The sequence below is a fragment of the Acinetobacter sp. IK40 genome (assembly GCF_035615075.1).
GTDB lineage: Bacteria > Pseudomonadota > Gammaproteobacteria > Pseudomonadales > Moraxellaceae > Acinetobacter > Acinetobacter courvalinii.
On the sequence record NZ_JANBOE010000003.1, the window covers coordinates 57672 to 115342 of the forward strand.

At 43.1% G+C, this 57671-nt stretch carries 55 protein-coding genes (2 of these 55 cut by a window edge); 9 read left to right on the forward strand and 46 right to left on the reverse strand.

Annotated elements, in window-relative coordinates; translation table 11 throughout:
• From serA to MSG93_RS06635, 3 genes are all read left to right on the forward strand, one after another.
• Positions 1-101, forward strand: the end of a protein-coding gene (gene serA / locus MSG93_RS06625; RefSeq protein WP_005227546.1) for a phosphoglycerate dehydrogenase. 1132 nt of this gene lie to the left of the window's left edge; the window shows 101 of its 1233 coding nt (coding positions 1133-1233); its start codon lies off the left edge, out of view; the stop codon is at positions 99-101.
• Positions 102-204: 103 nt separating this feature from the next.
• A complete protein-coding gene (locus MSG93_RS06630; protein ID WP_312050394.1) occupies positions 205-1086 on the forward strand; it encodes an EamA family transporter in 882 nt (293 codons plus the stop codon).
• Positions 1087-1132: 46 nt separating this feature from the next.
• Positions 1133-1993: an EamA family transporter gene (locus tag MSG93_RS06635; protein WP_324621079.1), complete on the forward strand. Its 861-nt coding sequence runs from the start codon at positions 1133-1135 to the stop codon at positions 1991-1993.
• A 106-nt stretch (positions 1994-2099) separates the two neighbouring features.
• On the opposite strand, the gene madM is transcribed toward MSG93_RS06635, so the two are convergent.
• The 29 genes from madM to ispH all read right to left on the reverse strand — a co-directional run bounded on the left by madM (position 2100) and on the right by ispH (position 30863).
• On the reverse strand, positions 2100-2861 hold the full coding sequence (gene madM / locus MSG93_RS06640; protein WP_324621081.1) for a malonate transporter subunit MadM: 762 nt from the start codon (positions 2859-2861) through the stop codon (positions 2100-2102).
• A 45-nt stretch (positions 2862-2906) separates the two neighbouring features.
• A complete protein-coding gene (gene madL / locus MSG93_RS06645; RefSeq protein WP_005227554.1) occupies positions 2907-3308 on the reverse strand; it encodes a malonate transporter subunit MadL in 402 nt (133 codons plus the stop codon).
• A gap of 41 nt (positions 3309-3349) precedes the next feature.
• Entirely contained in the window at positions 3350-4294 is a 945-nt protein-coding gene (gene mdcH, locus MSG93_RS06650; protein WP_324621082.1) for a malonate decarboxylase subunit epsilon, read from the reverse strand.
• 12 nt (positions 4295-4306) lie between these two features.
• Positions 4307-4915 carry a malonate decarboxylase holo-ACP synthase gene (locus tag MSG93_RS06655; RefSeq protein ID WP_032883135.1) on the reverse strand — a complete coding sequence of 203 codons (609 nt, stop codon included), beginning with the start codon at positions 4913-4915 and terminating at the stop codon, positions 4307-4309.
• A complete protein-coding gene (mdcE, locus tag MSG93_RS06660) occupies positions 4906-5733 on the reverse strand; it encodes a biotin-independent malonate decarboxylase subunit gamma (protein ID WP_324621083.1) in 828 nt (275 codons plus the stop codon). The genes MSG93_RS06655 and mdcE overlap by 10 nt, the downstream gene beginning before the upstream one ends.
• The gene (locus MSG93_RS06665) at positions 5730-6581 is read right to left on the reverse strand and encodes a biotin-independent malonate decarboxylase subunit beta (RefSeq protein WP_324621084.1); all 852 of its coding nucleotides are present in this window, start codon (positions 6579-6581) and stop codon (positions 5730-5732) included. Before MSG93_RS06665 ends, mdcE begins: the two co-directional genes overlap by 4 nt.
• Positions 6574-6873 (reverse strand): malonate decarboxylase subunit delta, encoded by a 300-nt coding sequence (locus MSG93_RS06670; protein WP_005282772.1) that lies wholly within the window; start codon positions 6871-6873, stop codon positions 6574-6576. Before MSG93_RS06670 ends, MSG93_RS06665 begins: the two co-directional genes overlap by 8 nt.
• Before the next feature lie 2 nt (positions 6874-6875).
• The gene (locus tag MSG93_RS06675; RefSeq protein ID WP_324621085.1) at positions 6876-7760 is read right to left on the reverse strand and encodes a triphosphoribosyl-dephospho-CoA synthase; all 885 of its coding nucleotides are present in this window, start codon (positions 7758-7760) and stop codon (positions 6876-6878) included.
• Entirely contained in the window at positions 7760-9439 is a 1680-nt protein-coding gene (mdcA, locus tag MSG93_RS06680; protein WP_324621086.1) for a malonate decarboxylase subunit alpha, read from the reverse strand. The genes MSG93_RS06675 and mdcA overlap by 1 nt, the downstream gene beginning before the upstream one ends.
• 153 nt (positions 9440-9592) lie before the next feature.
• Complete coding sequence (locus MSG93_RS06685; RefSeq protein WP_324621087.1) at positions 9593-10363, reverse strand: sulfite exporter TauE/SafE family protein; 771 nt, start codon at positions 10361-10363, stop codon at positions 9593-9595.
• Positions 10364-10374: 11 nt separating this feature from the next.
• Positions 10375-11268: a tRNA pseudouridine(55) synthase TruB gene (gene truB, locus MSG93_RS06690; RefSeq protein WP_324621088.1), complete on the reverse strand. Its 894-nt coding sequence runs from the start codon at positions 11266-11268 to the stop codon at positions 10375-10377.
• 138 nt (positions 11269-11406) lie between these two features.
• Entirely contained in the window at positions 11407-11778 is a 372-nt protein-coding gene (rplS, locus tag MSG93_RS06695; protein WP_004657502.1) for a 50S ribosomal protein L19, read from the reverse strand.
• 192 nt (positions 11779-11970) lie between these two features.
• Complete coding sequence (gene trmD, locus MSG93_RS06700; RefSeq protein ID WP_005282761.1) at positions 11971-12711, reverse strand: tRNA (guanosine(37)-N1)-methyltransferase TrmD; 741 nt, start codon at positions 12709-12711, stop codon at positions 11971-11973.
• 45 nt (positions 12712-12756) lie between these two features.
• The gene (rimM, locus tag MSG93_RS06705; protein ID WP_004776004.1) at positions 12757-13305 is read right to left on the reverse strand and encodes a ribosome maturation factor RimM; all 549 of its coding nucleotides are present in this window, start codon (positions 13303-13305) and stop codon (positions 12757-12759) included.
• A 16-nt stretch (positions 13306-13321) separates the two neighbouring features.
• Complete coding sequence (rpsP, locus tag MSG93_RS06710) at positions 13322-13579, reverse strand: 30S ribosomal protein S16 (RefSeq protein ID WP_004776006.1); 258 nt, start codon at positions 13577-13579, stop codon at positions 13322-13324.
• Between the two features lie 163 nt (positions 13580-13742).
• Positions 13743-14177: a type IV pilin protein gene (locus MSG93_RS06715; protein ID WP_324621328.1), complete on the reverse strand. Its 435-nt coding sequence runs from the start codon at positions 14175-14177 to the stop codon at positions 13743-13745.
• Between the two features lie 121 nt (positions 14178-14298).
• Positions 14299-18816, reverse strand: coding sequence for a pilus assembly protein PilY (locus MSG93_RS06720; RefSeq protein WP_324621093.1), 4518 nt, complete (start codon positions 18814-18816; stop codon positions 14299-14301).
• Between the two features lie 12 nt (positions 18817-18828).
• Positions 18829-19560, reverse strand: coding sequence for a pilus assembly PilX N-terminal domain-containing protein (locus MSG93_RS06725; protein ID WP_324621095.1), 732 nt, complete (start codon positions 19558-19560; stop codon positions 18829-18831).
• Positions 19557-20585 carry a PilW family protein gene (locus MSG93_RS06730; protein ID WP_324621096.1) on the reverse strand — a complete coding sequence of 343 codons (1029 nt, stop codon included), beginning with the start codon at positions 20583-20585 and terminating at the stop codon, positions 19557-19559. The genes MSG93_RS06725 and MSG93_RS06730 overlap by 4 nt, the downstream gene beginning before the upstream one ends.
• 1 nt (position 20586) lies before the next feature.
• The gene (gene pilV, locus MSG93_RS06735) at positions 20587-21072 is read right to left on the reverse strand and encodes a type IV pilus modification protein PilV (RefSeq protein ID WP_199973304.1); all 486 of its coding nucleotides are present in this window, start codon (positions 21070-21072) and stop codon (positions 20587-20589) included.
• Entirely contained in the window at positions 21069-21572 is a 504-nt protein-coding gene (locus MSG93_RS06740) for a GspH/FimT family pseudopilin (protein ID WP_324621098.1), read from the reverse strand. The genes pilV (MSG93_RS06735) and MSG93_RS06740 overlap by 4 nt, the downstream gene beginning before the upstream one ends.
• A 318-nt stretch (positions 21573-21890) precedes the next feature.
• Positions 21891-22307 (reverse strand): type IV pilin protein, encoded by a 417-nt coding sequence (locus tag MSG93_RS06745; protein ID WP_420714305.1) that lies wholly within the window; start codon positions 22305-22307, stop codon positions 21891-21893.
• Positions 22308-22335: 28 nt separating this feature from the next.
• On the reverse strand, positions 22336-22863 hold the full coding sequence (locus MSG93_RS06750) for a type IV pilin protein (RefSeq protein ID WP_324621100.1): 528 nt from the start codon (positions 22861-22863) through the stop codon (positions 22336-22338).
• A 13-nt stretch (positions 22864-22876) separates the two neighbouring features.
• Positions 22877-26869, reverse strand: coding sequence for a PilC/PilY family type IV pilus protein (locus tag MSG93_RS06755; RefSeq protein ID WP_324621101.1), 3993 nt, complete (start codon positions 26867-26869; stop codon positions 22877-22879).
• Positions 26870-26883: 14 nt separating this feature from the next.
• On the reverse strand, positions 26884-27687 hold the full coding sequence (locus MSG93_RS06760; protein WP_005282726.1) for a pilus assembly PilX family protein: 804 nt from the start codon (positions 27685-27687) through the stop codon (positions 26884-26886).
• The gene (locus MSG93_RS06765; protein WP_324621103.1) at positions 27687-28673 is read right to left on the reverse strand and encodes a PilW family protein; all 987 of its coding nucleotides are present in this window, start codon (positions 28671-28673) and stop codon (positions 27687-27689) included. The genes MSG93_RS06760 and MSG93_RS06765 overlap by 1 nt, the downstream gene beginning before the upstream one ends.
• 1 nt (position 28674) lies before the next feature.
• Positions 28675-29238: a type IV pilus modification protein PilV gene (gene pilV / locus MSG93_RS06770; protein ID WP_005282724.1), complete on the reverse strand. Its 564-nt coding sequence runs from the start codon at positions 29236-29238 to the stop codon at positions 28675-28677.
• On the reverse strand, positions 29239-29772 hold the full coding sequence (locus MSG93_RS06775; protein ID WP_324621104.1) for a prepilin-type N-terminal cleavage/methylation domain-containing protein: 534 nt from the start codon (positions 29770-29772) through the stop codon (positions 29239-29241).
• 140 nt (positions 29773-29912) lie between these two features.
• Complete coding sequence (gene ispH, locus MSG93_RS06780) at positions 29913-30863, reverse strand: 4-hydroxy-3-methylbut-2-enyl diphosphate reductase (protein ID WP_005282722.1); 951 nt, start codon at positions 30861-30863, stop codon at positions 29913-29915.
• 103 nt (positions 30864-30966) lie between these two features.
• Here ispH and gmk point away from each other — a divergent pair, with 103 nt between their 5' ends.
• The 6 genes from gmk to bfr all read left to right on the forward strand — a co-directional run bounded on the left by gmk (position 30967) and on the right by bfr (position 35913).
• A complete protein-coding gene (gene gmk, locus MSG93_RS06785; RefSeq protein ID WP_005227618.1) occupies positions 30967-31590 on the forward strand; it encodes a guanylate kinase in 624 nt (207 codons plus the stop codon).
• 69 nt (positions 31591-31659) lie between these two features.
• Positions 31660-31938, forward strand: coding sequence for a DNA-directed RNA polymerase subunit omega (gene rpoZ / locus MSG93_RS06790; protein ID WP_004657467.1), 279 nt, complete (start codon positions 31660-31662; stop codon positions 31936-31938).
• A gap of 207 nt (positions 31939-32145) precedes the next feature.
• On the forward strand, positions 32146-34260 hold the full coding sequence (locus tag MSG93_RS06795; RefSeq protein ID WP_005282720.1) for a RelA/SpoT family protein: 2115 nt from the start codon (positions 32146-32148) through the stop codon (positions 34258-34260).
• A 164-nt stretch (positions 34261-34424) separates the two neighbouring features.
• Positions 34425-34805, forward strand: coding sequence for a RidA family protein (locus tag MSG93_RS06800; RefSeq protein ID WP_005227623.1), 381 nt, complete (start codon positions 34425-34427; stop codon positions 34803-34805).
• A gap of 181 nt (positions 34806-34986) precedes the next feature.
• The gene (locus tag MSG93_RS06805) at positions 34987-35181 is read left to right on the forward strand and encodes a bacterioferritin-associated ferredoxin (protein WP_004776027.1); all 195 of its coding nucleotides are present in this window, start codon (positions 34987-34989) and stop codon (positions 35179-35181) included.
• A gap of 267 nt (positions 35182-35448) precedes the next feature.
• Complete coding sequence (gene bfr, locus MSG93_RS06810) at positions 35449-35913, forward strand: heteropolymeric bacterioferritin subunit Bfr (protein ID WP_005227625.1); 465 nt, start codon at positions 35449-35451, stop codon at positions 35911-35913.
• Positions 35914-35975: 62 nt separating this feature from the next.
• Here the strand turns inward: bfr and MSG93_RS06815 are convergent, their stop codons facing one another.
• From MSG93_RS06815 to MSG93_RS06895, 17 genes are all read right to left on the reverse strand, one after another.
• On the reverse strand, positions 35976-37628 hold the full coding sequence (locus tag MSG93_RS06815; RefSeq protein WP_324621108.1) for a PglL family O-oligosaccharyltransferase: 1653 nt from the start codon (positions 37626-37628) through the stop codon (positions 35976-35978).
• Positions 37629-37709: 81 nt separating this feature from the next.
• Positions 37710-38444, reverse strand: a complete 735-nt coding sequence (gene tfpZ / locus MSG93_RS06820) for a TfpX/TfpZ family type IV pilin accessory protein (RefSeq protein ID WP_324621109.1) — start codon at positions 38442-38444, stop codon at positions 37710-37712.
• A 43-nt stretch (positions 38445-38487) separates the two neighbouring features.
• Positions 38488-38910 (reverse strand): pilin, encoded by a 423-nt coding sequence (locus MSG93_RS06825; RefSeq protein WP_324621110.1) that lies wholly within the window; start codon positions 38908-38910, stop codon positions 38488-38490.
• A 147-nt stretch (positions 38911-39057) separates the two neighbouring features.
• Positions 39058-40263, reverse strand: a complete 1206-nt coding sequence (locus MSG93_RS06830; RefSeq protein ID WP_324621112.1) for a serine hydrolase domain-containing protein — start codon at positions 40261-40263, stop codon at positions 39058-39060.
• Positions 40264-40327: 64 nt separating this feature from the next.
• On the reverse strand, positions 40328-41983 hold the full coding sequence (locus MSG93_RS06835; protein ID WP_324621114.1) for a phosphoethanolamine transferase: 1656 nt from the start codon (positions 41981-41983) through the stop codon (positions 40328-40330).
• A gap of 60 nt (positions 41984-42043) precedes the next feature.
• Positions 42044-42520, reverse strand: a complete 477-nt coding sequence (locus MSG93_RS06840) for a pilin (RefSeq protein ID WP_420714306.1) — start codon at positions 42518-42520, stop codon at positions 42044-42046.
• Positions 42521-42955: 435 nt separating this feature from the next.
• On the reverse strand, positions 42956-43516 hold the full coding sequence (locus tag MSG93_RS06845; RefSeq protein ID WP_005282699.1) for a TPM domain-containing protein: 561 nt from the start codon (positions 43514-43516) through the stop codon (positions 42956-42958).
• Positions 43510-44577 (reverse strand): TPM domain-containing protein, encoded by a 1068-nt coding sequence (locus tag MSG93_RS06850; protein WP_324621116.1) that lies wholly within the window; start codon positions 44575-44577, stop codon positions 43510-43512. The genes MSG93_RS06845 and MSG93_RS06850 overlap by 7 nt, the downstream gene beginning before the upstream one ends.
• A 37-nt stretch (positions 44578-44614) precedes the next feature.
• Positions 44615-45205 carry a LemA family protein gene (locus tag MSG93_RS06855; protein ID WP_005227639.1) on the reverse strand — a complete coding sequence of 197 codons (591 nt, stop codon included), beginning with the start codon at positions 45203-45205 and terminating at the stop codon, positions 44615-44617.
• Between the two features lie 178 nt (positions 45206-45383).
• Positions 45384-46274, reverse strand: a complete 891-nt coding sequence (locus tag MSG93_RS06860; protein ID WP_324621329.1) for a metal-dependent hydrolase — start codon at positions 46272-46274, stop codon at positions 45384-45386.
• A gap of 114 nt (positions 46275-46388) precedes the next feature.
• Positions 46389-47798: an MFS transporter gene (locus MSG93_RS06865; RefSeq protein ID WP_324621117.1), complete on the reverse strand. Its 1410-nt coding sequence runs from the start codon at positions 47796-47798 to the stop codon at positions 46389-46391.
• Between the two features lie 200 nt (positions 47799-47998).
• A complete protein-coding gene (locus tag MSG93_RS06870) occupies positions 47999-49420 on the reverse strand; it encodes an FAD-dependent oxidoreductase (RefSeq protein ID WP_005227646.1) in 1422 nt (473 codons plus the stop codon).
• Positions 49421-49491: 71 nt separating this feature from the next.
• On the reverse strand, positions 49492-53973 hold the full coding sequence (gltB, locus tag MSG93_RS06875; protein WP_171067867.1) for a glutamate synthase large subunit: 4482 nt from the start codon (positions 53971-53973) through the stop codon (positions 49492-49494).
• A 461-nt stretch (positions 53974-54434) separates the two neighbouring features.
• Positions 54435-55292: a hypothetical protein gene (locus tag MSG93_RS06880; RefSeq protein ID WP_312057577.1), complete on the reverse strand. Its 858-nt coding sequence runs from the start codon at positions 55290-55292 to the stop codon at positions 54435-54437.
• Positions 55293-55311: 19 nt separating this feature from the next.
• The gene (aroB, locus tag MSG93_RS06885) at positions 55312-56394 is read right to left on the reverse strand and encodes a 3-dehydroquinate synthase (RefSeq protein ID WP_005282683.1); all 1083 of its coding nucleotides are present in this window, start codon (positions 56392-56394) and stop codon (positions 55312-55314) included.
• Between the two features lie 19 nt (positions 56395-56413).
• Positions 56414-56983 (reverse strand): shikimate kinase AroK, encoded by a 570-nt coding sequence (gene aroK / locus MSG93_RS06890; protein ID WP_104021896.1) that lies wholly within the window; start codon positions 56981-56983, stop codon positions 56414-56416.
• Between the two features lie 10 nt (positions 56984-56993).
• Positions 56994-57671 carry the final stretch of a type IV pilus secretin PilQ family protein gene (locus MSG93_RS06895; RefSeq protein WP_324621330.1) on the reverse strand. It continues 1455 nt past the right edge of the window, so only the last 678 of its 2133 coding nucleotides appear in the window; its start codon lies off the right edge, out of view; it ends in the stop codon at positions 56994-56996.

Consider the following 57671-nt stretch of genomic DNA (forward strand, 5'->3'; position numbering starts at 1 on the left):
TCGGTTACCTGGTGATGGATGTTGACGCATCTGCATCTCAAGAGGCGCTAGATACCTTGAACCATGTTGAAGGTACCATCCGCGTTCGCGTATTGTTCTAATTTATAGTTAGAACTATGCTGAAAAAGCCACAGCTGATGCTGTGGCTTTTTTATGGGCATTTGAATTATTATGTGAATATTATACCGAATGTAAAAAAATAAGATGTCTAACCCTGTACTGAAAACACCTCTGCATGCTTTATTGCTGTTGATGATTGCCATGTTATGTGTACAAGGCAGTGGTTCTTTAGCCAAAATCCTGTTTCAAAGCTTTCCTGTATTGACTGTCTCTGCCATGCGCCTGTTTTTTGGTGCGATGATTCTGGCTGTGATTTTTAAAATCTGGACCATTAATTTTAAAGTGGTGCGCTGGAAAGCCATTCTGACCTATGGTGTCGCACTGGCAGGCATGAATGCCCTGTTCTATTTATCACTTGAACGCTTACCTCTGGGTTTGGCAGTTGCCTTTGAGTTTATTGGTCCCTTAAGTGTTGCTTTATATCATGCCCGGCAGAAATACGATTTCATCTGGGTTGGTTGTGCCATTCTCGGTCTGGTTTTGCTGTTCCCTTTGCAACAGGCCCAGCAAGGTCTCGACCTGATCGGGGTATTGTTTGCTGTCAGTGCAGGTGCCTGTTGGGCACTATATATTATTGCCGGACAAAAGCCTTCCGGTATCTCAGGCAATCATACCGTCTGCTTAGGTATGTCGATTGGCATGCTGTGTCTACTGCCTTTCGCGCTCTTCTCAGGCGCAGTCGACCGGGTGTTTGAACTGCCGAATTTATATTATTTTATTGGTCTTGCGATTTTAGCCAGCGCCCTGCCTTTTACCTTGGAAATGATTGCCCTACGGAGTTTAACCCCACTGAGCTTTGGCACCTTAATGAGTCTGGAACCTGCGGTGGCCGCACTCTCAGGTTTTATTTTCCTCGGTGAAGTATTACTCTGGAATCAATGGCTTGCTTTGGGTACGATTATCATTGCCTCGATTGGCTGTACTTTTACCACCCAACATGCCCGCCAGCAAAAACAGACCAAATAAAAATGCTGCCCGCTCATCCCCTTTTCCATTATTTTTTAGGCCAGTCATGAAAAATATTCAGTTGGTTGCTGTGCTGTATATGGTCCTTTCCATGGTGGCGTATCAGATCAGTGCCTCATTCGCCAAGCAATTGATTGCCACACTCGATCCACTCACCGTGACGATTTTAAGACTCTGTTTTGCCACTATTCTGGTTGCAGTGATGTTTCGTTCCTGGAAGATCATTGCCAAATTAAAGGAACTCAAATGGCGAGATTTACTGTGCTATAGCGCTGCCTTGTGCTGTATGAATATTCTGTTTTACACCTCTTTGGGAAAACTTCCTCAAGGAATTGCGGTCGGTCTGGAATTTATTGGTCCACTCGGTTTAGCCCTACTCTCGATTAAACAGCGCAGTGACTATATTTGGGTGGCATTTGCGATTTTAGGTATTGCTTTAATGGTGCCGTGGCACGATGCCAATGCCCAAAATTTTTCCTATATCGGTGCAGCGTGTGCTCTGAGTGCCGGTTTGTTCTGGGCGCTGTATATTTATTTTGGGCATCGTGTGGTCCAGCAAAACATCGGCATGCATGCCCTGACCATTGCCATCAGTTTATCTGCACTGACCCTGCTGCCTTTTGGGCTCTGGAATAATGCACCTGCGCTGATGGATACCCAATATTGGGGCAAAGCACTGGTGATTGCACTGCTGGCCACAGCGATTCCTTATGCACTGGATTTAATGGCACTGAAACGACTGACCAAGCTCAGTTATGGGACCCTTTCCAGTCTTGCACCTGCATTAGCAGCCTTAGCAGGTCTAGTCCTGCTGCATGAACGAATCAGCCTGATTCAGTGGGTGGCATTGGCTTGTATTATGGTAGCTTCGATTGGGGTTACCTTACGTGGCAGTCAGACAAGCTAGAACCTCACTATAGAATTTTAGCTTTCTTCTCCCCTGTTTTGAGATCGGCTTAAAACGGGCAACTTATTCCACTGTAAATAAGTTGCCTGCACTGACTCTGGATACATTATCCAAAAATGGCATTGACCGTTAGAAAAAATACAGAGGGGCCCAGTAAACAGCCCAAGCCGGTATAAAAAGTTGCGACCAGTGCGCCATAAGGCACCAGACGAACATCGGTACCGGCCAATCCTGCCGCTGTACCACTGGTTGTACCAGCCAGCCCACCAAAGACCATAGCAGAACGTGGACTCTTCAGGTACATAAACTTCGCCATTAAAGGTGTTCCTACCATAAAAAATACTGCTTTAATCAAACCAATCGCAATGGATAAAGCAATCACATCAGAACTTGCACCAATCGCGGTTCCTGTAATCGGCCCTACAATATAAGTCATTGCACCGGCTCCAATAGTCGTCATAGATACAGGATCTTTATATCCCATAATCCAGGCTACCATCGCACCAATCACAAAAGGCACAATACAACCCAGTATCAGTGCAATGAGACCAATTCTACCGGCCTTTTTGACTTCTTTTACATCGACTTCAAATGCAGTCGAGGCAATGGCCAGATCACGGATCATGGCACCGCCCAATAATGCAAAACCAGAGAAGATGGCAATATCGGAAATACCTTTGGTGCCTTGGGTATAAACGCCGGCAAAATATGCCACTACCAGTCCTAAAGTAATGGCAATTGCAGAGCTTTGCAGCTTTCCTTTGGTCAAATATTTGGAAAGCAGATGCGATACAAACATCATCAAACCTGTGACTGCAAGCGCTGTCACTAACGCATTTTTTGTTAATACAGCAATGATAGCATCCATGATAAACATCCTTTTTTTATTGCTTTGTCAGTTAATTATGATTTTTCAGGCAATTTTTTCCTTTGCCTCAATCGTCCATTCATAGGTCTCATAATCGCCACTAAGTTTATTCAGATAACGGATCACCAGCACTGTGCCGATCAGTGATGCGACCGAGACAATCAATCCCAGCATCCCGCCTGAAAGTGCAGCCACGACGTTCTGCCCAGCTGACATTGCCACCACAATCGGAATATACATACCTGACCAGTACAAGATCCCGAACTGTGTCACTTGGGGTAAATAACCTTTTTTTGCCAATAACTCTTTAGAGAGAATCAACAAAATCATTGAGATTGCAACGCCACCGACATTGGCTTTGACACCGATCAACATGCCGAGGGTATTACCCAGATAATCACCGAGTAGGTGACAAATCGCCAAAATTGCTGTTCCATATATAATCATTGTAAATCCCTCATATCCTTGGATTACTTGGTTTTTTTAAATCATATTCCCATAGAAATCTGATTTTCCTGTTGTTTTTGCATGGCCATCCGAATGCTATCTATGCGCGTTCCCTGAAATGACAATACGGTTCCATCTTTAAATATCCGACGTGCAAGTGTGGTAAGTACCGTGCCGGGTAAAGCTTCGACCTGTAACCTGACACCTCGTTCCCATGCAGCCTGAAGTGTACTTTCCCAATCCACAGTACGGCTCATATTAAAAGCCAGATCATCCGCAATCTGTTCTGGCTTGCGCAAGATACGTGCCGTGGTACCACTTAAATAACCAATTTTAGGCTGCTTTAGAGTGACTCCCTCCATCGATGTCGCAAGTTGCAGTGCTTGCTGACTTAATAATTCACAGTGCGATGGCACCGCTACATCCAGTTTCTTTGCCACGACACCCTGCTGTTTCGCCAATCCAGCAACTTGATTCATGGCTTCAAAACGTCCTGAAATCACGATCTGGTTATGCGCATTGATGTTCGCGACATATACCTGTGGCGTTGTTGTCGCAACCTGTTTTATCCATGCCTCAACTGCTGAACGATCTGTACCAAGCAACGCTGTCATGCCATAGCCTGCCGGATAAGCGTTTTGCATGAGTTCACCGCGATAAGCGACCAGACGGACGGCATCTTCGTACGCTAAAACGCCTGCAACCACTGCAGCCGACCAAGCACCAATCGATAGCCCCGCAACATAGTCCGGTTTTAAGTTTTCAGCACTGAGTAGCGCTGAACTGATTACGCCAGAAATGAGGAGGCACAACTGTACCGCTCGTGTCGATTGCAATGCCGCTGCACTGTCCAGCAGCAACACATTTTCTTTGAGTGCATCCGAGGCACGCTCAAGGTGTTCTTTCACCAGCGTGCTTTGCGGCAGATCATGCAGCATATTGCTTCTTTGCACACCTTGCCCTGGATAAACCCAAATTGAAGCCATGATACCTATTCCCTAATGCCATGGATTTCCGACTAAAACAGCGCCATCGGGCCGTTTTAATAGTACTTTCCCGCTATTCCGTGCCCATTCTTTTAAAGCCAATCCGCCTTGGGGGAGCTGTAACTGAATATCCACATTCAACCCCACTTGTTGAAAATTTTCGAGTAGCTCAATCGCCAGCTGTTTGGCAAAAGGCTGTTCCGTGCGAAGCAGCAAATCGATGTCACTTTGCGCAGTGACGGTTGCAATCCCCGTTGCCAGCTCAAAGCCAAAACTTCCTGTATATCCCCAACATCCTGAAAAGTTTTTCATAATGCTGGAAATGCTCTGTAAGCGTTCTGCCAGATGCTTAAACTGATGTATTGCTACCTGAGTTAATGCTTCTGGCTTGAGTTGTCTGGTGATCGTTGATCGAGACATCACAGCGGCGTATCGTTGATGACGAAACTGACCTCTGATCCCCACCGCAACCTGATCTGCAGCGGTTATGGCCCGGCGAACCACCACCGGATCGCCACGCTGTAATACCGCCTTCACCCACAGCGGTGCATCTTCAGCCAAAGTATCGGCTGACATGCCCCACAATAAATCATGGGCTTCAAGCTGAGCAGTCATGACCATTGCTCACGCAATAATTCACGCACCCGCTTAGACATTTGACGATTTTGGCCGTGAAGTCGATGTTCCAGTCCTCTCGATTGCTCGGCATTAATGGCTTGAAATGCTCGCGCAATTACCTGCTTCGCTAACAAAAGATCATCGTTTGTCGGTTGTTCAGGGTTCTCAACAGATAAAAGTTCAGATAACAAACCCAGTGTTGCATAACTTTCAATGTCATAAGCCATTGGCGGAATGCTTGATGCCAATTGTTCAAGCTCATCCACTGATCTTAAGGTGACACGAGCGGCGGATTCTTTCCCCATGGCATGCACCATAACACCTGAGTCTTTTAAGGCAATCATACGATTGGCTTGATAACCGTGCGCCAAAAAAGCCCCTGACATTGATTTGCCTACCAGTAAACTCACAATAGGATGTCCTGCCATTCTGGCTCTGGCATAGCTATCTACTGCACCTGCTAATGCTTGATGGATACCCAGCAATTCTTCACGGCGCCCATAAGCCTGACTCGGCACATCTACCACACATAAAATGCCGCGTTTCGTTTCAGTATTTGCATCAGCTTGAATCACTTCATCAACTGCCTTTGCCAAGCTCCAGCCTTCTACCAGCCCAACTTCACCCTGCCGTGCTCGTGGGAACGGATTATTGCTGTCCTGAACCACTGCAATAACACGTACCGCCTGTTGATCAAGCTGTCCGTCCGCCACCCAGACTGAAGCCGGGAAACCTTGAGCCACCTGAAAGCCCTGCGTGACTGCCTTAAACCAGTGTGCGCCTCGAGTAGAGGCTGTTAATGTCTCAACTGCGCTATTCATGCCGATTCTCCCTGATACAAAGCCTGAACCTGTGCTGGCGTGATCTGCTCCGCAGTATCGACTTGTTGTAGCTGAGCTAAATAAAACGGGTAATTTGAACTTCGATGTTGAAGAGGCAAACCTTGCTGCAAATAATCAATCACTTGTTGCCGGATTTTATTGCGGTCATCATCCACATATGCATCGGCCAGACCACTGGCAAAGCGCTGGCTGCCACCGGTAATACTCCAGATAAACGGACGATCTTTGGCGTTATATTCCTGTATGCCCGCTTCTTGCTCAATCACTTGCGGGCCATTGAGTCCCAAACGCCCCTCTTGTGTCATCACGATATAACTGCATAATCCGGCAGCAATCGACATCCCGCCAAAGCAGCCAACGCTCCCCGCGACCACTGCAATCACGGGCTGATACTGACGTAAATTCACGATAGCAGCCTGAATCTCGGCTATTGCAGCCAAACCCAGATTGGCTTCTTGCAAGCGAACACCACCCGTTTCTAACAGTAATACTGCAGCAGTGGGAATGCCGTTGAGGTTGTCTTCTACCGCCAGCTCCAAGGCACCCGCAATTTTGGCGCCACCGACTTCACCCAGGCTCCCGCCTTGGAATAAGCCTTCAATCGAAATTAAAACCACAGGGCGTTGTTGAAGAGTCCCCTTGGCAATCACCACCCCGTCATCCGCTTGCGGCACAATATTCTGCTGAATAAGCCAAGGAGACATCACCCGTGCAAATGGATCAAGCAATTCTCGAAAAGAGCCATCATCCAGCAAAGCTTTGGCACGTGCTCTTGCACTCAGCTCAATAAAATCCTGTTTATTGAGCAAATCCTGAATGTCAGTCATGTTCAATCTCCTCGAATGCCTGTTCCAGACGTAAGCGAACCACTCCTGGGGTAGCACCAAAATCATGGATCTCAATATTGACGGCAGGGGGAATCTGCGCCGTAAAAATTCGTTCAAATAAATTCTTCCAGCGGGTCGCACTGCCATCCACCGAAGTGACCACCTGAATAGCGGTTTTTCCGGGCTCTCCAGGTTGCATCAAAATTTCCAGGTCACCCGACCCAACACAACCAACCAAGGCTTGTTTTACAGGGGGTTCTGTGGCTATAAACTCAAAATGAAGTGTTTCCATACTCAAACTCCCGCTTTATTCCTGAAAGAGGATTGCTCAACACGATCGATAAATAATGTCGCGGCCAATAAATCTGCAGCACCGCCAGCGGAGGCTCTCATGCGCAGCAAGTCAATCTCTAAAAAATGTAATGCACGTCGACCTTCCAGACTTGAACTGCCGCCCAGATCCAGTACCTGCTGTGCCCCTTGTTGCATCCGTTTTAAACCCTTGGCGCCTGAACGATAAAGCACGCAGGTATCGCTCAGATCCGTCATCATGGCCAGTAAGGCATCCAAACGGGCAAAGTCTTCTTTCATCGGTTTCTGGCGACTTTGCTTCAGTTGCTTTAGACCCAAATTCACAATGCTCGGAAAGCCTTGTTGTGCCTGTAGCTTTGCACCTGAAATGCCTAGTTTTTGCTGTACCTGCTGCCCATGACTTAAACCCTGCTCGGGAATAAAGCGATCTTCAAGCCGGGCAATCTGCCCTGCCAGCTGACATAATTCAACCGCAGATAAATATTGCTGCTTCGCGCGTGCCAAGGCTGCCGCAGTGACCATTAAACCCAAGGCCCAGATGGCCCCGCGATGTGTATTGACACCCTCTGTCGCCAACATCATGGCCTTTTCACCTTGCCGACCAATTTCACCAATCTCTTCACGTAAGGCCAGACATAGGTCAGCATGATGCATGGCTGCTTGAGCCATTGCCTCGAACATGGGCTGTAAACTTTTTGCCGAACGCTCCATTAATGCCAAGGTCAGGTCAGCATGCGCCCCACTGCCACGGCGATCAACCAGTGCCGGTTTTGGTGTCAGATTGACTTCATCAATCAGAGCCTCTACTGCCATCTCTGCCAGAAGCTGACTATCGCTGAGGGGTTGATATTGAATTTGTGCCATCATTACCAACTCCTGAATCTTGCAGGGGGTTGATATAAGCCATCTGACCACGTCACCAAGTCGGCAATATTTTTTGCCGCTAACAGCTCACGTGTGGCATCGGTACGGCGAATGCCTAAATCCTCAGGAAATACCACTAGACCTTCACGTCTTAAACGCGCCGTGGTTTTCGGGTCTTGGCTTAAACCAATACTGGTCACACCTGCCACCGCAGCAATCATAGCTTGACGCTCTTCCTGGCTACTGGCTTTATACAGATAAGCAATGCCTTCTTCGGTCAGTAGATGAGTGACATCATCGCCATAAATCATGATCGGCGCTAACGGCAAACCAGCCGTTTTAGCCACATCAATCGCATCCAGACGATCTACAAAAGTCGGCTTACCGCCCTCTTGGAAGGTTTCCACCATTTGAACAACTAACTTTTTACCACGTGCCAAATAGGTTTCTGTTTCATTGGCGCCCTGCAAACGCATATCCAGCCACGCTGGGGTATCATGACGCCGACCACGTGGATCATGCCCCATGTTTGGTGCACCACCGAATCCTGCCAAACGCCCCTTGGTCACAGTCGAAGAGTGGCCCATGCCATCAACCTGCAATGTCGCCCCGATAAATAAATCAACCGCGTACTGACCTGCAAGCTGACACATCATGCGGTTGGAACGTAACGCACCGTCACGGCCAGTAAAGAAAACGTCAGGGCGAGCAGCAACATAATTTTCCATACCCAGCTCGGTACCGAAGCAATGTACGCTTTCAACCCAGCCTGTTTCGATGGCTGGAATCAGGGTCGGATGTGGATTCAGTGTCCAGTTCCGACAGATTTTTCCTTTTAATCCTAAAGACTCACCATAGGTGGGTAAAATCAGTTCAATTGCTGCGGTATTAAAACCAATGCCATGATTTAACGATTGCACATTATGCTTTTCATAAATACCGCGAATCGCCATCATCGCCATGAGCACATGCACAGGCTTGATATGTTTTGGATCCCGGGTAAATAGCGGTTCGATATAAAAAGGCTGGTCTGCCACCACCACATAATCCACCCAGGAGGCAGGAATATCGACACGTGGCAGCTCTGAAACATCGTCGACCAGTTCATTGACCTGAACAATAACAATACCGTCGCTAAATGCTGCAGGTTCAATCAGCGCAGGAGAGTCTTCAGTACTTGGGCCTGTGTAAATATTGCCTTGACGGTCTGCCATAAAGCCCGCCGAAAGCACCACGTTGGGAATAAGGTCGACCACCAAACGCGAATATAGTTCGATATAGGTATGAATCGCACCGACTTCCAATAAGCCATCTTCAATGAGCTGGCTAATGCGTAAACTCTGCGGGCCCGCAAAAGAAAAATCCAGCTTACGCGCAATGCCTTTTTCAAACAGATCAAGATGTTCTGAACGGCCTACACTCGGCATGATCATATGCAGATCATGCAATACATCCGGATTGGTTTGCGCTAAAGAACGTGATAAAAAATCGGCCTGTTTCTGGTTATTACCTTCGAGTACCACTTTATCACCGGGTGTGATCAGTGTTTCCAGGACTTTGATAATATCTGAGGTGGGAATGACGACACCATCGGTGTACGACTTGACCATATCCAGCTTGAGTTGTTTGGCCTGACGTCGCTTGTTCCATAGCCCCTGTTTATTCTGAACTGAACCTTCCATGTATGCTTACCTATAGATCACAGTTTTATTCTGAATCTATAAAAGCGCTTTATGAAATTTTGATCAATCAACCTACCGCGCCAGTTATTAACCTCAGGTTAATGATTGCTGAGCAAGGAGGATAATCCTAGGGCGGATAGTCTCGATGATGAATCAGCTTCCACTCAAAATTTGATAGCCCAAACGGCAAATCAAGATACTCACCAGAATCAGGAATAAAATACGGATAAAGCCACTGCCATATTTTAAAGCCAAGCGGACACCCAATAATGAGCCTGCAATATTGGCAACTGCCATCATCAAGCCTAAGGCAAACAGTACATGACCTGTGGGAACGAAAAAGCTTAATGCCGCCAGATTAGTCATTAGATTGCCAATCTTTGCCAATGCCGAGGCATGTAAAAAATCGACCTGCAAAAACCGAATAAAAAAGAAAATAAAGAAACTGCCTGTACCTGGACCGAAGATGCCATCATAGAAACCAATGGCTAAACTACCGATTGCAGCCAGTACCAGTAACTTTGGCGTGATCTGCTGATCGACATGGACTTGCCCAAACTGCTTTTTGGCGAAGGTATAAATCGCAATCACAATCAGCATGACCAAGACAATCGGTCTTAAAATATGTGTCGGAATCAATGACACACAGGCGGCACCAATAAAGGAACTGATAAAGGCAAACAGCGCAATCACGCCTAACAGCGACCACTGTAATTTTACCCGTCGTACAAATGAAAATGCAGCCGAGCCTGTCCCACAAATGGATGCCAGCTTATTGGTGCCAAATAAGGTGGCAGGTGCGGTCTGTGGTAAAGCACCCATCAATGCGGGAATCTGAATCAGCCCACCTCCACCGACAGCGGCATCAATGGTTCCGGCACAAAAAGCAAAGAACACCAGTGTCAGAATCAGTTCCCAATCCATGGACAATATCCTTATAGATTTAACAAACGTTTAGGGACCAGACGTTTTTTATCAGTGATTTCAGCCAGACCGAGGCAACGTTCGCCATCAAACACCAGCACTTCAGGCGCAGCTTCATGATCAATATTGCTTTCCTGACCATTGCCGAAATATTTTTCACGGCCTTCTGGCAATTGCACGCGCGGGAAATGCTCAACAGGTGCATACACAGGTAACAATAACGCATCGCGCTGTTCTTGGGTCAGACTTTCAAGATACTCAATGGTATAACCTGGATTAATCTCAAAATGTCCGGTTTGGGTACGATGTAACTTGGTGAGGTGTCCACCGCAACCCAAAGCTTCACCAATATCTTCACCCAATACGCGAATATAGGTACCTTTCGAACAGGTCACATCCAGCGTCAGGCTATCTTCAGAGAAATCCACTAGGGTTAAATCATAAATGGTTACTGGACGTGCTTCACGTTCAATCTCGATCCCTTTGCGCGCCAGTTCATACAATGGACGGCCTTCACGCTTCAATGCTGAATACATTGGTGGAACTTGCTGAATATCGCCTCTGAACTGTGCCAGCACCTGTTCAAGACCTTCCGCCGTTAAAGCTGGTACTTCTCTCTGCTGGAGAATTTCACCTTCAACATCACCGGTCGCTGTGGTTTGTCCTAACTTGACCGTGGTTTGATAACGTTTGGTTGAATCGAGTAAATAATGTGAAAATTTGGTCGCTTCCCCCAAACAGATCGGCAATAACCCGGTCGCCAATGGATCAAGCGCCCCTGTATGGCCAGCCTTTTGCGCATTAAACAGACGACGCACCTTTTGTAGTGCCGAGTTAGAACTTAAACCTAAGGGTTTGTTTAATAGGAATACACCGCTTAAATGACGGTAAGCACTTTTTTTCATAAAAAGAAAAGTCAAAGCATAAAGACCTATTTTAGCAAAACTAGGTCGAGGATTTAGAAAAGGATTGGCTTTTAAGCACAAACAGGCATAAAAAAATGCGCCAAAGGCGCATTTTTTTGCTTTATAACAAAGTTAAAATTAACCTTGTTTACGAGCTGGTAACTTTTCACGAATACGTGCAGCTTTACCAGACAACTCGCGTAGGTAGTAAAGTTTAGCACGACGAACGTCACCACGACGTTTCACTTCGATCTTAGCAACGATTGGAGAGTGAGTTTGGAAAACACGCTCAACACCAACACCGCTAGAGATTTTACGAACTGTGAAAGCAGAGTTTAAACCACGGTTTTTCTTCGCGATTACAACACCTTCAAATGCTTGAAGACGCTCACGGTCACCCTCTTTTACTTTAACTTGAACGATAACTGTATCGCCCGGTGCAAAAGCAGGGATGTCTGATTTTAACTGTGCATTTTCAACAGCTTGAACTAAAGGATGTTTACCACTCATGTGGAATCTCCAATATGTGCGGGAGAGAAGAGGTCTCTGACGCCGCTGGGAATAGAGGCTAAAGCGCATATTTCCCGTTTAACTTTCCCCTTAAGACAAACGTCTTAAAGAGCCTATTTTTAACTTAAACAATGTTTAAGTAGAACTCGAAGCAAAGCTTCTCGTTGGGTGCGAAGATTAACTGATAGCAGTTTAACCTTTCGAATTTTTTAGCCATTTCATTTGCTGCTTGCTCAACGCTACTTTTTCAACCAGTTCTGGTCGACGATCTAAAGTTCGTTGATAACGCTGCAAAAAACGCCATTTCTCAATATTGGCATGATGTCCTGATTTAAGTACCTCAGGCACATCCAGCCCTTCAAAATGGTCAGGCTTGGTATATTGTGGACAATCCAGCAGACCATCCACAAAAGAATCTTGGATCGCAGATTGCTCGTCAGTCATGACATTCGGCAAACGGCGAATAATACTATCCAGCAACACCATGGCAGGAAGTTCACCACCCGATAAAACGTAATCCCCGATTGACCATTCCTGATCAACATAATGCTGGATTAAACGCTCATCGACACCCTCATAACGTCCACACAATACAATCAAACCATCATAATCAACGAATTGTTGTACTGCCTGCTCATTCAAGGTTTTGCCTTGCGGTGACATATACACCACTGGGGCATGAACACAGCCTGCTTGTGAAGCAAGTTGTTTGGCATGATTAATTGCTTTTGCCAAAGGCTCAGCCATCATCACCATACCAGGGCCACCACCGAAAGGACGTTCGTCCACCCGTTTGTAATTGCCCTCAGCAAAATCTCGTGGGTTAATGCAAGTCACTTGCACGATGTCACGCTTTGCTGCACGTCCGCTAATCCCGTACGCTGTAATCGCTTCAAACATTTCAGGAAACAATGTGATGACTGCAAAAAACACCGCAGACTCCTCTATTTTCCTGCTGCGCTACTTTCCCCAAAAGGATTAGTAGTCTACGCCCCAATTGACGTAAATACGACCAGCTTCAAGATCAACGCGTTGTACCACATCTTTATGCCACGGAATCATTCGCTCTTCAGCATCAACACTATCAGCAGTCGCTTTGACCACCATGACATCATTGGCACCGGTTTCAAACAGTTCGTAGATTTGACCGAGATTGACTTCCTGTTCTTCATCATCAAGACCTAACACCGTTAGACCTTTAAGATCAGACCAGTAGTACTCGTCTACATCTGCTTTTGGAAGCTGAGATTTGGCAATCCAGATATTTGCGCCAACCAGATTTTCTGCACCCGTGCGATCATTTACGCCTTTTAATGCAACAACCAAGCCTTTGCCATGTGGTTTCCAACGTTTCACATCTATGGTTTGCCAACCTGCCTTGGTCTCAATGTACCAAGGAAGGTAGTCAAACATATTACTCATAGGTTCAGTATTTGAATAAACCCAGAGCCACCCATTCAATCCATAAGCTGAACGTAACTGTCCAATCTGAATACGATCTTCTGGCACATTCTGTGTCGATGTCATGGGCTACCTACTACAATTACGCAGCAGTTGCAGCTTTTTTAGCTTGAGCAGCTAAAGAAGCAACGCGCTCTGAAGGCTGAGCACCTTGAGCAACCCAGTGAGCAAAACGGTCAGCGTCTAAACGAACTTTTTCAGCTTTACCTTGTGCAGTTGGGTTAAAGAAACCAATACGTTCGATGAAACGACCGTCACGTGCGTTACGGCTATCAGTTACAACGATTTGATAGAATGGACGTTTTTTTGCACCACCGCGCGCTAAGCGAATAACAACCATGAGAACAACCTTATAATTTTTACGGATTATCCCTGCGCCGACCATCGGCAACACTTCAAACCCCTTTCATAGAGGGCGATATTCTACGTTAAATCGACGCTGAAATAAAGATTATTTTTCGGCTTATCCACAGCTTTGAATTTAATTGATAAAATCTGCCGGCTTACCAGTCTTCCTGCCCGAGTCCACAAGCTTGAGCGGTTATATTTGCAGGTGTTTTGGTCTTACATTTAATTCCCGCACTGGTCAAAAGCAAGGAATAATTTCGGGGGTTTTCACTCACCGTTGTTAAAGCCCATGTTTGCGCATTCAGCGTTAAGGTCATGGTAAATTTCTGCTTGCCGCTGCTTGCATCCAAAGGTAACAACAGGCTGTTATTGCTTGCACTCGCTACCGAATAATAGGGTCCCTGATTGGTCGAGGTGCCTTTCAGCACAAAACCATCGTAACTAAAGTTACGTGCCCGGTGTTTTTCCAGCAGTTCTGCAACCTTAAGCATCTCCTGTTGTGCCGTAGACAGTTCCGCACGACGGATATAGACCTCATAACTCGGTATAGCAATCGCTGCGATAATTGCAACAATCGCCACCGTAATCATCAGTTCAATTAAGGTAAAGCCCGCCACGCCGAGCTTTACCAGAGCCAGTCTATGCCACTCCAAAGAGAAAGCGTGTATATCTCTCCCTCTCTTTAGAGCAAAATGATGGCATCTCTTGCTTTTATTCATTACGTTCATACCAAGTCAGTGGAACCAGTTGGCGACGCATGGTATTCGCAGATAATTTGCTACTTCCGATTTTATCCTTGGCATTCGGATTAAGTAACTGACGGGTAATTCCATTTTTGTCATTGAGTCCGATACCTGCGCCCACCATCGATTCAACAATTCCATGCCCGGCGCCAAAGCTCATCGTGCTATCTTTGACATCTTGTTCACAAACCCCAAAAGGTAAGCAATAACGTTGCACTGTCGTAGCACCATTGGCTTGAATTTTACAACCATTCCCTGCAGTAGTATTTGGATTATAAACACTGACATAGAGACTCTTGTTCATCACCACCATTTCGCCCAGAACTTTACTTCCGGTCTGGCTGCTTAAAGCCGTCTCATTCCCCTGGTCATCCAGCTCTTTTCCAACAACGCTATTGGCTTGTACATACCAGCCATTTGGAATCATGGCCTTGACTTGCACCAGATTTTTGCCTTTTAGATCACTGGCTGTCAGCATCGCTTTAAGATCCGTTGCCAAAAGTTTTGGCGTGCTACTACTATTACCGATCGAAAAGTTGCTGCGCACCACATCCTGATCAAAAATATTATAAACCGTACTACTTGAGTTCTTATCGCTATATGGCAGGCTGCGGTTTCCTGAGGCGATACTCACCACGGCAAGAGGTTGCTCATAACCGTAGACACTAAAGTTTGGTGCTTCATAGAAACGGCTATTGCTATCTTTAAACAGCATCGTATAACTGCCACATCCGCTATCTTTGGTTCCAAGATCCTTATTCAAATCGATCCGCCAGACTTGTCCTCCCAAGTCACCAAAATAAAGATGATCAGCCAGTCCATCTCCGTCTCGGTCCACTGCATTGATCCGGCTCACCACACTATATAAGTCTTTCATTTTCATGCCATGATTGCTATCTCCAGAACCACATGATGTGCTTTGATTATCGCCGCCTGCATACCAGATCAGGTCACCATTGTCTGCATCGAACATATATACCATACGTCCTTTGGTTGCATTGGTAATCACGGGTGCGGTTTTTTCATATTCCATATCATAGCCACCGCCAACAACCATGACACGTTTTGCTGCACCGTTATACATAATGCTGGTAATGGTCGGTTTAGACCAGCTTTGCCCCATCGCAGCTAAAGCCGTATTGGTGGTGGTTTTATAAGACCCATCAGCTTGCAGGCTAATAATGCGATTACGATCCGGATCAATATGAAATTTAAGTTTGGGTTGACTGATGTCGCTGAGATCCAGGGCGTAATAACTGCGTCCTCCCATACGTAAACCACCATAGGCGATTTGCTTACCTTTCGCGACAACTTTACCATCGCTCTTGATCTCGCCCACAGTCGCGACAATCTCACTGCTGACGCTACCACTACTCACCGCTTTCATGCCGTAAGCGTATTCGCTATACATGGTCCAAGCGCCATCGACCCCATAAGCCATATCAGCTTTTACACCCGCTGGCTTTTCCAGAAATGCTTTGCTTTGCTGGGTATTTTCCAGCATTTCATTCGGTACAAAAGCAAAACTTTCTTCACCGGTTTTGGCATCAACCACATGTAAAACACCTTGGGTGGTGCCAAATAACATATAGTCCTTACGCTCTTTTACACTGTTGTCTGCATTAAAGACCGCTTCCTGAGTCAATTTAACCGGTGTGGAATGCAGGTTCATACCCACTTTCCAGTTGGTCCGGTTTGCTTCTGTCAGATCTGCTGTAGTTGCGGCATTCCCCACGTTATATCCCAACAGATTCATCAGCAGATAACCTTTATCATCGGAACGGGCTGTTGTAGCGGAGCCACATTTGATGTCCAGATATTTATTATTAATTGTCTTTAAGGCACCCACTTCAGTGAATTGATAGGCGGTGGTATTGTCAATTTGCTGACAGTCGCGATTGATCAGGACTTTACGCTCTGTAATGATCGGCTTGGTCGGATCTGAATTATCGGTTTTATTTTTCAGATTTTTAAGTTTGGCAAGTAACCCGCCCTTATTCCAGTCCTGTACATCATAGCTGTTTGCTGAAATATCCCAGGCATCTTTCAGCTTATTCACCGAGTTGTCTGTTTCAACGTAGTATTTTTTGAAGTTCCCGATCCAACTGGCTTTTTCAGTCGGTTCAAACATACTTTTATAAACATCGTTACTCATGCGATAAGGCGTAAGCGGATCTTCAGGTATCGTCTGCAACCCGATCGGATCACCATCGGTTACACCTAAATTATCGTGAAAATCCTTAATACTTTGCGCAATATTCTGGCTATTGGCTGCGTTATACCACCCCCCACCACCAATCACACCCCAACGCGCCATATTCTTGATGTCTTCTGGATTACGCGGTAATAAACGATCTAACAAACTGGTAATTCCTGTGGTCAGGCCACTTCCAATCAGACTATTTGGTAATAAACCATCCAAGAGGGAACCAGTTACGCCCAGCAAATCTCTTACCGCTTTAGGCACAATACCTGTTAACAACTGATCCTGTGCAACATTGGTAGTTGAAATCTGGGTTAGGCCTTTCGTATCCGTGCTATTTTCTTGTCCAGCGATATATTCAGGAAGTTGTAAGAAAGAGCGATCAAGACCAATCACGGCCGTCTTAATTGGATTGGTTTTTAATGCACGAATATCACGTGCATAGGCGCCGATACACTGCCATGTCGCAAAGTCAGTATTGTCATTTGAGTTCTTGTTATTACCAAGCGTGGTCGACTTCAAATCTGTTGAATTACATCTAAAACTCCAACTATCATTCAAACGGCCATCTTTATATTGAACATTTAAACTCTGAGAGTTATCCAAAGAGCGCGCCATTAAACGTTCCATTGCGACCTTAGTCGCTTCGGATTGGCTGCCTTTAGGTTGTAATAAAGAGTCAGTTAAAGTCGGTGCTATTGTCGGTACGCCGCCCGCAATGACCATTAAGCCATTGGCATCGCATTGTGGGGCAGTTGAAGGTGCTTGATAAAAATTACCGTTACTTTTAATCAGTGGATTAATTGTACTGTTATTCTTTTGGCTATCCGTAAAACCGCTATATTTCGCATTTACATCAGAGCGATATTCATAATATATCTCTTGTGATCCTACACTTAATATCCCTAACACATTGAGCAAATTCGCATCAACAGATTTATAGCCATTCGTATCTAGACTACCTAGACCTAAAAACCCAACATCATCCCAAGTTGCACATGTTGTACCATCTGTCTCCCATCCAGTACATTTATAACTAGTTGGAATTCCCAACCCTCCTATTTTAAGAAGATAATTGCGTTTTCCATATTGTCTTGCTCCAGTCCCTTTGGTGGTATTGCCAAGTAAATAAGCTCCTGTTTCTGCATAGGTACTTGCCATTGGATTGTTACCACCTAGCCCCAGCATATTCAAAACATCTTTTAATGCATTGTTAGTGTTTTCTAAATTTAAGAGTTCACCCACTGCATCAAATGGATTCTTTAAAACTCGCCCAAGCGTTGCAACCACATCATTAAGCAAACCACCCACCAGTTTAGGAACAATCGTCAATAAACTTTGCAGATTAAACTCACCTTTTGAGTCCATATTGGCGCTGGCAATATAATCAATGATGTGCTGACGATGACTCTGTGTTTTTCCGTTATAGGTATAGACATCACTCAGCAATTTAGGCTCAAATACAATTGCCCCAGCACGATCATTGGCAATATGGTTATAAGGTGAAATTGATAAACCGACCATAGTACTATCAGGTATCCGCTCCATATCTGGCAGACCCGCCTCACCCTTCTTACCTTTTAACACATCCGTCAGCGCCATACGGACGCGGGAGTTTTTATCGTAGCAGCGATAAATTCCCACAGTAGATGAATTGGTAATGGATTTGAGTAAACTAATATCAATCAACGGATCGCAGGTTTCACGAATATACTGTTCTGCCGATAAACCTGTTTTTACCCCTAATAGACCATTCAATAAATTATCTAACAGCTTGACGGTTGCATCTGTTGTTACGACCGTACAGGATTGGCGCGGGAATGGATACGTCGTATTCGGCTGTTCAGTTTTGATTTCAGCAATCGAATCTAAAATTCCTTGTCCCTGTCCATTGCCGAGCACACCTTTCAAAATCGCCTGATTAATCAGATCAGTGGCTTCTTTTGTGACATTAATGAGATCGGTCTGACCTGCAATTTTTATACCGAGATTTAATCCATTTTTACCCAGTACATCGGTAACACCTTGATCAACACAGAGTGGATAGTCTTTCACTAGGTCTAATAATCCTGCTCCGCCCATACTACGAGACTGGTCCACCATCAGCATTAAACGTTTTTTATTGCCTGCTGCAGGTTGATAAATTTCAATATCACTGGCTGATGCCACCGATGAAAGAATGAGAAGGCTGGACAATACTGTACAGCTTAGCAGCAAGCCTTTAACTTTATTCTTGTGCTGACCTTCATATCTTTCTAGTTTCTTCATCTTGTTATTATTCATGGCATTTCCCCCTTATGAACCTGTTGGTTCAAAGTCAGACAAGAAACGATATTCTGCGACTTGTATGTTATATATCGGTTTTTCTGTATTTTTTTTAAGACAGCTGGCAACCTCATTGACGCCGTTATTATCGATGCTCTTGGTCAGGCAACCTTTGTCAGGATCATTGTCTGCTTTAAATAAAGCATCAGCCGTTAACAACCCTTGCATCACCGACACCACATAGACACGCAAGCGAATATTGTTCTCGGTCTTTGCTCCTGTTACCTCTGTCCCACGGGATAGATCAGCAAAAGGTTGGGTCGGTGTTAACTGTCTTTTGATATAGACCTGAGTCACCACCTGTTTACGGCCACTTGAGGTTTTTGCCGAGGTTTCAGTACATGCACCCGCACCAGAGCTATTAATGTTAAAAGATTGGCTGTTTAGCCGATAACCCGCTTTACTCAAGGCAAAGGGATCTGCTCCTGAAAAGCAAAATACCAGCTCTGCATCTTTGTTATTTTCATTTTTAAAGAATCCGACTACACCATTTGCAGAAGCAAGATTTTGCTGCGTGTTTGGATCTTGAAAATACATCAGGGCTGCATCCGCATTCTGGGCCAGCAAAGTCTGGATCTGATGATTACTCACCAGCTTCAATGAACTGATACTTTGACGTATCGCCAGTGTCCCAATAATCGTAATCATTAATAAAATCATGAGTACAACAATGAGTGTCGCACCACGTTGAGCCTGAATCATGTTCCAGTCCCCCCATTTGTACAGGTTGTGGTTTTGCTGCTATCACAACCTTCTGAAACCCACCCCATTGCATTGCGTAAAGAGACGGTTTGATTCACGACCTGACGTAAATAATTATCCTGATAGGCCGGTATCAGCTTGACGGAAGTCCCCAAGACCTGAAATGGTTCTTTATTGCGTTCTTTAATAATCGACTGGTTGCCCGTTTTGTCATCAGAACGAACCAGCACGCCTAATTGAATGGCATGGACATGCGGTCGGACAAGTTGTGTTATCCCATCAATATTTTTTGAAGTTGCTTTTAAAGCCATATAGTTTTTAATATCGGCATAAGCCAAGGTACTGTTGGCACTATTGAGATCACCGTCCATATAGCCCAAACGCACCTGAAAGAAATCGACATTGGGTAAAATCACCTGACTGCCTGCCCAGGCAAGTTTCAAACGATCTGTTGAGGTTTTTGCATCAAGTGAAGCCTGACGATATTGGGCTGCCTGACAGCGTAGGGATTGACGTGAATCCTTTGCGGTTGATCCCACATAATAACGCTGTACCACAAATGTCCCGCTACTCACGTCTTTGCCCGAGCAGTCCAGTCCGCCTTGGGGTGCTTGGTAACGGATGAGTAACTGGTCATTGGTCAGCCCCGTCACATTGGCATTGCCAAAACTGCTAAGCTGGTTATTGGCAAAGCAATCTGCACAATTCAGATCAATTTTTTCACCGACATTGTTTGAAGTCAGCAGAATTCCGGCATAACCAATCTGGTCATTGACTGCAGGTACAGGTGAGCTCAGATTGGCTTTACGGATATCATCTACAATAAAATTCAGGCCTAAACTGGCGTTGTCCTGAATATGTGCCATGGCTTTTTGCAATTTATAACTGGTAATTCCGGTGATAAAGAGTTGAATGGCCGCTGCAACAATCAGTAGCCCTAAAGTGAGTGAGATCATCAACTCAATCAGGGTAAAGCCAGATTGGCTGTTGCTATAGGATTTACAGTCTGCGAGGCTTTTATCCATGTTAATACGCCTCCAGAAACAGGCAGTGTGATCCTGAAACATAAGCCCCATCTTTAATACATGAGGCAATTCCATCATTTCCTGCCAGATTGGTTTCATCCCAGGCGACATAAATACATTGTCGGTTATTACCAGTTGGGCATTGATCTACAGCAAGATTCATCCCGCTGTCTTTGGCTTGTAGGGCCGCATTCTGTAAATCCTGTATCGCGATTTTTTCAGGTTTATCCGCTACATTTGATACTGACGTTTTTGGGACTTCTACCGCTGCAACCTTATATTTTCCAGCCCGGGTCGCCTGTGGATTGGCACGCATTTTCTCTGCCAGATCACGTGCAATGGTTAAGGCAATCACCTGTTTATTGGCCTCCAGACTGGAATCCACTGCCCGTAGTTGCAAGGCCGCAAAACCCAATACGCTGATCGCCAATAAGACCAGCGCGACCAAGACTTCGACCAGCCCCACACCTTGTTGTTTTATCTTCATGGGCAGGCTCCTTCCGTGATAATGGTATCCCCGATTACCCCCACCCGAACACAATAGGAAAGGCCTTGTCGCTCCAACACAAAGTCTTTTTGTGCAGCAATACTGCCATTCGTTCTAAAACTGAGACTTGTCGCAGAGCCATTGGTTTGAGACACGCCATTTTCTAAACGGGCAATAAAAATGCGTTGTGTTTCAGTTTTGGGAATCGCAATTGCAGTTGCACAGTCTTCGAGTGATAAAGATGCCAGACATAGGCCGGTAGTCTGGCGAAGTAAAACGGCTTGGCTTCTTGCTTCTGACACCTTCATAGTCAGTTCACGTACCGAGGACTCTAACTTTTGGCGGTTATACATGGCAGCAAATGAAGGAGCTGCCATTAAAGCAATGATTGCCAAAACAGCGATGGTGATGATCAGTTCAATCATCGTAAATCCCGAGCGAGGTTTAACCTGTGCACAAGATAAAGAGAGATGCTCCACGTCGTAATGGGCTTGTTGCATATAGTCCTCCATATGCACAAATCTTTTTGTTGTAACAGCGCTCTCAAGTATTTTAAGTAAGTAAAATCAATTCATTATATCAATGAGAGAGGCACTATTTTTTCGTGATTGTTTTCATGTTTAGTTATCAATTTCAACCTAAAATACACGAAAAGCTACCATTAGGGGATAAAAGGTATAGAACAGCAGATAAGTGATAATTTGATCACATTTACTTGTTATTATTGTTAATAATGTTAAATGAATTAAAAAAAAGTATTTATAAAAAAAGCAAACCGCTAGGATTTGCTTTTTTATGAAGCTATTACAGTTATAAGGCTAACGACCATCCCAGTTGCTGGTTGCAGAGGGAACACAGGCCGTACCACTATTCTTATCAGAGCCTTTGGTCCAGCAGCGCTGTCCGCGGTTATTTAAAACCAGATGACCATCGCCAGTTTGTGTTCCTGTGGGGGTTGCGGTCAAAGTCCATGTGCCTGCAGCTACATCAGACAACTGTAAATTATATAAAGTTAATCCAGTCTGTGGACTTAGACCATTGTGATGAATATCATCCAAAGTAATCGGCACCCCATTTTTTAGAAATGTAAAATTGATAACCTTATAACGCTGTAAACGAGCAGCAATATCAAGCATTTCACTTTCCACGGCCACACGTTTAGTCTTTCTTACATATTCATTGTAAGAGGGATACGCAATCGCAGCCAGTATGCCAATCACCGCAACAACGATCATTATTTCAATCAGGGTAAAACCAAGGTTCTTACCAGTTTTCACTATCTGCTCCACAAGGATTCGTTGATGCTAATTTTGTGCTGGTCAATACTTCAGACCCAATGAGTTTATCTTTTGTTCTACAGCGAACGCCTCCACTTGTTAAGAGATAACTATAATTTTGGTCTTGTAGAGCATTGCACGTGGTACATCCTGATCCATAATTTACTGTAGAGTTCGCTTCCGCCAATATCACCCATCCTTGTCCTAAAGCATTGGTGTCATTCAATGCTACTGTAGGCACAGTAGCATCTCTAACAAGTATCGTATATTTTTTTTGCGAACCAACGGTACTAACAGGAACGGCCATAGAAGTCGTTGTAAAACCTCTATAATTTAAATTACGTGCTTTATGTTGCTCTAGTAAAGTCGCTAAACGCTGCATTTCATGCTCTGCCTGAGAGGCTGCACCACGACGCGCAAACTGCTGATAACTCGGTATGACAATTGCAGCGAGGATAGCAATAATTATCAACACCACCATTAACTCAATCAAGGTAAAACCTTTATGTTTCATAAAAGTCTCCTCATTAACGCTCATACCAACGTTGAGAAACAAATTTAGTTTTACCCTTATACTTTCTCAGTGTTTTATCAGTTGCTAGATTGAGAACCATTCCTCGATCTCGGTTTATGCCACCAAAGCTAATACCAACATTCCCTTTACCCAAGAAAATCTCATCATCTCCGCTCCCTGAGCCAGAACCACTGCTTACAGGTTTACATGCAGCATCGCCATAAGGTAAACAGAATAATTTTGAATTACTTTCGCCGCGCACCCCTCCATAACAATCAACATCTTCAATATCCTTGGAGGAGTCAAAAATACTTACATACAAGTCACTATCGATTGCTACAGAATCATTCAATATCCGCTTTTGAGTACCGAGTGGATAATACCACCCCCCATTACTCAATGCTGTCTCTACAGTTCCAGTCGTATTTTTTACAAGTTTTTTCCCTGTTGCACCATCTGGCTTAATATCATGTGTATATAACTCACTCTCTGCTAAAACAGGCAAGTTACGACGGGTAACATCCTTGTCATATACCACATAAACCGCATCCGCATCATTAGTTGTAGCAGACATTGGATAGCTCACATTTCCAGAACCAATACTGATAGCTGCAAATAAACCACCAGATGGTACGCTGTGTATGGTAAATGCAGGTGTATTATAAAAACGAGGAGGTTTCGTTTCTCCGGACATATCTAAGATACGTACGACACGTGTAGCAAAGTTTTCCCCATCTGTTGCAACACCTGCTTTAGTAGAAGCATTTAAATCCACGCGCCAAACCTGCCCCCCTAGATCACCAAAATAAAGATGATCAACAAGCCCATCACTATTACGGTCAACTGTTTTGATGCTACTTACTACACTACGCTTCATGTCAGCAGCATATGTTTTATTCGCTGCTGTATTAGAAGAACCCGCGTTTGCACTCGTCCACCACAATAAACTGCCATCGTTGGCATCAAACATGTATACCCCGGCCCCCTGATCAATATAGCTAGATGAAGGCAGGTAGTCGGCCGAATTCTCATAATTCGTATCGTATCCACCGCCAACAAACATGACGAGTTTACGTTTTCCTTGCCAATTTACCCATGCAATCGATGGCTTCGACCAGCTTTGTCCCATACACCCTAATCCATTGCTAGCACTACAGGTTCCAGTAGGGTTAATACGGAATTTAAGCTTTGGCGTACCTCCAGCTGAGGTCACATCTGACAGATCTAATGAATAATAGCTCTTCCCCCCCATACGTAAGCCACCATACAACCACTGCTTACCACCATTGGCGCTTGCAACACTAACAACAGGTTCATTGGTTTTAGTACCTGCTTTTGTCGCATATTCTGTATATGCAGTCCATTGCCCATCTATTCCATATTGTAAGGCTGGATCTTGACTTTCTTGAGTTAAAAAGCCAGCAGATTGATTCTCGATCATTTCATTTGGGACAAAGACAAAGACCTCTTTACCCGCATCACTATCTGTCGCACTCTTACCTGCGCGTACGACATGTAAAAGACCTTGGGTGGTTCCAAATGCGATGAGATCATCACGATCATCATAACTAATCGTTTCTGTTTTCTCATCGTACTTAGTCGTACCTTTTTGTGTGATCAAAATTGGTTTTGAATGCATGACAGCTCCCATTTGACGGAGCGTTGCATTCGATTGAATCAAGAAATTATTAAATGCAGTATTACTGGCCTGTGTCAGCCCAGAAGCCATTGCTTTTGTGACATCATAGCCAAATAAAGCGGCTAAATATCCTCGTTTTGAGTCATAACTAAAATTATTCGTTGCATTATTATTTTTTAAATCCGTTGTAGAGATTTTTAAAAGATCCCCATTCTCTATCGGATTCGCTACATAAGTTGCATTATCATTTGCTAGACTGATCTTACGATCTGTAAATATAGCCCTTTCTAGAGCGACAGGATTGGTGCCAGTTGTGGTTGCCGAACCTAAAAGTAGACGACTTAATGCGCCACCAACTCTAACAGTATAATCCACCTCCTTATCTACATTATTCACTGTTTCAATTTTAGTGATGACTTTGGTAATTGATTGATCTGCCCAATAATCATTTGGATTATCAACACTTTCACCTTTTTTTGTACCAGATGTAATCATTACATTGGCATTATCCTGATCTTTTAGAACATTATTGACCACTTGGTACTTTTTCAGGTTTCCGACCCAAGTAGTAACTTTGGCATTGGGTGCTGGATCAAATTGTGGGAAATATCCCCATGGTTGAATATTTTGAGTATCAAGATTATCAACAGGAATTGTGACTGAACCTGTAGTTACAGGAGGGATATACTTTTGTAGTTTTTTAAGGAATGCTAGTACACTATTAATGACATCTTGATCATTATTACCAATATAGCTCCCACCTTCACCTAGCACTCCCCATTTATCAGCATCTTTTTCATCTGAAGATCTTTTACTACTAAAATCTGAACCAAAGCCTACTACAGCTGTTTTAATTTTAACTCCAGCAGGATTTAATGCAGGGTCCAACAATGCTTTAGCATATGCACCAATACAATCCCAACCATTTGGAGTAGCCATACCGGATGTATAACCACTTGTATAATTACCTAACGTACTTGTGTTGCTACATGAAAAAGAACTTGCTTTAGAACCTAAAGACTTTTTCATAAATGCTTCTAATACATCACGTCTATATTGATTTGGGGCATTGCCCATATCTTTATAATAGGTTGGTGCGCCGTCTGTTAAAAAATATATCCCTTGTGTATTGCACTGTTTCGTTGAACTTATTGAAGCGGGATTAATATAATTCGTTGCACCACTAATATTCGTTGTGTTTGCAACAAAACCAGACATTGTTGTTGCGTTTGTAACGCCCGCTGTAGTCTGTCCCATTAAATATGCAGCAACCTCTGCATACGCATATGCGGTAGGTGTGCCTCCATCAGGAGCTAACCCATTTACAGCACGAAGCATCTTCTTACGATGTGTCTCTTTAGCTGTACCATAATACGTCGTCGTAACAGTATAGGAACCTGTCGCACTTTGAGTATACGTCCTTGTACTGGTTATAGTCGCCGTGCGTCTCTGGTCATTTTTACAATTAGCACTATTATTTGTACACGAAGCTGAATCACTTACTGGCCCATAACTTATAGGTAGATCTTGCTGTGGTGAGTAAGAGCCCAATTGAGCAATATTAGTATAACTTGGCGTTGAACTCGCTGTTTGTGGTGTCAATGTATCAAAATCAGCTAATGTTTTTGTCGAACTTTCCCATTGTGTACAGTTATAGGGGCTATTATTGCTCCATGTAATACACTCTTTAGGATTAATAGCACTGCTCGTTGGAGTCCCATTGCCTGTTAATGTCCAATCAGGTGTATTAGAATTACTCCAACTCCCCCCACTGCTATTATTGGTCTCGGTAGACCAACTTGGATTTGTCCAGTTTGTTACTGTAGAAACATCACACCAATTTTTTATAATAAAACCACAGGTCTTAGTCCTAGTTCCTGTCAGAGTCCTAGTCTGTGTTGTTGATCCCCATGTACGACTTTGTGTAACTGTACGTGTTGCAGGCTGAGTAAAGGTTTGCTGAGTTTGAAAAATAGGGCGACTTCCTGGAAGCGCTGTTTCTTCTCCTAAAGCTCGAGCTTCTAATTTAATACGACCAAAAGGTCCATTTGCTTGACCTGAAGAACTAAACTCAGACAAACCTGTTACAAGCTTATCTGGTAAAGGTGCGATCCCTGCTGCCGCGTCTCCTTGTAATAATTTAGTCATACCATTTTTTACACTATTAATTCGACTGACACTCCCACCATCTGTGGATGTCATACTTCCGGAAACATCAACCATAAACATGATCGTTGTTTCGGAGGTCTGAGGAGCCTTATAAAGCTCTACATCACTTGCTTGGGTAGACACAGCAACACTGGTTACCATGGTCATTGCAGCCGTTTGACAAGCAACGACTATTTTTTTTAGTTTCATAATTTTCATTGCATTATCCCCAATTAGCTGCTTTTAGTGGCATAGCTCACCACAGCATAATCCATCACTTGTTGACTATAAGGCACACCAATCTTTTCAAAACAGTCCGTGACTGTCTCCGTATCTGAATATTCAGTCGATTTCTCGTTGGTATAATTTTTAAAACATTTATTAATTTCAGTCGTATTTGAAGACCAAGAACTTCCACCCGTCGCCATCCCTGGAATAATGGTAGTGACCACTACTCTTACAGGCTGAATGTTATCCAGTTGCACGGTCGAAGTGTCAGTTCCAATAGGGTAGAACTTAAAAGGAACATCACTATTCACAGCGCTTTTCTTAACAGCGATTTGTGAGATCATAATATCTCGACCACTACTAAAATCATTCGATGTGTATTGGCAAAAGCCTGTCACCCCTAATTCATCATTTTTAATTTGAGTAATTTTCTTGGTATTGTCACTTGGATCAGTTACTTCCTGCCAAGATACGATACTGGCATTTTTTAAATCGAACATATTTTTTTGTGTCTTAGGCCGATAGCAGAAGACCAGCTCCTTCTTTAAAAAACTATCGGACTTCACCATTCCCAACATACCCAAAGAGCTTAAATTTTTCTGCAAGATACTGTTATTTTTATTATCTTGCTCTATTGCAAAAAATACAGCATCAGCAGTTTGTTGCATTAAATTTCTAGCTTGACTATTAGTCGCAATGTTCAAACCTACAATACTCTGTTTAACCGCAAATGTACCGATGATAGTCATCAATAATAGAATAAAAAGTACTGTAATAAGGGTTGCACCTTTTTGAATAGAAATACGCATTACAAGCTCTCCATTAATCCATAACCATTACGCAATGCAACAGTTTGGGTGATCACTTCTCGAACATATTTCTTCGCTTTAGCATCCTCAGTTAAAGTCACTTTCTGATCTAGAATTTGAAATTTTTCTGGAAAATCCTGATTACTTGGTAGGCTTTCAACACCACGCATTAATATACCCAGCTGCACCGACATAATTCGAGCACGAGGTGTCGCATCTTTTACCAAGCTATTGGTAGCTCCCATATAATCTTTTATAGACATATATTTAAATTCGTCTTTACTATTATCCTTAACACCCAACAACACATGAAAATGGTCAACTCGGCGCATAATCACTTCGCCATTACCACCATAGTCACTAATTCCCGTAGGTAATTTAGTCGTCTCTAATAACGTCTCATAACGACCAGCATCACAAGCCAGTGCAAGATCATCGCCATCTTTTCTTAAAAAATAACGTTGTACGATAAATAAGCCTTTATCTATTTCTTCTTTCGTTATTTTTTTCCCTTCACAATCCATTGCTCCAGGCAATACCGCTTTATATTGAATCACCAATTGATCACTTTTATATTCATTAGTATTACTCGAACCATTCCAACCCGTTTGGCCATCTCCCTGAGTCAGCAAAGTAATCTTTGTTGTTTTTTCATCCGTCAAATGAAAAGGAAGATTTGCAGACTGTGCAGGCTGATCTTCCGTAGATAAAGAGCTATAACTCTTCAAATCGGTTAGCACGAGTCCACTATATAAATTACGATCGTTAATCACTGCCAAATTGGCATCTAAATTTGCTAAACGTATATCTTTAGTAATGTAATTCAAACCAAAGTTTCCATTATCCTGAAGCTCAGCCAATGTTTTCTGTAAGTTATAATTAATAGAACCAGAAACGAATAACTGAAAACCCGCTGCAACGATAATTAAGCCCAAAACCAATGCAATCATTAATTCGATTAAAGTCATACCTAATTGTTTTTTCACTTTAGTATGCCTCCAATACGATACACTTCGTATCCGCACCGTAATTACCATTTGTGGTGCAGTCATTACTGTCTGAACCATCTTTGGGATTTGTTTCATCCCATGCAACGTAAATACAATAACGATTTCGCTGGATACCTGAACCCGCACATTGGTTCATTCCTATTTTCATCCCCATTTGATAGGCTTTATAGAGTGCCTGTTTTGCATCCTCAGTTGCAAAAGTCTCGCTATTACAAGCTGTTGCTGTACCAAAGCAAGCCGAATAATTATAAGAACTTAAATTTTCCTTGCCCGAAAATGCCTTTACATAAGCTTTATAAATTTCTTTGGTCCCTTGCTCATTAGTTGTTTCTATTTCTTTGGTCAGACCATCTTGATTTGCACGAATACGTTCAGCAATATCTTTAGCCAAACCCATGGCTTGAATACGTTTAGAGGCTTCAATCGATGAATCCAATGCCTTAACCTGTAATAAGGCAAAACCTAAGATACCAACTGCTAACAGTAGAAGTGCAACCAGCACTTCAACCAAACCTACTCCACGTTGATGCCTAGCTTGCATTTATGAACACTCCTGCCCCTGTCTCGACTCTTTCTTTGTCGTTATTTTGCCTAAGGACGTAATTTCGACATAGTTGGTTATATCTCCATTTGAAATCGCTATCTCAATTGCCGAAAGCGCAACATCAGTTCTTTGAGCATTTCCTTCATCATCGGTATAACCACGAGAGAGTTGGGCTGTGCCATCTGTTGAGAAGATTAATTTATCTACGCCTGCAATAGCCTCAGCATTCCAATGATTACTTTCACATTTAAATTCTAAATATTCGATTTGCTGGCCGTCTGGAATATTCCAGTACAAAATCTGGGAACTCGCATTTCCTGTTTCACCCAAATTCAGCGTTATTTTCTGTCGATGCAAAACTGCATCATAGCGAGCTTGAAGCAACGTTTTCTCAAGTTCTTTTGTAGAGTAGTCTATCTTTTGCTTTGCTTTTACAGCCCGAAAATTTGGTATGGCAAAAGAAGCTACGATCGCCAGCACCGCAATCGTCACCATCAATTCAATTAAGGTGAATCCCCGAGTTTTCCCCATTTCCCCAGCACCCAATTTTTAAAAATTCACTACTCTATCTTAAATTTTATTTTTACAGAACCAATACAAAGCAGATAAGCAGCAAAAAAAACGGATGGAGTGCAATCCATCCGTTTCCAGTTCACATTTTTCTAATAAAATTAGGCTTGTATCACCTGTATACGCAACTCTTTTGGTAAACTAAAAGTGATATTTTCCTCACGTCCCTGTAACTCTTTGGGTGGTGTTGCACCCCAATCTTGTAAACGCTGGATCACCTGTTTAATTAAAATTTCAGGCGCAGAGGCACCCGCAGTCACCCCAATTTTACTGTCGGCTTTAAACCAGTCTTTTTGCAGCTGATCGGCATTATCGACCAGATAAGCGGATTTACCCATGCGCTCGGCCAGTTCGCGTAAACGGTTTGAATTGGATGAGTTGGGTGAACCCACAACTAATACCACATCACACTGCTCCGCCAGATCACGTACGGCATCTTGACGATTCTGTGTGGCATAGCAAATATCGTCTTTACGCGGACCTTGAATTTGTGGAAATTTCGTACGTAATGCATCAATCACTTTCGCCGTATCATCAATTGACAACGTAGTCTGGGTAACGAAAGCGACTTTATCAGGATGATTGACCATCAAGGCTTCCACATCTTCTTCATCTTCGACCAGATAAATGGCGCCGCCTTTGGTTTTATCATACTGGCCCATAGTACCTTCAACTTCCGGATGGCCTTCATGTCCAATCAAAATGGCTTCGGTTCCTTCACGTGCATATTTAGTCACTTCGATATGTACCTTAGTGACTAAGGGGCAGGTCGCATCAAATACTTTTAGACCACGGCGTTCTGCTTCTTGCTGTACTGCTTTGGATACGCCATGCGCGCTAAAAATCACAATAGAATCATCAGGTACCTGATCCAGCTCATCCACAAAAACGGCGCCACGCTGACGCAGGTCATCGACCACAAATTTGTTGTGTACCACTTCATGACGCACATAAATTGGCGGATTAAAACATTCCAGTGCCCGATTGACGATTGCTATAGCACGGTCAACACCAGCACAAAAGCCTCGTGGATTGGCCAACACGATTTCCATAACAACCTCTCTGATCAACTGAATTTTTACGCCAAACTATTTCGTTTAATGGCACGCTACACTACAATAGCCAAGATATTTTATCATATTCAGGAAAAATATCATGTCGGGTCTCTTGTTTGTCGTTTCTGCAGCCTCAGGAACGGGCAAAACATCTTTGGTCAAAGCCCTACTCGATCGAGTCAGCAACCTGCACGTTTCTGTCTCACATACTACACGCGGTCAGCGTCCCGGTGAACTCGATGGCGTTCACTATCACTTTACCAGTAAAGAAAGTTTTTTAGCACAAGTCGATGAAGGTGGTTTCATCGAATATGCCGAGGTGTTTGGAAACTATTACGGTACGTCACAAGCCAAAGTGAAAGAGCAGCTTGAACAAGGTCATGATGTTTTACTCGAAATTGACTGGCAAGGTGCTGAACAGGTTCGTCGACTTTTTCCTGAATCAAAACAGATCTTTATTCTGCCGCCAACCCAGTATGACTTAAGACAGCGCCTGTCAAATCGCGGTACAGACTCTGTCGACGTGATTGAACACCGCTTGAGTTGTGCGGTAGAGGATATGCGTCATTTTGCCAGTTTTGACTATGTCATTATTAATGATGATTTCAATAAAGCAGTACATGACCTGGAAGCAATTATTACCGCAAACCGTTTGGTGACCTTGCAACAAAGCAATCGCCACCAGCAATTAATCCAAAACTTGATTACCCTTAATCGCGAATAACTTGAGTCTTGTATAAAAGCCTTTTATACTACTCAGTCTTTCAAATGTGATGTTCAGACGAGACAACTTATGGCACGTGTAACCGTTGAAGATTGTTTAGACCATGTAGATAACCGCTTCGAGTTGGTACTGGTAGCGAGTAAACGTGCACGTCAATTGGCACGTCAAGGCATGGAACCAACTGTAGAGTGGGATAATGACAAACCAACAGTGGTTGCATTACGCGAGATCGCAGTCGGTCATGTTACTAAAGAAATTTTAAAACAACGCGATCAAGACTATCAAACATCAAACCTTGATATGGTGTTGTCTACAAATTCATTAAACTTAGAAGGTTTCACTTTCTAAATCGAATTTGCTCTGCTGAAAAGCCCATTGTGAAGACACTGGGCTTTTTTGTTTGTTGTAAAATTCAGCGTTATATTGGTAAAAACAATATACTTCATTGAAAAAATTTACGAGTTTTTATAATGAACAAATTGACAAGCTTTGCAATTTGCTTTTCATTAGAAGATAAGCTTATTCATTACTGAATTCATGTTAAAAAGGTGTTATATGCCAGGCGAAGAAGTCAGCCAAGCCAAGCAACAGCTCAAAGTCATCATTGAAGCCTATCTCAAGGATAGTGACGTTCAACGTGTGCTTGCTGCCTGCGATTTTGCTGATTTAGCCCATAGCGGTATTACCCGTAAAAGCGGTGAACCCTATGTATTACACCCGATTGCGGTCAGTTGTATTCTTGCGCATATGCGTCTGGATGCCGATACCCTGATGGCCGCTTTACTACATGACGTGATTGAAGACACTGACTTTACCAAAGACGAAATCGGACAGAAATATGGTCTGGTGGTAGCCGAACTGGTTGATGGCGTGACTAAACTCAGCCATTCCAGCGATAAAGAATATAACAAGGCCGCCTCTTTCCGAAAAATTTTACAGGCGACTCTACAAGACCCGCGTGTCATTATTATTAAACTGGCAGACCGCTATCATAATATGACCACCCTGGGCGCACTGCGTCCCGATAAGCGTGCCCGTATTGCGCAGGAAACCTTTGATATTTTTGTACCGATGGCACGTCTGGTCGGTATGAATGAAATGGCGGATAACCTTGAGCATCTCTGCTATCAAAATCTTGATCTGGATATGTTCAATGATGTGCAAACCGCCTTATTGGAAACCAAACCAAAACGTTGCGAATATCAGGCCATCTGGGAACAGAAACTGACCGATCTATTAAAAAATCATGATTTAAAAGGTCGCATTAAAAAGAAAAATAACAATATCGAATTACTGCGTCACTTTGTTAAAAATGAAATCGACCTGAATGAACTCAGCCATAGCCATGCCTTTGAAATCATTTTACAAAGCATTGCTGACTGTGACCGTCTGGTCGATGCGCTTAAAGATAATTTTCAGGTTTTACAATATAGCGACCATATTCGCCGCCCTCTTCCGGGGGGTAACCAGTCCTTAATGATCAAGCTCAAGGGCGAGAAAACCACGCTTTCCTTGACCATTCAAACCGAACTAATGCGCAAAGCTGCACGTTTCGGGGTGGTCCTGGGTGAAAATGCGCCACAAGCCTGCCGTTCTGCAATTCAGGCGTCGATGCAGAATCTGAATACCTTGATCGATAGCGGTTGTGCCAAAACCACATTTAGCGACTTGCTGGACTATTTGCATCAAGAAAAAATCTGGGTCTATACCCCACACGGGCAATTACACGAATTACCGCAAGGCGCAACGGTGGTTGATTTTGCCTATTCAGCCAGCCTATTTTTAGGCAACCATGCGGTCGGTGCCAAAGTCGATGGCGAAATCCGTCCTTTATCGACACCCTTGCATAGCGGACAGGTGGTCGAGATCATTACCGATGTACTGGCCACACCCAATCCGGACTGGCTCAGCTTTATCAACACCCAGAAAGCCCGTCGTGCCTTACAGAACATGCTGCGTGAGCAAGATATTGATGAGCAACGTCTGGTCGGTCAGCAAGCCTTGAACCGGGCCTTAAAACTGTTCCAGCGTTCAATCAACGATCTATCGCAAACCGACTGGATTAACGTACTTGAATGGCGTCATTTAAGTAGCAAAGATACCCTGTTTGAACAGATTGCAGTCGGTGATTTGCTACCACAACTGGTGGCTAATCATTTATTTTCACAAGACTATTCACAGCATCAGGAAACGTCCGACCGCTTGATCGCGGGGACTGAAGGTGTCGATGTCAAATATGCGCATTGCTGCAATCCGGTTCTAGGCGATCCGATTCAAGGGCACTTATCACGACGCGGTTTAATCGTACATCGCTCACGCTGTCGTAACTTATTGCATGAACAGCATCTGCATCCAGAAAATATTATGCCGCTCAACTGGCAATCTGAAGAAATTGATGATGTCCGCTTCAGTGCCTATCTATGCATTCATATGGAAATGAATGATGAACAAATCTCTGACCTGATCTATCAATGCCGTAAAGCCAAAACAGGGGTTGAAATGGTCCACTCCCAAGACCAGAAAACCTATGTCAATATCGTCGTCAGTAACCGTAACCAGATTGCCCAGATCATTCGTGACTTACGCATGCACTTTGGTTTCCCGCGTATTGAACGCCTGAATATGCCAATTGTACAGCCCGAAGTTGCCAAAGCCGAAACCGTGCATTAACACCTAAGCTTTGCCGTAATCGACATTGCACAGATTCCAATCCAGTAAAAACTCAAGAATAGATTCAAACAACAGCGACTAAACAGTATTCAGCGCTTTCGTGTTTGCACTTTTGTGTTAAAGTCGCATTGTTTAAGAGAAAACATAGGACTTAGGAGAGCTTAATGTCACGTCAAGTTATTCATACTGAACACGCCCCTGCTGCTATCGGAACATATTCTCAGGCAATTCTTGTTGGCAACACGCTCTATCTCTCAGGCCAGATTGGTTTAGATCCGTACAGTATGGAACTTGTAGAAGGCATTGAAGCGCAAATCCGCCGTGTATTCGACAATCTTAAAGCAGTATGTACTGCTGCTGGTGGTAGCTTGGCAGATATTGCCAAACTGAATATTTTCCTGACCGATCTTTCACACTTTCAACTGGTCAACCAGATCATGGGCGAATATTTTGCTCAACCTTATCCAGCGCGTGCAGCACTGGGTGTCGCGAGTCTACCCAAAGGCGCACTGGTCGAAATGGATGGCATTGTGATCATTGCATAAGATATTTTTAACTTATAATTATCAATAAGATAAAAAATACTCAAAATACCGCCGATAAAGCGGTATTTTTTTATTCAAATTCCCAATAAAGTTATGAACTGCATTAGAATGAAATTCATTGACAAACGATAACAATTATCAATAATATCAATTATCGCATTTATATTTGTGGATCACTCCCATGTATGTTTGTTTATGTCGTGGAATTACAGATCAGGATATCAAAGACGCTGTTGCTAACGGCGCTGAAAGCTATCGTGAAATCCGTGACCTACTCGACCTAGGCACCTGTTGTGGTCGCTGTGCACCTGAAGCACGCGCAATTATTAGTGATGAGCTTGCTGAAATTGCAGCACGTATTTCCATTGCAGCCTGATTTAATTTAAAAACGACTTATTCATGTAAGTATCTTTTACGACTCCACCGCTTCTTGCAGAATCTCAAAGGTTCCTCATCCAGCGGTTTTTTTATGAAAATCACATTCCTATAATCATCTTTGGTTGTTTCAAATACTCCTCTTATGATTGTGATTTTCATTTGCCGTTCTATAAATTACTCGCCAGAACATTATTTGTTGATTAATATAAGATAAATTGCCTTAGCTACTAGGGCATCAACACTTGGTGTTTTTGGAGTAAACGCAATGAAAGGCAATCGCGAAGTTATCAACCAACTGAATCAGGTGCTTTACCACCATTTAACCGCCATCAACCAGTATTTTTTACACTCGCGTATGTTTAATGACTGGGGGATTGAACAGTTAGGTTCAGCTGAATACAAAGAATCGATCCGTCAGATGAAACACGCCGATAAAGTCATTGAGCGTATTTTATTTCTGGAAGGCTTACCGAATTTACAACATTTAGGCAAACTCTATATCGGCCAACATACCGAAGAAGTGCTGAACTGTGATATTCGTAAAGTGAAAGAAAATATTGAAGCGATCAAGCAAGCGGTTGAGCTTGCCGAAGCTCAACAAGATTATGTCACCCGTGATCTGGTCCAGGAAATTCTAGAGAAAGAAGAAGAATATTGGGACTGGCTCGATACCCAACTTGATCTGGTTGAAAATGTGGGTATTGAAAACTATATTCAAAGCCAGATTTAAATCTACAGCAATAAAAAAAACCAAAGCAATGCTTTGGTTTTTTTTATTGCAAACAGTCTAGTTTAAGACTGTTTTACCTGTGTCTTTTTATTTAATTCGATAATCTCTGCCAGACTCAGCTTTTGCTTATACAACTGCCTCAAAACCACCAACTGTTGCTCTGCTTCCTCTAACTTGTGATTGTAGGCCAGTAGCTGCGCATACTTCTTCAGGTTATAAGGGGTGGCTTTATTCTTGACCATTTCTCCCAACAGGCTTAGCTCAGACTCAGACATTTTGGTTTGCGGTTTTAAAGCAATCCAGTCAAGACGTTGCTGAAACTGGGTCAGTACTATAATTTTAGAGCTACCCAAAATTTCTGCTGTAGGCGCTTGGTTTTTAAAGACCAGACGGCTATTTTCCTGATAGAGCTTATAATCACGCCAGATCAGCAATACCACGATTAGTGCAAGCACTCCAATACAGCGAATGAGATGCTTATTGACCGTTATGCCTTTTAGTTTTGGTGTTTGGGCCTGAATCAATCCCAGCAAGAAGCCCATAGGTAGCAGGAAGTAAGCATAGCGTTGTGGAAACTCCAGCATGGCATGAATCAGGATGGCACAGACCATCAAGATCGCAATAATCGAGCTGGTCTCCTTGGCATTCTTATTCAGCCAGAACAACCACAGCGAGATATAGCCAATAATCAACAGCCCGAGTGGCACACCATTCCAGACCAGCAGATCCAGCAGTACATTATGTGCGCTGTTAAACCAGACCTGTACGGTATTGAACTGAATACTCTCGAACACCGCAATACTGGTTTGACTCCAGCCATAACCAAACCATGGCTTCTCGGCAATGGCATGTAAGATCTGCACCCACATACCCAGGCGCTCATGCCCCGACCCTGCACGTTGCGCAATGGATGCAGTCTGGGTCACACCAGTATCAATGCCTGAGCTTAAGAGCTGGCTCAGCACAGGGAGTAAATAACCTGCAATGAACAAGTACAGCCCGACCCAGAGCACTAGTCTTGGGAAATTAAATCGCGGTGAGTTTTTATATTGTTTATAGATCCAGTAAAAGAACAGGAATATACACACCACCCAAGAGGTTCTGGATTGGGTCAGCGTGATGGCAAAGAGCGTGACCAAACTTGCTGGGATTAACAGCCACAAAGTCAGCCTTCTTTTTTCATATAAATATAAGCCGCCCATCAGACCCATAATTAAAAAGGTTGCCAGATTATTCGGTTGTCCAAAGTTGGCATAAGGTCGTCTGGTTTTGAGCTGTATAATTCCATCGATATAGGCTTCGAGATTTAACCACTGCACGATGGCCATAATCGCACTGATAAACGAAATACTCAGCAACAAATAGCTCACACCCAGCATGATCCGTTCGCGTTGCTCTGCTTGCAGGCTTAAGTTGTAACCCGCAATGATCATTAACCAGAACACAAACAGGTAACCGAAGCTCAGGAATGCGGTACTGAAATCCGTAATTAAACCAAAAGCCCACTGGCATAGTGGAATAAACGCAATGCCCAACATCAAAATTTGAGGACGTGGAATTTTTACATTTTTATTGAACAGCAGAGCCAGTAACGCCACGCCACCGCCAAAGCTTGCCAGTTCACTGGAAAAAGTCACCCAGGGATAGGTATGGACTGGAGATAGCCAGGCAAAACTAAACAAGATGCTGGCAAGTAAAAAGCATAAAAATTGCATAGGTCATACATGAAAAAAGGCCTAGCGAATTATATCGTTAAGCCTTAAGATAGAAATCGGATATCAGACAAAAATTACAATTTACTTCCACGGACGTAAGTCGACAATCTTAACCACTTCGCCTTTTTCTTTGTTAATGAGAACGGTCATATCCATGCTTGTCGAGCTTAAAGGTAACCATGCATCTGCTTGAGGATATTTTTTTATAATTTCTTCAACGTCATGCTTCTGATTAAACGCATTTAATACTTCAAGCTGATGGGCATTTTTTTGTATTTGTTGCTTATTCATTTCAATGGCTTGATAAAGCTCTGGACGCATCGCATTAGAAATTCCGGTTGTCACTGCTTGAAATATATTCTTATTGCGCTCTTCAACCGTATTTCCCGCATTTATCGCAACAAATTGAGGTCTAAACCAAGACGGTGTCTGATATTGCGCTTTGGCTGTATCAATATGTTCTTCATTGATGTCATTATTACGGATCAGTTCAAAGCGCTCGCCATTCTGTACAATCCAGACAGGACGCCCTTGTGCAATGCTATATACGCCATAACAAAGTGCAGCTAATTGAATGACAATAATGACGGTCAAATCCATTTTGAGCGTTTTTTTACCTTCTTTATAAACCAACAAGCCTAGTGCTGGGCCAATGATCACATCAATCGCCAGCATCATTAAAAAGATATTGGTAACCCCTACTGCTTTTGCTAAGGGGGCTGGATACCATAGAAAGAAAACTATCCCAATAACAATTAAAGCAATAAAAAAAGAAATGGCTAAATGGCTAATAAAAAATTTTATGCGTTTTGACATGGATATCCTTAAAGTAAAGGGAGTCCTTATAATTTCAGAACAATTAAATACAATCCACAGGTTTTAACCGATTAGGAATTCCTGCTGATGCGCTACATCGCCAAGAACCATTTGCTTGACGATTTAAATATATTGATTTACCAAGAAGAACACTAGCTACACTATGCATCTGGCATTCTAGAGCAGGTTGAGATACACCACCAGCGTTTGGAGCATGAACCACATAATGACAAAATTGAGAATCAGGCGCTGAGAATCCCATATTATCTGTGGTAAAAGCACTACTATTAGCACCATCATTCATCACCAGTTCATACTGTGTTCTCGCACCATTCAACTCAGCAATTGCAGAAGTAATTTGTGACTTAGCTACATGATTTTGATACATCGGTAATGCAATAGCTGCCAGTACCCCAATAATTGCCACCACAATCATTAATTCAATTAATGTAAATCCCTTATTCATGACTGCCTACAATTTCTAAATATACTAAAGGAATACAAATATCATGCCATTAAATTTATATATAAAATTCAAAAACTTAATCTTAGCAGTATGATTCTAATATGACATTCTAGATAACTTTTCAACAAAAAAGTCATATCGTGTAGGTTACGGGTTAAATACTTGATAAAAATACTTTTCCAATAGATTCTCATCATAATTTTTATCATATAAAGTAGCACCATTGCCTATCCAAACAATAACTTCGCCTTTTGCTGTGACCATTGCTAAAGAAGTTGTCGCAGGCAAACCACCATTACGAAAATACATTCTCGGAGCATTACTATCTTTTTGATATTGCCACATTGCATAGCCATTACACGACTTAAATAGGCTAATATGACATTTTTTTAGATTATCTTTAGCAATGTCTAAAATATTCAAATGTTTCTGTTGAAGTATACTATGAATCAATAGGGCAAGACTTTTAGCACTCCCTGATAATCCAGCAGACGAAGAAATCGAAAGAAAATTAAAAGAATTATCATCACTTTCCATCCAGAAATCATTATTACGAAAGTCATAACGCACTTCATCTGGATAATAAAATCCATCTACAAATTTAATATTATACTTTGCTAAAGAGTATGTTTTTTGGATATATTCTCTATAGGGCTGTTGCGTAACTCGTTCGATGACTGCACCTAGTAAACAGGTATTGCGGTTATCGTAAGCATAGTGGTCATTAGGCTCAAAGTCTAATTTCAATTTGGCTAAAGTCGTAAGTTGTGAAGGGCACCATGGTGTTTTATTCGTCGCAAAGATCACATCTTCACTCTTTAAGCGATCAAAACCCGAACGTTGCTGTAGTAAATCAGAGATTGTAATTTTATTTATTCTTGTATCTTCAAAGTTTTTATTTTTTAATTCATTAAAGAAGCTAACCATTGGATCATCTAATTTTATTTTTCCTTTATTAATTAAATCTAAAACTGCATTGTTCGTTATAATCTTAGTCATACTCGCATAACGAAAACGTGTATTTTCAGATGTTTGCTTTGAAAATACTGTTGTTTTTTCCCAACCGCTTTGACAATAGGAGTGATTACCAAAAGAATCTATATAAGCTATTTGATTGGATAAATTTTTCTGATTTTTTATGATGTATTTTAAGCTTTCTGGCATCCATTTAGGTGCATTCTCTGAACATTCAATATTCCATAGAGCTATCTGAGCTTGAAAAGGGTAAACAAGTCTCCAAAACCCTACTCGATCAATCAATATAAAATGAGCGCTAAGAATAAGACATAATATTACGAATAAAACAAAAAACATATCTTTATATTTTATGTTAGAAAATAATTTATTTTTCATAATAACTTACCATATTTATATATAGCAGCCAAACTAGATAAAATTTCTCTTTGCTGTATTTGATTCATTTTATTTCTCTACATAAACCTTCGAGCTGAGATTGATCATAATTCTTCCCTCCCATAACAATTCGTGGATAATTATGAAATTCACTCAAAAGACTTCTTTCTAATTTTTCCTTTGGTATTTTAATACTAGCTGCATCAATTAATGTTGGAAATATTACTGTCTGATTAATTTTTCTATTTGCATTTCCTCTAAGTATATTTATTTTATTTATATTGTTTAATAAAAATAGATCTGAATACCAAACAAAACTAGCAATTTCAAAATTAGTTGCTGTTTCCAAGCCATGACCACTCTTATTACACTCACCATCAAACAAATCCTCACCATGATCAGAGCTATAAAACAGGAATGACTCTGCATTCACCTGCATCTTCAATATTTCAATGAAACTACTTAAAACATGATCTGTAAATAAAATTGAATTATCATAACTATTTATAAGCTCATCTTTATACCTTTTCTCTTGCAAACTATATTTATTTAAATCATTTAAAGATGGTCGAAAAACATTAAAATCCTCTGAATAACGATATTGATAATTATAATGACTACCTAATGTATGAATAACAATAAATTGCTTTTTTTCCTTTGAATTAATAATTTTATTTAAGGCTGGAATTAAGACATTATCTTTCTCACCAGCATCAGTATAGTTGGCTTTATTTAAGAAAATCATTTGGTCTGCTTCTTTAGCATAAACTGATGTACTAGTATCAAATGCACCGAATCTTTGCTGAGTAGACAACCAATACGTTTTGAAACCAACCTCTTTAAATGCAGAAATTATTGACTTTTCAGGAAAATTAAACTTATAGACATGCTCCGCTGGTTTACGAGTCAAAATCATTGGGATAGAACTACGTGTTGCACTAGAAACAGAAAGCATATTAGAAAAGTTTATTAAATTATTTTGCTGACTAAGTTTTGGATTAGTCTTTCTAGCATAACCATTAAGTTGCCAATTTTCTCTACGACTCGTTTCACCAATCACAAGTATATAAATTTGTTTATTATGATTATTTAAATTTTGTTTTGCATTAAAATTAAAATTCTTATTTTGTTTAAAAGCAACATTAATTTTTTTTTGCTCCTTTAACATATCATAAATAGAAATAAAAAAACCTAACGGATAAGTTCTTTTAATCTCTTGTATAAAAAAATTTTTTTCATCAACAAGAAAATTATCTTGTTGGCTTTCAAAACTCTGATCAATCTGACTCGCCACTTCTGCATTTATAGTATATGAAAACAAAAAATAAGCTGTACCAATAATTAAAACCCACAAACGACTGCGATGTTCCCAAACTAAAGGTTTTTTATAATTTTTATATAAAATATAAATACAGAACACTACCCACAATATAAAAACAAGTATATATAAATATATTTTATAACCTATAAAACTCCATGCTTCTTGAAAATCTGTTTCCAAAACAACACTCAATATTTGCTCATTAATAGAAACATGGTAAATCGATATATAGTATAAATATAAAGGAATCAATAAAAAAACAGGAAATAGAAAAAATAGAAACTTTGTATTTTTAATAAGTGCAAATATATAAATTAAACAAAACACACTTAAACAAAAAAAATAAAAATCCCCATTCTGAAATAAAAAATATAAATCAGGCATTAATAGAATAAACATATATATATTTCTAAAAAAACACCTCTCAAATGAGAGGTGTTTGTTAATTACAATAATGTATTAATTATCAGATGGTGAAGCACCAGCCGTAGAAGTATTACAACCTGCTGGGCGATATTTCTGTAATACAGTTGTAGAACAAGACCAAGTACCTTCAGCACTACGTGACCATGTTAATGTATTTTCACCAGCTTTTTGTAAAGCAGAAGCAGCACTATTCTTAAATGTTCCTGCTATAGAGGCCGTGCTTGCAGCTAAGTCAATATTAACGACCATTCCTGGTGGTGTACCAGCAACTGTTGTACCTAATAAGTTAGATGCTGTAGCACCTAGTTCACATTCTTTTCCTGCCGAACCATCTTTACCTTCTAACAAGCAATTTTCAACAGCAGTTTTAATACCACCAAGTTCCGACATTACACGACTTACTTGTGACTTCGCGATATATGTTTGATATTGCGGAATCGCGATCGCAGCCAAAATACCAATGATCGCCACAACGATCATCAATTCGATAAGAGTAAAACCCTTTTGCATTGATTTCATAACATTTCTCCAATGGATATTTTTTATAAGCTTTTTTCAGCTACTTAGTATTTAGCATGTTTTATGCCAGTCCTTAGCTTAGCCAATTTTACTCTAAAAAAACAGGGACTTAAAAAATTTTCATGTTGTATAAAAGCAGAGCAATTTAGACGTTTTAAGAAAAAAAATGACAAATAACGTCAGCTTTACTGCTTTATTATGCGTTTTTTTAGATATCAAATTTGACTACTTTCGAATTGTATTTAAATTGAGCGACCTGAATCACACAAAATTTATTTCAATTATTTTTTATTATTTCTTACCGTTTATCGGAAGCTGATAAGAAAGCTTGTGATTCAGAAATTTATCTATACAGAATAGTCTGCACAATAGTTTATTTTTTCTAAAATAACAAGCCAGATTTTTGATGAAAATTAAAAACCGAATTTAATTTAAAATGATCGGTTCATTTGGCAGTTCATTCTGATCATTCAGGTCTGATTTTACATAATACTGATCAAGAATCTGTCCTATTTCTGTCACTCCGTTGGTCACCGCTTGCAGATATTGCTTCTGAGCAAGTAACACGACAATACTTTGACAAATGCCATTCCAGATTTCAGTCTGGGTCGCGTTCTTTAAGCCACGATCAATCACGATTTCAACTTTACGCTCGCACAGATTCAAATACAGCAACACTCCGCTATTCAGCTCAGTATCCCAAACACCCAGTTCAGCAAACAGTTGCTGTGCCCGTAAGCGGGTATTCTGCTGATAGGCTTGAGAACATGGGATATGCCCTTCAATCACCACCTGTATTTCACCGACATGGCCCTTTTCTGCCTGCTGTACCGCTTTGGCAATCTCTGTCCGGTCCTGCTTGCTAAAATAACGATGCGCCGATGAAACATAGAGAAAATGCTTGAACCAGCGTTTTAAACTCGGTTGCACATGCTCTTCCAGTTTCGGCTGGGTAATAATCTGTGTTGTATCTGTCTTGGTTACCATGAGCCTGATGCTCCTCCCCCGCCAAAGCTACCACCGCCGCCACTATAGCCACCGCCGCTGCCGCCAAAACCTCCACCGCCACCGCCTCCGCGGCCGCCACCTGACAAGAACATCTGGAAAATCAGTTGTGCCAGTGAGGTAATCAATAAAAAGAACACCCCGACACCGAGTAACAAACTCATCACCAGACCTGCACCATTGACCAAGCCAGCAACCGTTGCTGCCACGGCGGCGGTTGAGGCACTCAAGCGCTTGCCGATAATAAATGAGCCGACCACACCCGCAATCAGGATAAATAAGGCCATCATGAGGGTATTGTCTTTGGCTTGCTGCGCATGTAAGGCCTGCTCATGTCGGTCTTTCAACTCTTGAGCCGCCTGCTGGGCAATTTCAGGGTCTAAATTCACAATACGGGTGATTTCATCCAGACCCGCTGAGATGCCCTGTGCATATTGGCCCTGTTTAAAATAAGGTGTGATCTGGTTGCGAATAATCCGGCTCAGTACCAGATCTGGTAGTACACCTTCCAGACCATAACCCGTCAGAATCTGGATATTACGGTCATTCACCGCAATTGCCATTAACAAACCGTTATCACGTTTGGCTGAACCGAGTTGCCATTTTTCCCCAGTTCGCAGGGCAAAATCAAAAATCGCTTCCTGCCCGGTGGTCGGCACGATAATCACACCGACTTGGGCCTTCCCTTGCTGATAAAGACTTAGAATTTTCTGATTGAGCTGCTGCATTTCTGCATCACTCAGGATTTTGGCCTGATCAATGACCGGCTGGTTTAACGTAGGTAAGCCACGAATGGACTCACCCTCCGCCATATCATCGGCGACTTTGGGCAATACCGGTGTTTCAGTATTTGAGCTACTTGCAGGAGCAGTTTTATTGTTTTGCTGTTCCTGAATAATTTTGCCTGCAACCACCAGATCACTTTGATCCGTTGCAGTTGCAACCTCGGCCCAGACCGTATGTTGAAAACAAAATGTCGCAAACACCAGCAACAATGCAGCCCCAAGCTGCTGTTTTAATCTTTGCGTTAACACTGCAAACATACGGTCACTCCCCAGCATTCAAAAACAATTTCAGAACTTAATTAAATGAAACTGTTGGTGCCTGTTGGGCAGACTGTTCTGCCTTGAAGTTTTCCTTGGTTTTCATGCCAATCACTTTAGCGGTCAAGGCCTGAGGGAATTGACGCACATAGCCGTTATAGTCCTGAACCGTTGTAATATAACGGTTACGCGCAACCGCAATACGGTTTTCAGTACCTTCGAGCTGCGCTTGAAGGTCACGGAACTGTTCATTGGCTTTCAGGTCAGGATAGTTTTCCGAAACGGCGATCAGACGTGACAATGCACCGGTCAGTTGACTTTGCGCCTGTTGGTATTTCTCAAATAATGCAGGATCTTCCAGCACTTCTTTATCGACTTTCAAGCCCGCCACATTCGAACGTGCCTGAGTTACCTCAGTGAGCACCTGTTCTTCGTGTTTGGCATAGCCTTTCACCACATTGACCAGATTCGGCACCAGGTCAGCACGGCGTTGATACTGGTTCTGTACCTCAGACCATGATGCGTTCACCGCCTCATCTTTCACTTGTAAAGTGTTATAGCCACACCCTGTGAACAGAAGCGTGCTTGCCAATACGGTTGCCAGTGCGGTTTGTTTCATGACTTTCATAAAAATTTATCCTCAAGTTTTTCTTTATATTTTTGCGTTAGTTCATTGTAATGGGATTTTTTTGCCTGCTGTGTAACATTTATTAAAGTTGATGCATGAGACTGTTTAAATAAAAAAGGCATTACTCAAGCCTGTTGATGTAATGCCACGCTAAGCAAACTTTATTTTAAGAGGGAATTTAACTATACAACCGGGGTATGGTGCCCTCCTGAAAACTGGCCATATCATATTCATCCGCCATACGTGCCTTCCAGTAATTGACCAACTGCGTGTAATCATATTTTGCCGGATGAAAATCCGCCTGATAATAGGACAAATATTCTGGAATCAGTTGGATTAACATTTTCGCCAGTAAATAGGTCCCGAACAGATTGCCACCCAATTTGGGCAGGCTTTTCCATTTGTCCTGCCAGATCAGCCGCGACGTGGCGTAAAAAGTCAGACTGGCAAAGCCCGTAGTCACGCTACGCATCAATAGACGGCGGATACGGTCATCACCATAGACTTGCTGATAAACATCGAAAGCCACTGAACGATGCTCAATTTCCTCAATCGCATGCCATACCCACAGTTTCATGGCATCCTCATCCAGCGTACTTAAAATTTCTGGATGTTTCAGGATATAGCCGCCCAGCATGGCAGTAAAATGTTCAAAGGCACAGGTCAAGGCCAGCTGTAATTTAGGATGAATATTACGAAGCAGCTCATCGCGTTTTGCCAGCCACGCCTGAAAACGGTCTAGATTATAGTCATCGCGTCGCCATGCATCATTAAATTCGGTATGGGCCTTGGAGTGCATCGCTTCTTGCCCGATAAAAGCCGCAATTTGTGCCTGTAATTGGGGATCTTTTACTTTGTCGCGAACATTGCGGACACTATTGACAAAATACTGCTCGCCAATCGGGAAAGTGGAAGACAGTGCCGTCAGCAGATGCGACATCACAGGTGAATTGGCAAAATAATGACGCTTGATTTTTTCTGGGTTAAATTGCAGACGACGTACAGTAATCCCCAATGCCTTGGGACGATTTAAATAGCTTTTTCCTACATTCGCATTTGCAAGTGCCATCGCGATTACCTTGTTCATTTTATAGTCCGTCTTCGAGTATTGCGCTGTAAAAAACTCTAGGACAGGGCAAAAAAGCTTAGAAGATTTGCCAAAACTACCAAAATGATGACTGGTCTAGATCGATGAAACAGGCGCGACACATTCCTCTTGTTTGATTTTCCTCAGACTTAATAGGGCTGCCAGAAATAATCCACCCATGATGGCAACCACACTATGAAAGGCCAATAACTGGGCTTGAGCCATGGAATAATGCAAGCTTGTCACCGCCCATTTGATCATAAATGCAGTCAGCGTACCCAATACTGCTATCCCAAAAGTTAGACCTAGTTGTCTGAGCATATTTAAAATCGCCGCAGCAAAACTGGCATCTGCCTGCGATACCGCATGCAAGCTCAAGGTACTGGAACTGGGGACAATCAAGCCAATACCGGCCCCCAGCATGCCGCTTAAACCTATAAATAACAGATAAGAAGCGTTACTCTGGAAACTGATCATCGCGATCAAGGCGATACCCGAAATGAGCAACCCCATTTTGAGTAAGGGCAATACGCCATAACTTTGCTGTAAGCGACCAAAGCCAATAGAAACCACCGCCTGCATCAGAAATTGCGGGGCGATCAACCAACCGGCTTGGGCCGCACTTAAATGCACCTGCTCCTGATAAAACAGGGCAAAAACAAATAAGGAACTATAGCCTGCAAATCCCAACAGAAAGGAGATCAGATTAAAACGTAAAAAAATACGGTTATGGAATAAATGACGTGGAATGAGCGGATGCGAAGCCTTGTTCTGATGTCGAATAAAAATCAGCGCAAACACCATCGAAAGCAGGAAACTAAAGGCGATCAGATAGCCAATATGTGCTTGCTGTACCATGATGATGCTATAGGTTAAGCTGGCAATTGCAACTACACTATAAATCAGTCCTAAATAGTCAAACCTTATGCTTTGCTGATGCTCATCAGCAACAATACCTTTCCAGCCTAAAAACAATGCCAACAATCCAACCGGAAGATTTAACCAGAAAATACTTTGCCAACCCAGATAATGTACCATGAGGCCGCCCATCAAAGGCCCAATAATCAAGGCAAAGGCACTGAAGGAACTCCAGTTGCCAATTTCCCGTGCCTTACGATCAACTTGGGTAAAATGATGCACAATGATCGCCAAAGTCAGGGGAATCAGCATCGCTCCTGCAATGCCCTGAATTACGCGCCCCACAATCAATACGTTAAAAGCAGGTGCTGCGGCACAAATCACCGAGCCGAAAATAAAAATCACGACACCAGCCAACCACAAGCGTTTACGTCCTAGCCACTGGCTTAAAGCTCCCACCGCGAGCATCAAGCTCGACATGCTCAAAGCATAACTATCAATCACCCATTGTAAATCGGCAAGCTGGCTATTGAACTGTGTCTGGATTGCAGCTAAAGCCAGATTGACACTACTCAAATCAACCAGGCAGAGAAAAGTACTGGTATACAGTGCGGCAATTAACAGCCTGTCATTGAGTTTGGGTGTCATTATTTTATCCACTTTTCAAAATGAGAATTATTATCATTTAAAGAATAGCAATTTATTGCGCTTTTATTCAAGTCTTTTCATTATTCTGCTTATTGCATAGATGCTGACTATCCATCGCTTTTATCCAGCTCCTTTAATTCATATAGAAAAATGCCCAAGCATGAGGCTTGGGCATTTAAAATTAAATACTGAAAAAGAGCTTACACGCCAAGATAATCCAGAATACCTTCCGCTGCCTGACGGCCTTCCCAGATCGCAGTCACAACCAGATCAGAACCACGTACCATATCGCCACCGGCAAAGATTTTTGGATTCGAAGTCTGGAACTTGAATTCTTGCTGTTCTGCCGCAACCACTCGGCCTGAACCATCTAGACTTACATTGGCGCCACCAAACCAGTCTGCAGGACTTGGGCGGAAACCAAAGGCAAGCAACACTGCGTCTGCAGGCAAGATTTCTTCAGAACCAGGAACAGGCTCAGGGCTACGACGGCCACGGCTATCAGGCTCACCCATTTGCGTGGTCACGACTTTAACGCCAGTCACTTTACCGTTTTCACCGACAATCTCAATCGGTTGGCGGTTGAACAGGAATTTGACGCCCTCTTCATAGGCATTCTTCACTTCACGTGCAGAACCCGGCATGTTGCTTTCGTCACGACGATATGCACAGGTCACATCGTGCGCACCTTGGCGCAATGAAGTACGGTTACAGTCCATCGCAGTATCACCACCGCCCAATACGATGACTTTCTTGCCATCAACACTGATGTATTCGCTTGGATCTTTTTCCCAGCCTTGGCAACGGTTGACATTGGCAATCAGGAAATCTAATGCATCGTAAACACCATTCAGGTCTTCACCCGGGAAACCACCTTTCATATAGGTATAGGTTCCCATGCCCATGAACACCGCATCGTATTCAGCCAGCAATTGTTCAATAGTGACATCGACGCCAATCTCGGTATTTAAGCGGAACTCGATGCCCATACCGGTAAAGATTTCGCGACGACGCTTCATCACATCTTTTTCCATTTTAAATTCTGGAATACCGAATGTGAGCAAACCGCCAATTTCTGGACGTTTATCAAATACCACTGGCTTTACGCCACCACGCGCCAGAATATCCGCACAACCTAAGCCAGCTGGGCCTGCACCAATGATCGCAACTTTTTTATCAGTCCATTTAACGCCAGACATGTCTGGTCGCCAGCCCAAAGCAAAAGCAGTATCATTGATATATTTTTCAGCATTACCAATGGTCACTGCACCAAAACCGTCGTTTAAGGTACAGGCACCTTCACACAAACGGTCTTGCGGGCATACGCGACCACAGACTTCCGGCAAGGTGTTGGTTTGATGGCACAATTCAGCGGCCTGAAAAATCTGGCCTTCTGCAATCAGTTTTAACCAGTTTGGAATGTAGTTATGTACCGGACATTTCCATTCACAATAGGGGTTACCACACCCTAAACAGCGATGGGTCTGATTCGCAGCCACTTCCGCAGTAAAAGGTTTATAAATTTCCACAAACTCTGCCTTGCGGACAGTAATATCTTTTTTCTCTGGATCTTGGCGTGCTACATCCAGAAATTGAAAGTCATTATTAAGGCGCTCTGCCATGTCTCTCTCCGTGGGTAGGCGCAGCGATGTCCCTCATCTCTGCACCTGCCTATGTCTATGCAGTCGTGGAATTATTGTGGATCGGCTTGGGTAGTTTTCAAAAGCGTTTGTAAATTAGCAGCTTTTGGTTTCACCAGCCAGAACTTACGACTATAGAAGTCGAACTCATTACGGATCTTGTAAGCCCATGCACTTCCTGTTTCCTGAATGTGTTCATCCAGAATACGCAGTAGGTTTTCTTTATGGTCTTCCATCGCCTCTGTCGAGATACGATTCAGATCAATCAGTTCGTGGTTATAGTAGTCGACAAAGTCATTATCAAGGTCAAGGACATACGCAAAACCACCGGTCATACCTGCACCGAAGTTATGGCCCACTTTACCTAAGACGGTTACCACACCACCGGTCATGTATTCACAACAGTGGTCGCCCGCACCTTCAATCACGGCAAATGCGCCTGAGTTACGCACTGCGAAACGCTCACCGGCAGTTCCCGCAGCAAAGACTTTACCGCCAGTCGCACCATATAAGCAGGTGTTCCCGATAATAGCCGTATTTTGGGTCTGGAACGGCGAACCTTTTGGCGGGAAGATCGAGACACGACCGCCTGCCATACCTTTACCGACATAGTCGTTGGCATCACCTTCAAGCTTGATATGCAAACCACCCGCATTCCATACCCCGAGTGACTGACCCGCAGTACCGATCAGGTTCATGACCACTGGATTATTTTCCATCCCTAGATTGCCATAACGACGGGCAATCTCACCTGAGATACGTGCACCAATCGAACGGTCACAGTTACCGACAGTGAAGTTGAATGAACCACCTGTACCCGCTTCAATTGCTGGCAACATTTCTGCCACCATTTGCTCAGCCAAAACACCCTTATCAAATGGTGCATTGCCCTGAACCTGGCAATATTGCGCCTTACCTTCAGCAGCAGGATGTGAGGTCAATAAGGCACTGAGATCAAGATGGGCATGTTTGTCTGTTTCACCTGGTAAAACTTCAAGCAAATCAACACGACCAATCAAGTCTTTCAGTGAAGCGACACCTAATGCAGCTAACCATTCACGGGTTTCTTCTGCAATAAACTTGAAGAAGTTGATCAGCATTTCAGGTTCACCAATATAGTGTTCCTGACGTAAATGATCTTGCTGTGTTGCAACACCGGTTGCACAGTTGTTCAAGTGACAGATACGCAGGTATTTACAGCCCAATGCGATCATTGGCGTAGAACCGAAACCGAAGCTTTCCGCACCTAAAATAGCCGCCTTGATCACATCCAGACCCGTTTTCAAACCACCATCGGTTTGTACACGAACCTTGCCACGCAAGTCATTGACACGGAGGGCTTGATGCGCTTCGCTTAGACCTAATTCCCATGGTGAACCCGCATGGTGAATCGATGACAGTGGTGATGCCGCTGTACCACCGTCATAACCTGAAATGGTAATGAAGTCGGCATAGGCTTTTGCCACGCCCGCAGCAATTGTTCCAACACCTGGTTCAGAGACCAGTTTGACTGATACCATCGCTTGAGGATTGACCTGTTTCAAGTCAAAGATCAATTGTGATAAATCTTCAATCGAATAAATATCGTGGTGTGGCGGTGGAGAAATTAGTGTTACACCTGGCACTGAGTAACGTAAACGCGCAATTAAGCCATTCACTTTACCACCTGGTAACTGACCACCTTCACCTGGTTTTGCACCCTGTGCCACTTTGATCTGCAATACTTCAGCAGACGTTAAGTAAGCTGGCGTTACACCAAAACGACCAGAAGCAATCTGTTTGATTTTCGAGTTACGAATCGTGCCATAACGCGCAGGATCTTCACCGCCCTCACCCGAATTAGAACGACCACCAATAGTGTTCATGGCAATCGCAATTGCTTCATGGGCTTCTGGTGATAATGCACCTAAAGACATACCCGCAGAGTCAAAACGTGGCAGAATCTCTTCAATCGTTTCAACCTGATCAAGCGCAATTCCAGCAGTGGTTTTTAACTTGAACAAGTCACGAATGGTCGCCACTGGACGGTTATTCACCAGTTCTGCGTATTCTTTAAAGTCCTGATATTGGCCTGAACGTACCGCTTTATGCAAGGCATTGATCACGTCTGGATTAAACGCATGGTACTCTTTACCAAATACGAATTTAAGCAAACCACCTTGATCAATCGGCTTACGGTTCTGCCAAGCCGTGGTCGCCAATTTCTTCTGGTCATTTTCCAGATCGGCAAAGGTTGCACCTTGAATACGGCTTGGCACGCCAAGGAAACATTTATCCACCACTTCAGAAGATAAACCCACTGCTTCAAATAACTGACCGCCACGATAAGAAGCAACCGTCGAGATGCCCATTTTAGACAGTACTTTCAGTAAGCCTTTCTCAATCCCTTTACGGAAGTTGGCTTGCGCTTGAATTGGATCACCCAGTAGCTCACCTTTCGCAACCAGATCATTGATCACATCATAGGCCAGATATGGGTAAACCGCAGTCGCACCAAAGCCAAGTAATACCGCAAACTGATGTGGATCACGCGCAAAACCGGTTTCAACCATAATGTTGGCGTCGGTACGCAAACCGGTCTTGATCAAATGGTGATGTACCGCACCTGTGGCCAAGGCAGCATTTGCAGGCAAATACCCTTCGCGGAAGTTTTTATCGGTTAATACAATCAGTGTTTTACCATCACGAACCGCCTGTGCCGATTCTTCACAGATACGTTCAATCGCAGCCTGTAAACCTTCAGCTTCTGCATAGTTCAGGTCAATATCCACCACGCCATAGCCTTCGCGATCTTTTTCTACATCACGCAGCTGCTGCATTTTTGAATTAGACAAGACCGGGCTGGAAATAATGATACGATCGGCATGTTCCGGGCCTTGTTCGAACACATTCTGTTCACGGCCTAAACAGGTTTCCAGTGACATCACGATCGATTCACGTAATGGATCGATTGGCGGGTTGGTAACCTGAGCAAACTGCTGACGGAAATAGTCAGACACATGGCGTACTTGACGAGACAATACCGCCATTGGGGTATCATCACCCATTGAGCCAACCGCTTCCTGACCACTTTCAGCGATCGGACGTAACAGTTGATCGCGCTCTTCAAATGTCACCATGAACATTTTTTGCGCTGCTTTCAACTTGTCGCCGGTTAAGCCTTGATCGACCAGTTGCTCTTCAAGCTGTGGATTGGCCTGCAGGCGAATCGCATGATCACGCAACCATTCACGGTATGGGCGCATGTTCTTGAGGTGATTGCTGACATCCTTGGTATCCAGCACTTTGCCTGTCAAGGTATCGACAACCAGGATTTGACCCGGACCGACACGGCCTTTAGATACTACATCTTCTGGCTCGTAGCCCCATACCCCGATTTCAGAGGCAAGGGTAATGTAATCATTCTTGGTGATGACCCAACGCGCTGGACGCAAGCCGTTACGATCCAGCATACAGATCGCATGACGACCATCCTGAATCACCAGACCTGCCGGACCATCCCAAGCTTCCATATGCTTCGAGTTAAATTCATAGAAAGCACGTAAGTCAGCATCCAGAGTTTCAACGTTTTGCCATGCCGGTGGAACCAGCATACGGAGTGCACGGAACAGATCCATGCCACCACCGACCAGAATTTCAAGCATGTTATCCAGACTTGACGAATCTGAACCGGTCCGGTTAACGATCGGATTCAGCTCAGTCAGGCCAGGCAATAACGGGTTTTCAAATTTCGGGGTACGTGCCAATGCCCAGTTACGGTTTGCGGTAATGGTATTGATCTCACCATTGTGCGCAAGGTAACGGAAAGGTTGCGCCAAAGGCCAACGTGGCAAGGTGTTGGTCGAGAAACGTTGATGGAACACCACAATATGCGATTTTAAACGCTCATCGGCCAAGTCGGTATAGAAGTCTGCAATCGCAGCCGGCATCATCAAGCCTTTATAGCTGATCACGGTCGAGCAAAGCGTGGTTACATAGAAGGATGGATCGTTTTGTAATTGTTGTTCTGCACGGCGGCGTGCCAGGAAAAGCTTACGGTTAAACTCAACCTCACTCACCCCCATTGGACAGTTCACAATGACCTGTTCAAATGCAGGCAGAGATTGCAGTGCAATTTCACCGAGGACATCGTTATTGGTCGGAACCACACGCCAAGCCAGTACGCGTAAGCCATCTGACTCGATTTCTTTGGTTAAAATATTTTTGGAATGTTGCGCTAATGCCGGATCTACATTTAAAAATACGGTACCCACAGCAAAAATTTCACTCAGTGTAATATCACTCAGTTTTTTTGCTTCGTCACGGAAAAATTGCTTTGGCATCGCCAATAATAAGCCGCAACCATCTCCCGTCTTGCCATCTGCGGCAATACCACCACGGTGCGTCATGCAACTTAAACTGTGAATCGCGGTTTCTACAAGATGATGACTTGATTCACCCTTCATGTGGGCGATCAGACCAAAACCACAGTTATCCTTAAACTCGTCAGGCTGATATAAACCTTGAGCGGGAGCTACAGTATTAGGCGATGGCATGTGCATAGCGTACCCTTCTTTCAACATGGCTCTTTCGAGCAACAAACATTCAATTCATTTTCTGCGATATTGCCGATCAACTCATTTAAAGTTCAATGCTTCGCGAAAACATTTTTACTGGCGGATTTGCAATATACGCCTTTCTTTTTCAAGACGCAGTGCATTTCGCCATCTAAAGTGTTTTCAGTTATTACACCCTCAAAAAAGTTTGTAAAGCACAAAAACTTTCCATTTCACGAAACTAATGAATCATTTAGTTTCAAAAGGCGCAATGAGCAGACAAATTAGCACCACAAGGATGCAAAAAACATGCCATGTAAAATTAGGTTTACTAAATCATTAAAAAAATTAAAATAACTTTAAGTTATAAGGGGCAAACCACTTGCCCCTGTCTGAAAAGTGCACCAAAAATAATCAGGGTGCTATAAAAAGAATCATATGTGCACAATTTTAGTGCATCATTAATTAAATGGATCGCTGACTTCTCGTTTAGAAGAATCTGAATTTTCTTTTATTTTTTCAGCATTTGCTGCTGCAGGAGGTGCAGATTGGCTTTGTTTGACATTTACCACATTGCCCTGTGCATCACGTTGAGTCACCGTGGTTTTTACTGTGGTTGATGATTCAGCCGTCCGGTTGCTCGTTACTGGTGCTCGATTCATTAACAGGGTTTCATCAACTTTTGGCAATGCCGCAGGTCTGAGCTGAACCGCATAAAGCTGATTGGACGCCGATTTCATTTCATCAGAGCCCAAATCATTGACCAATTCAGCATAGGTCGACAGTTGTTGGGCTTTGGGTTTGACCGAATCAGGCAGCGCCAGATTAAGCTGTGCAAATTGACGGGTAGCTTCTTCTGCATTTGAAAAAGCACCATAAGTAAGCACATATTGCTCAACCTGATCTTCGCCGCTGAGACGGAAATACACAAACTTCTTGCGATCTGAACGATTGAGCAAGAAGTTTTTAATAATGGCCTCATCCGAACTGCGGAAAATTTCCACGGTCCACTGACGTTGATGGTCCTTCATATATTTGGTGCCACGAAATTCAGGTGCATGGTCATTAGCCACCACCACGCGCGTGGTCAGATCCAAAGGTTTGACTTCATCCGAGAGTGCGCCCAGATGCGCAGTCGCCGCCACTTTTTCCGGTTGAATCTGAACCTGTGCTTCAGTTTCAGCGGGCTGTTGCTCTTTCACCAATGCCTTGGTATCGGTAACGCCCCAGAATATCAACGCAGCAATTAAACAAGCCAGCGCAAAAACCAGCCAGCTATATTGTTGAATATTTTGCCAAATTGATCGTGACACAGCCATGCTTTACCCAAATAATTAATTATGCAGATTGATTCGCAAGAATAGATTGTTTCATTAGCTCAACGTCAAAGTCTTTGGTAATGACGGCCTGACCCAAGCTTTTCAATAAAACCAGACGTAATTGACCGTTTAAGACTTTTTTGTCATGCGACATATAAGCCAAGAATTCATCTAATGGAATTTTTGGACATGATATCGGTAAATTGGCACGTTGAATGATATTTTTTGTACGTTGCACATCTTCGGCTGAAATCCAGCCTAAACGATGAGACAAATCTGCTGCCATCACCATACCGGTCGCCACCGCTTCGCCATGTAACCAGGTGCCGTAACCCAGATAAGATTCTATGGCATGGCCAAAGGTATGCCCTAGGTTTAATAAGGCACGTTCGCCCTGCTCTTTTTCGTCATTGGCCACAATCCGCGCTTTATGAGCACATGAGCGATAAACCGCTTCTGCCAATAAATTTGCATCACGTCCGATCAATCCATCCATGTTTTGCTCTAGCCAGACCAGAAAATCAACATCACCCAATAAGGCATATTTAATCACTTCTGATAGTCCCGCAGACAGTTCGCGATCTGGCAAGGTCTCTAGCTGCGCCATATCCGCCAGCACCACTTGTGGCTGCTGGAAGGCCCCTAGCATATTTTTGCCCAAAGGATGATTAATACCGGTCTTGCCACCGACACTTGAGTCAACCTGTGACAATAACGTTGTCGGCACCTGCACAAAATAAACGCCACGCTGGAAACAGGCTGAGGCAAAACCAGCCATATCGCCGATCACCCCACCGCCCAAGGCCAATACGGTACAGTCACGGTTAAAACCGGCTTCAAGCAAAGCATCAAAAATAAGATTCAAATGCTGAAGATCTTTATATTGCTCACCATCGGGTAAAATACATTGCGCAACCTGTTTATCCAGCTGGATCAAGGCATCCATATAATGTTGTAAATACAAAGGTGCAACTGTTGAGTTAGATACCAGCATTACTTGTCGACCATGTAAATACGGTTCAAGCAATGTTTTCGGGTCTAAATGACTGCCTATAAATATGGGATAACGACGGTCACCCAACTCAACATGTAACGTTTGCATAATAACAACCAACCAGCGATTACTTAACTTGTTTAGATAAAATGACGTGCAAGATACGTTGTGCCAAATCCCGTGCCGCACCTTGATTTGTTTCGATGACGTAATGTGCGACTTCGCGATATAAAGGATCACGCAGGGCCAATAAGTCACGTAGTTTTTGCTCTGGATTTTCGACTTGTAATAAAGGGCGATTTTTATCGCGATAGGTGCGCTGTAGCTGGAGCTCTACAGGCGTATAAAGATAGACAACGATACCACGCTGTTTAAGAAATTCCCGGTTTTTGACTTGCGTGACTGCACCGCCGCCTGTGGCCAATACCAATAATGGACGAGAGGTTAAGTCATTCAATACATTGGTTTCGCGTAACCGAAATCCGACTTCCCCTTCTTTTTCAAAAATCCATGGAATTGTGGCACCTGTTTTACGTTCGATTTCATGATCGCTATCAATAAAATCACGGCCTAGCAATTCTGCTAAATGCCGGCCAACTGTTGTTTTTCCTGCCCCCATTGGCCCTACCAAATAAATATTTGGTAGGGTTTCAAACGCTTTGCTTGGCAACGCGCCACCTATATGAATTGCGATTATTGAAAATATATTAATGATTTCTGGTCAAAGTGTCATTAACAATTCTCGGCGTAATAAAAATAAGCAGCTCACGTTTATTGTCTGTTTTCAGGTCACGACGGAATAAACGCCCGACATAAGGCAAGTCACCGAGAAACGGTACTTTGACCTGAGAACTGATATTTTCCTGCTCAAAAATACCGCCGAGCACCACGGTTTCACCATTATCGACCAGTACATTGGTATCAATCTGGTTTTTATTGATGGTGAGCTGGCCTGTCGGTGTCGGGGTGCTTTGCGAGTCTTTAGTAATGTTCAGTTTCATCATCACCTTACCATCAGGAGTAATGCTTGGCGTTACATCCAGACTCAAGGTCGCGTCAATAAATTCTGTTTTAGGCACCGCATTCGCACCGCCACCCGTTGATGAGGTATACGGAATTTTCTTACCTGATTCAATTTTTGCCGCCTGCTTGTCTGCTGTCATGACTTTCGGTGTCGAGATCACTTCACCATAACCATCAGCCTGTACTGCTGAAAGTTCCAAGTCCAGCATAAAGTCAGAAAGACTGATCAAGCCAAAGGCAATACGGCTTGCCCCAGGGGTAACAGCACCCAAGTCGACATTCAGGTTATCAGGGCGTTCGATATCGTATTTCCAGCCACCTGTGTCACTATCTTTTTTGGGATCGCGTAGATTCCATAAAGT

Excerpts from the sequence above, each read along its gene's own strand:
- MSG93_RS06630 (WP_312050394.1), top strand. The coding sequence starts at position 205 with ATGTCTAACCCTGTACTGAAAACACCTCTGCATGCTTTATTGCTGTTG.
- MSG93_RS06635 (WP_324621079.1), top strand. The coding sequence starts at position 1,133 with ATGAAAAATATTCAGTTGGTTGCTGTGCTGTATATGGTCCTTTCCATG.
- madM (WP_324621081.1), bottom strand. The coding sequence starts at position 2,861 with ATGGATGCTATCATTGCTGTATTAACAAAAAATGCGTTAGTGACAGCG.
- madL (WP_005227554.1), bottom strand. The coding sequence starts at position 3,308 with ATGATTATATATGGAACAGCAATTTTGGCGATTTGTCACCTACTCGGT.
- mdcH (WP_324621082.1), bottom strand. The coding sequence starts at position 4,294 with ATGGCTTCAATTTGGGTTTATCCAGGGCAAGGTGTGCAAAGAAGCAAT.
- MSG93_RS06655 (WP_032883135.1), bottom strand. The coding sequence starts at position 4,915 with ATGGTCATGACTGCTCAGCTTGAAGCCCATGATTTATTGTGGGGCATG.
- mdcE (WP_324621083.1), bottom strand. The coding sequence starts at position 5,733 with ATGAATAGCGCAGTTGAGACATTAACAGCCTCTACTCGAGGCGCACAC.
- MSG93_RS06665 (WP_324621084.1), bottom strand. The coding sequence starts at position 6,581 with ATGACTGACATTCAGGATTTGCTCAATAAACAGGATTTTATTGAGCTG.
- MSG93_RS06670 (WP_005282772.1), bottom strand. The coding sequence starts at position 6,873 with ATGGAAACACTTCATTTTGAGTTTATAGCCACAGAACCCCCTGTAAAA.
- MSG93_RS06675 (WP_324621085.1), bottom strand. The coding sequence starts at position 7,760 with ATGATGGCACAAATTCAATATCAACCCCTCAGCGATAGTCAGCTTCTG.
- mdcA (WP_324621086.1), bottom strand. The coding sequence starts at position 9,439 with ATGGAAGGTTCAGTTCAGAATAAACAGGGGCTATGGAACAAGCGACGT.
- MSG93_RS06685 (WP_324621087.1), bottom strand. The coding sequence starts at position 10,363 with ATGGATTGGGAACTGATTCTGACACTGGTGTTCTTTGCTTTTTGTGCC.
- truB (WP_324621088.1), bottom strand. The coding sequence starts at position 11,268 with ATGAAAAAAAGTGCTTACCGTCATTTAAGCGGTGTATTCCTATTAAAC.
- rplS (WP_004657502.1), bottom strand. The coding sequence starts at position 11,778 with ATGAGTGGTAAACATCCTTTAGTTCAAGCTGTTGAAAATGCACAGTTA.
- rimM (WP_004776004.1), bottom strand. The coding sequence starts at position 13,305 with ATGACATCGACACAGAATGTGCCAGAAGATCGTATTCAGATTGGACAG.
- rpsP (WP_004776006.1), bottom strand. The coding sequence starts at position 13,579 with ATGGTTGTTATTCGCTTAGCGCGCGGTGGTGCAAAAAAACGTCCATTC.
- MSG93_RS06715 (WP_324621328.1), bottom strand. The coding sequence starts at position 14,177 with ATGATTACGGTGGCGATTGTTGCAATTATCGCAGCGATTGCTATACCG.
- MSG93_RS06720 (WP_324621093.1), bottom strand. The coding sequence starts at position 18,816 with ATGAATAATAACAAGATGAAGAAACTAGAAAGATATGAAGGTCAGCAC.
- MSG93_RS06725 (WP_324621095.1), bottom strand. The coding sequence starts at position 19,560 with ATGATTCAGGCTCAACGTGGTGCGACACTCATTGTTGTACTCATGATT.
- MSG93_RS06730 (WP_324621096.1), bottom strand. The coding sequence starts at position 20,585 with ATGGATAAAAGCCTCGCAGACTGTAAATCCTATAGCAACAGCCAATCT.
- pilV (WP_199973304.1), bottom strand. The coding sequence starts at position 21,072 with ATGAAGATAAAACAACAAGGTGTGGGGCTGGTCGAAGTCTTGGTCGCG.
- MSG93_RS06740 (WP_324621098.1), bottom strand. The coding sequence starts at position 21,572 with ATGCAACAAGCCCATTACGACGTGGAGCATCTCTCTTTATCTTGTGCA.
- MSG93_RS06745 (WP_420714305.1), bottom strand. The coding sequence starts at position 22,307 with ATGATCGTTGTTGCGGTGATTGGCATACTGGCTGCGATTGCGTATCCC.
- MSG93_RS06750 (WP_324621100.1), bottom strand. The coding sequence starts at position 22,863 with ATGAAACATAAAGGTTTTACCTTGATTGAGTTAATGGTGGTGTTGATA.
- MSG93_RS06755 (WP_324621101.1), bottom strand. The coding sequence starts at position 26,869 with ATGAAAATTATGAAACTAAAAAAAATAGTCGTTGCTTGTCAAACGGCT.
- MSG93_RS06760 (WP_005282726.1), bottom strand. The coding sequence starts at position 27,687 with ATGCGTATTTCTATTCAAAAAGGTGCAACCCTTATTACAGTACTTTTT.
- pilV (WP_005282724.1), bottom strand. The coding sequence starts at position 29,238 with ATGCAAGCTAGGCATCAACGTGGAGTAGGTTTGGTTGAAGTGCTGGTT.
- MSG93_RS06775 (WP_324621104.1), bottom strand. The coding sequence starts at position 29,772 with ATGGGGAAAACTCGGGGATTCACCTTAATTGAATTGATGGTGACGATT.
- ispH (WP_005282722.1), bottom strand. The coding sequence starts at position 30,863 with ATGGAAATCGTGTTGGCCAATCCACGAGGCTTTTGTGCTGGTGTTGAC.
- gmk (WP_005227618.1), top strand. The coding sequence starts at position 30,967 with ATGTCGGGTCTCTTGTTTGTCGTTTCTGCAGCCTCAGGAACGGGCAAA.
- rpoZ (WP_004657467.1), top strand. The coding sequence starts at position 31,660 with ATGGCACGTGTAACCGTTGAAGATTGTTTAGACCATGTAGATAACCGC.
- MSG93_RS06795 (WP_005282720.1), top strand. The coding sequence starts at position 32,146 with ATGCCAGGCGAAGAAGTCAGCCAAGCCAAGCAACAGCTCAAAGTCATC.
- MSG93_RS06800 (WP_005227623.1), top strand. The coding sequence starts at position 34,425 with ATGTCACGTCAAGTTATTCATACTGAACACGCCCCTGCTGCTATCGGA.
- MSG93_RS06805 (WP_004776027.1), top strand. The coding sequence starts at position 34,987 with ATGTATGTTTGTTTATGTCGTGGAATTACAGATCAGGATATCAAAGAC.
- bfr (WP_005227625.1), top strand. The coding sequence starts at position 35,449 with ATGAAAGGCAATCGCGAAGTTATCAACCAACTGAATCAGGTGCTTTAC.
- MSG93_RS06815 (WP_324621108.1), bottom strand. The coding sequence starts at position 37,628 with ATGCAATTTTTATGCTTTTTACTTGCCAGCATCTTGTTTAGTTTTGCC.
- tfpZ (WP_324621109.1), bottom strand. The coding sequence starts at position 38,444 with ATGTCAAAACGCATAAAATTTTTTATTAGCCATTTAGCCATTTCTTTT.
- MSG93_RS06825 (WP_324621110.1), bottom strand. The coding sequence starts at position 38,910 with ATGAATAAGGGATTTACATTAATTGAATTAATGATTGTGGTGGCAATT.
- MSG93_RS06830 (WP_324621112.1), bottom strand. The coding sequence starts at position 40,263 with ATGAAAAATAAATTATTTTCTAACATAAAATATAAAGATATGTTTTTT.
- MSG93_RS06835 (WP_324621114.1), bottom strand. The coding sequence starts at position 41,983 with ATGTTTATTCTATTAATGCCTGATTTATATTTTTTATTTCAGAATGGG.
- MSG93_RS06840 (WP_420714306.1), bottom strand. The coding sequence starts at position 42,520 with ATGCAAAAGGGTTTTACTCTTATCGAATTGATGATCGTTGTGGCGATC.
- MSG93_RS06845 (WP_005282699.1), bottom strand. The coding sequence starts at position 43,516 with ATGGTAACCAAGACAGATACAACACAGATTATTACCCAGCCGAAACTG.
- MSG93_RS06850 (WP_324621116.1), bottom strand. The coding sequence starts at position 44,577 with ATGTTTGCAGTGTTAACGCAAAGATTAAAACAGCAGCTTGGGGCTGCA.
- MSG93_RS06855 (WP_005227639.1), bottom strand. The coding sequence starts at position 45,205 with ATGAAAGTCATGAAACAAACCGCACTGGCAACCGTATTGGCAAGCACG.
- MSG93_RS06860 (WP_324621329.1), bottom strand. The coding sequence starts at position 46,274 with ATGGCACTTGCAAATGCGAATGTAGGAAAAAGCTATTTAAATCGTCCC.
- MSG93_RS06865 (WP_324621117.1), bottom strand. The coding sequence starts at position 47,798 with ATGACACCCAAACTCAATGACAGGCTGTTAATTGCCGCACTGTATACC.
- MSG93_RS06870 (WP_005227646.1), bottom strand. The coding sequence starts at position 49,420 with ATGGCAGAGCGCCTTAATAATGACTTTCAATTTCTGGATGTAGCACGC.
- gltB (WP_171067867.1), bottom strand. The coding sequence starts at position 53,973 with ATGCCATCGCCTAATACTGTAGCTCCCGCTCAAGGTTTATATCAGCCT.
- MSG93_RS06880 (WP_312057577.1), bottom strand. The coding sequence starts at position 55,292 with ATGGCTGTGTCACGATCAATTTGGCAAAATATTCAACAATATAGCTGG.
- aroB (WP_005282683.1), bottom strand. The coding sequence starts at position 56,394 with ATGCAAACGTTACATGTTGAGTTGGGTGACCGTCGTTATCCCATATTT.